49 protein-coding genes and 1 pseudogene (2 of these 50 cut by a window edge) are annotated in these 57671 nt (G+C 60.0%); 32 read left to right on the forward strand and 18 right to left on the reverse strand.

All coding sequences use genetic code 11. The features are described 5' to 3' along the window. A protein-coding gene (locus tag J2J98_RS21235) for a hypothetical protein (protein WP_246569442.1) crosses the window boundary here: on the reverse strand, positions 1-82 show its beginning. Its footprint begins 437 nt before the window's first position; only the first 82 of its 519 coding nucleotides appear in the window; the start codon lies at positions 80-82; its stop codon lies beyond the left edge, outside the window. Positions 83-141: 59 nt separating this feature from the next. On the opposite strand from J2J98_RS21235, the gene J2J98_RS21240 reads away from it, so the two are divergent. Both J2J98_RS21240 and J2J98_RS21245 read left to right on the forward strand, forming a co-directional pair. Then, a complete protein-coding gene (locus J2J98_RS21240; protein WP_207603373.1) occupies positions 142-708 on the forward strand; it encodes a Crp/Fnr family transcriptional regulator in 567 nt (188 codons plus the stop codon). Between the two features lie 55 nt (positions 709-763). Then, positions 764-964 (forward strand): heavy-metal-associated domain-containing protein, encoded by a 201-nt coding sequence (locus J2J98_RS21245; RefSeq protein ID WP_138397230.1) that lies wholly within the window; start codon positions 764-766, stop codon positions 962-964. A 52-nt stretch (positions 965-1016) separates the two neighbouring features. Here J2J98_RS21245 and J2J98_RS21250 read toward each other — a convergent pair whose 3' ends face one another. The 9 genes from J2J98_RS21250 to J2J98_RS21290 form a co-directional block, all read right to left on the reverse strand. Beyond that, entirely contained in the window at positions 1017-1679 is a 663-nt protein-coding gene (locus J2J98_RS21250; RefSeq protein WP_207603374.1) for an adenylate/guanylate cyclase domain-containing protein, read from the reverse strand. A gap of 464 nt (positions 1680-2143) precedes the next feature. Next, positions 2144-3085 (reverse strand): fructose bisphosphate aldolase, encoded by a 942-nt coding sequence (locus J2J98_RS21255; RefSeq protein WP_207603375.1) that lies wholly within the window; start codon positions 3083-3085, stop codon positions 2144-2146. Positions 3086-3365: 280 nt separating this feature from the next. Continuing rightward, complete coding sequence (gene derI, locus J2J98_RS21260) at positions 3366-3821, reverse strand: D-erythrulose-4-phosphate isomerase (RefSeq protein WP_207603376.1); 456 nt, start codon at positions 3819-3821, stop codon at positions 3366-3368. A gap of 17 nt (positions 3822-3838) precedes the next feature. Continuing rightward, positions 3839-4615, reverse strand: coding sequence for a triose-phosphate isomerase (locus J2J98_RS21265; protein WP_138394753.1), 777 nt, complete (start codon positions 4613-4615; stop codon positions 3839-3841). After that, positions 4612-4749, reverse strand: a complete 138-nt coding sequence (locus J2J98_RS21270; RefSeq protein WP_246569443.1) for a hypothetical protein — start codon at positions 4747-4749, stop codon at positions 4612-4614. The genes J2J98_RS21265 and J2J98_RS21270 overlap by 4 nt, the downstream gene beginning before the upstream one ends. Then, complete coding sequence (locus tag J2J98_RS21275; RefSeq protein WP_207603377.1) at positions 4746-5681, reverse strand: sugar-binding transcriptional regulator; 936 nt, start codon at positions 5679-5681, stop codon at positions 4746-4748. Before J2J98_RS21275 ends, J2J98_RS21270 begins: the two co-directional genes overlap by 4 nt. Before the next feature lie 65 nt (positions 5682-5746). After that, positions 5747-6679 (reverse strand): sugar phosphate isomerase/epimerase family protein, encoded by a 933-nt coding sequence (locus J2J98_RS21280; RefSeq protein ID WP_207603378.1) that lies wholly within the window; start codon positions 6677-6679, stop codon positions 5747-5749. A gap of 10 nt (positions 6680-6689) precedes the next feature. Further along, entirely contained in the window at positions 6690-8201 is a 1512-nt protein-coding gene (locus J2J98_RS21285) for a glycerol-3-phosphate dehydrogenase (protein WP_207603379.1), read from the reverse strand. A 34-nt stretch (positions 8202-8235) separates the two neighbouring features. Continuing rightward, positions 8236-9807 (reverse strand): FGGY-family carbohydrate kinase, encoded by a 1572-nt coding sequence (locus J2J98_RS21290; protein WP_207603380.1) that lies wholly within the window; start codon positions 9805-9807, stop codon positions 8236-8238. A 789-nt stretch (positions 9808-10596) separates the two neighbouring features. Between J2J98_RS21290 and J2J98_RS21295 the strand changes: the two genes are divergently transcribed. From J2J98_RS21295 to J2J98_RS21325, 7 genes are all read left to right on the forward strand, one after another. Next, positions 10597-11253 (forward strand): DUF2291 domain-containing protein, encoded by a 657-nt coding sequence (locus tag J2J98_RS21295; RefSeq protein WP_207603381.1) that lies wholly within the window; start codon positions 10597-10599, stop codon positions 11251-11253. Next, positions 11250-12794: a sugar ABC transporter ATP-binding protein gene (locus J2J98_RS21300; protein ID WP_207603382.1), complete on the forward strand. Its 1545-nt coding sequence runs from the start codon at positions 11250-11252 to the stop codon at positions 12792-12794. The genes J2J98_RS21295 and J2J98_RS21300 overlap by 4 nt, the downstream gene beginning before the upstream one ends. A 23-nt stretch (positions 12795-12817) precedes the next feature. Beyond that, positions 12818-13870 (forward strand): ABC transporter permease, encoded by a 1053-nt coding sequence (locus J2J98_RS21305; protein ID WP_064708255.1) that lies wholly within the window; start codon positions 12818-12820, stop codon positions 13868-13870. A 105-nt stretch (positions 13871-13975) separates the two neighbouring features. Further along, a complete protein-coding gene (locus J2J98_RS21310; protein ID WP_207603383.1) occupies positions 13976-14923 on the forward strand; it encodes a D-ribose ABC transporter substrate-binding protein in 948 nt (315 codons plus the stop codon). Between the two features lie 129 nt (positions 14924-15052). Then, the gene (locus tag J2J98_RS21315; protein ID WP_064708257.1) at positions 15053-15895 is read left to right on the forward strand and encodes a DeoR/GlpR family DNA-binding transcription regulator; all 843 of its coding nucleotides are present in this window, start codon (positions 15053-15055) and stop codon (positions 15893-15895) included. A 36-nt stretch (positions 15896-15931) separates the two neighbouring features. Continuing rightward, on the forward strand, positions 15932-17467 hold the full coding sequence (locus J2J98_RS21320) for an FGGY-family carbohydrate kinase (protein WP_207603384.1): 1536 nt from the start codon (positions 15932-15934) through the stop codon (positions 17465-17467). A gap of 12 nt (positions 17468-17479) precedes the next feature. Beyond that, positions 17480-19204, forward strand: coding sequence for a glycerol-3-phosphate dehydrogenase/oxidase (locus J2J98_RS21325; protein ID WP_207603385.1), 1725 nt, complete (start codon positions 17480-17482; stop codon positions 19202-19204). Between the two features lie 183 nt (positions 19205-19387). On the opposite strand, the gene J2J98_RS21330 is transcribed toward J2J98_RS21325, so the two are convergent. Continuing rightward, positions 19388-19636 carry a hypothetical protein gene (locus tag J2J98_RS21330; protein ID WP_207603386.1) on the reverse strand — a complete coding sequence of 83 codons (249 nt, stop codon included), beginning with the start codon at positions 19634-19636 and terminating at the stop codon, positions 19388-19390. 289 nt (positions 19637-19925) lie between these two features. Here J2J98_RS21330 and J2J98_RS21335 point away from each other — a divergent pair, with 289 nt between their 5' ends. Beyond that, positions 19926-21218, forward strand: coding sequence for a mechanosensitive ion channel family protein (locus J2J98_RS21335; RefSeq protein ID WP_064708260.1), 1293 nt, complete (start codon positions 19926-19928; stop codon positions 21216-21218). A 216-nt stretch (positions 21219-21434) separates the two neighbouring features. Here J2J98_RS21335 and J2J98_RS21340 read toward each other — a convergent pair whose 3' ends face one another. After that, positions 21435-22463, reverse strand: a complete 1029-nt coding sequence (locus tag J2J98_RS21340) for a LacI family DNA-binding transcriptional regulator (protein ID WP_207603387.1) — start codon at positions 22461-22463, stop codon at positions 21435-21437. A gap of 181 nt (positions 22464-22644) precedes the next feature. Between J2J98_RS21340 and J2J98_RS21345 the strand changes: the two genes are divergently transcribed. The 8 genes from J2J98_RS21345 to J2J98_RS21380 all read left to right on the forward strand — a co-directional run bounded on the left by J2J98_RS21345 (position 22645) and on the right by J2J98_RS21380 (position 34654). Then, complete coding sequence (locus J2J98_RS21345) at positions 22645-24570, forward strand: ABC transporter substrate-binding protein (RefSeq protein ID WP_207603388.1); 1926 nt, start codon at positions 22645-22647, stop codon at positions 24568-24570. 84 nt (positions 24571-24654) lie between these two features. Beyond that, positions 24655-26763 carry a family 10 glycosylhydrolase gene (locus tag J2J98_RS21350; protein WP_207603389.1) on the forward strand — a complete coding sequence of 703 codons (2109 nt, stop codon included), beginning with the start codon at positions 24655-24657 and terminating at the stop codon, positions 26761-26763. Positions 26764-26865: 102 nt separating this feature from the next. Next, positions 26866-27852: an ABC transporter permease gene (locus tag J2J98_RS21355; RefSeq protein WP_064708263.1), complete on the forward strand. Its 987-nt coding sequence runs from the start codon at positions 26866-26868 to the stop codon at positions 27850-27852. Between the two features lie 10 nt (positions 27853-27862). Then, entirely contained in the window at positions 27863-29050 is a 1188-nt protein-coding gene (locus J2J98_RS21360) for an ABC transporter permease (RefSeq protein ID WP_207603390.1), read from the forward strand. Between the two features lie 10 nt (positions 29051-29060). Next, positions 29061-30770 (forward strand): ABC transporter ATP-binding protein, encoded by a 1710-nt coding sequence (locus J2J98_RS21365; protein ID WP_207603391.1) that lies wholly within the window; start codon positions 29061-29063, stop codon positions 30768-30770. 10 nt (positions 30771-30780) lie between these two features. Beyond that, a complete protein-coding gene (gene otnI, locus J2J98_RS21370) occupies positions 30781-31560 on the forward strand; it encodes a 2-oxo-tetronate isomerase (RefSeq protein WP_207603392.1) in 780 nt (259 codons plus the stop codon). 7 nt (positions 31561-31567) lie between these two features. Continuing rightward, on the forward strand, positions 31568-32443 hold the full coding sequence (locus J2J98_RS21375; protein ID WP_207603393.1) for a 2-hydroxy-3-oxopropionate reductase: 876 nt from the start codon (positions 31568-31570) through the stop codon (positions 32441-32443). A gap of 108 nt (positions 32444-32551) precedes the next feature. Beyond that, positions 32552-34654 carry a beta-galactosidase gene (locus J2J98_RS21380; protein WP_207603394.1) on the forward strand — a complete coding sequence of 701 codons (2103 nt, stop codon included), beginning with the start codon at positions 32552-32554 and terminating at the stop codon, positions 34652-34654. Between the two features lie 207 nt (positions 34655-34861). Here J2J98_RS21380 and J2J98_RS21385 read toward each other — a convergent pair whose 3' ends face one another. The 4 genes from J2J98_RS21385 to J2J98_RS21400 form a co-directional block, all read right to left on the reverse strand. Further along, positions 34862-35530, reverse strand: coding sequence for a response regulator transcription factor (locus tag J2J98_RS21385; protein WP_207603395.1), 669 nt, complete (start codon positions 35528-35530; stop codon positions 34862-34864). Between the two features lie 26 nt (positions 35531-35556). Next, positions 35557-35925, reverse strand: a complete 369-nt coding sequence (locus tag J2J98_RS21390; RefSeq protein WP_246569444.1) for a response regulator transcription factor — start codon at positions 35923-35925, stop codon at positions 35557-35559. Positions 35926-35994: 69 nt separating this feature from the next. After that, positions 35995-37878, reverse strand: a complete 1884-nt coding sequence (locus J2J98_RS21395) for a PAS domain-containing sensor histidine kinase (RefSeq protein ID WP_246569445.1) — start codon at positions 37876-37878, stop codon at positions 35995-35997. A 154-nt stretch (positions 37879-38032) separates the two neighbouring features. Continuing rightward, on the reverse strand, positions 38033-38911 hold the full coding sequence (locus tag J2J98_RS21400) for a helix-turn-helix transcriptional regulator (protein WP_207603398.1): 879 nt from the start codon (positions 38909-38911) through the stop codon (positions 38033-38035). 431 nt (positions 38912-39342) lie between these two features. On the opposite strand from J2J98_RS21400, the gene J2J98_RS21405 reads away from it, so the two are divergent. Beyond that, the gene (locus tag J2J98_RS21405; RefSeq protein ID WP_207603501.1) at positions 39343-40332 is read left to right on the forward strand and encodes an alpha/beta hydrolase; all 990 of its coding nucleotides are present in this window, start codon (positions 39343-39345) and stop codon (positions 40330-40332) included. A gap of 50 nt (positions 40333-40382) precedes the next feature. Here J2J98_RS21405 and J2J98_RS21410 read toward each other — a convergent pair whose 3' ends face one another. Continuing rightward, positions 40383-41285 carry a LysR family transcriptional regulator gene (locus tag J2J98_RS21410; protein ID WP_207603399.1) on the reverse strand — a complete coding sequence of 301 codons (903 nt, stop codon included), beginning with the start codon at positions 41283-41285 and terminating at the stop codon, positions 40383-40385. A 121-nt stretch (positions 41286-41406) separates the two neighbouring features. Between J2J98_RS21410 and J2J98_RS21415 the strand changes: the two genes are divergently transcribed. The 8 genes from J2J98_RS21415 (at position 41407) to J2J98_RS21450 (ending at position 51812) form a co-directional block, all read left to right on the forward strand. Continuing rightward, positions 41407-42144: an SDR family oxidoreductase gene (locus J2J98_RS21415; RefSeq protein WP_207603400.1), complete on the forward strand. Its 738-nt coding sequence runs from the start codon at positions 41407-41409 to the stop codon at positions 42142-42144. A gap of 44 nt (positions 42145-42188) precedes the next feature. Beyond that, positions 42189-43085 (forward strand): SDR family oxidoreductase, encoded by an 897-nt coding sequence (locus tag J2J98_RS21420; protein WP_207603502.1) that lies wholly within the window; start codon positions 42189-42191, stop codon positions 43083-43085. A gap of 319 nt (positions 43086-43404) precedes the next feature. After that, positions 43405-45726: an FdhF/YdeP family oxidoreductase gene (locus J2J98_RS21425; RefSeq protein WP_207603401.1), complete on the forward strand. Its 2322-nt coding sequence runs from the start codon at positions 43405-43407 to the stop codon at positions 45724-45726. A gap of 495 nt (positions 45727-46221) precedes the next feature. Then, positions 46222-47376 (forward strand): HlyD family secretion protein, encoded by a 1155-nt coding sequence (locus J2J98_RS21430; protein WP_246569446.1) that lies wholly within the window; start codon positions 46222-46224, stop codon positions 47374-47376. Next, complete coding sequence (locus tag J2J98_RS21435; RefSeq protein WP_207603402.1) at positions 47373-48974, forward strand: MFS transporter; 1602 nt, start codon at positions 47373-47375, stop codon at positions 48972-48974. Before J2J98_RS21430 ends, J2J98_RS21435 begins: the two co-directional genes overlap by 4 nt. A gap of 165 nt (positions 48975-49139) precedes the next feature. After that, on the forward strand, positions 49140-50720 hold the full coding sequence (locus J2J98_RS21440; protein WP_207603403.1) for a sensor histidine kinase: 1581 nt from the start codon (positions 49140-49142) through the stop codon (positions 50718-50720). Continuing rightward, complete coding sequence (locus tag J2J98_RS21445; protein WP_207603404.1) at positions 50713-51366, forward strand: response regulator transcription factor; 654 nt, start codon at positions 50713-50715, stop codon at positions 51364-51366. Before J2J98_RS21440 ends, J2J98_RS21445 begins: the two co-directional genes overlap by 8 nt. 65 nt (positions 51367-51431) lie before the next feature. Beyond that, on the forward strand, positions 51432-51812 hold the full coding sequence (locus J2J98_RS21450; protein WP_138394727.1) for a response regulator transcription factor: 381 nt from the start codon (positions 51432-51434) through the stop codon (positions 51810-51812). A 424-nt stretch (positions 51813-52236) separates the two neighbouring features. Here the strand turns inward: J2J98_RS21450 and J2J98_RS21455 are convergent. Then, positions 52237-53615 (reverse strand): annotated as a pseudogene (locus tag J2J98_RS21455) (TadA family conjugal transfer-associated ATPase). Between the two features lie 406 nt (positions 53616-54021). Between J2J98_RS21455 and J2J98_RS21460 the strand changes: the two are divergent. The 5 genes in view from J2J98_RS21460 to J2J98_RS21480 are tightly spaced (at most 14 nt apart) and all read left to right on the forward strand, a layout consistent with a single transcriptional unit that may run on beyond the window. Further along, positions 54022-54225 (forward strand): hypothetical protein, encoded by a 204-nt coding sequence (locus J2J98_RS21460; RefSeq protein WP_064708284.1) that lies wholly within the window; start codon positions 54022-54024, stop codon positions 54223-54225. Positions 54226-54239: 14 nt separating this feature from the next. After that, a complete protein-coding gene (locus tag J2J98_RS21465) occupies positions 54240-54803 on the forward strand; it encodes a prepilin peptidase (RefSeq protein ID WP_064708285.1) in 564 nt (187 codons plus the stop codon). Between the two features lie 5 nt (positions 54804-54808). Continuing rightward, positions 54809-55606: a TadE/TadG family type IV pilus assembly protein gene (locus J2J98_RS21470; protein WP_207603406.1), complete on the forward strand. Its 798-nt coding sequence runs from the start codon at positions 54809-54811 to the stop codon at positions 55604-55606. Further along, positions 55603-57249 (forward strand): Tad domain-containing protein, encoded by a 1647-nt coding sequence (locus J2J98_RS21475; protein WP_207603407.1) that lies wholly within the window; start codon positions 55603-55605, stop codon positions 57247-57249. The genes J2J98_RS21470 and J2J98_RS21475 overlap by 4 nt, the downstream gene beginning before the upstream one ends. Then, positions 57221-57671, forward strand: partial view of a TadE/TadG family type IV pilus assembly protein gene (locus J2J98_RS21480; RefSeq protein ID WP_207603408.1) — the 5' portion only. The gene runs 230 nt beyond the window's last position; 451 of the gene's 681 nt are visible here — the first part of the coding sequence; it begins with the start codon at positions 57221-57223; its stop codon lies off the right edge, out of view. The genes J2J98_RS21475 and J2J98_RS21480 overlap by 29 nt, the downstream gene beginning before the upstream one ends.

Here is a 57671-nt window from a genome sequence, read left to right on the forward strand (position 1 = left end):
GCGACGTGGCGTGGTGCGGCCCTTGGGCCAACGCCTGCGTGGCGAGAATGGCGAACGTAAAGCTGACAAGCAGGGACTTCATCGATTGCGCTCCAATTGCGGACGGGGCTACCACTATTGCTTACCGCCCGGATGTCGGACATGATCGAAGTCATGTCCGACATCCTCTTGGATCAAGTCCGCAGCCTCTCGAGCGGAAGAAGAACATTCGACGCCGGTCGGCACCTCTTCAACCAGGGCGACGAGGTGGGAAGCCTGTATCTCGTGGAGTCCGGCGTCGTTCATCTCGTTCGGCATCAGGCCGACGGCAACGTTGCGGTGCTGCAGCGGGCGTCAGCGGAGCTGGTCCTTGCGGAAGCTTCCGTCTTCTCCAGCGTCTACCATTGTGACGCCGTCGCCGTCACCGACGTGGACGCAACATCGGTTCCGATCCATTCGATCAGACGCGCCCTGCGCAGCGATCCGGAATTCGCCGAAGGCTGGGCGTCCTATCTTTCCTACCAGCTACAGCAGATCAGGAAGCGCGCGGAGATCGCCAGCCTGAAGACAGTGGCCGCTCGTCTTGAATCCTGGCTCGCATGGAACGACGGCGAACTGCCGTTGAAAGGAGAATGGAAGGCGCTGGCCAACGATATCGGCGTATCGCCGGAAGCGCTCTATCGAGAGCTGTCGAAGCGGCGCAGCTCTTTTGTGCAGGATCGCACTTGACCTTCCCATGGTTGGAAACCCCATATCGGGTCAGTTAGACGATTTGGAGACCACCATGTACGAATTCGAAATCCAGAACATGACCTGCGGCCATTGCGCGAGCACGGTGGAGAAGGCGATCAAGACGGCGGACCCGGAAGCTTCCGCCAGCATCGATCTTGCGGCCAGGACTGCGAAGGTTGAGACCAAGGATCCAGCCGCTATCAATACGGCCATTGAGAAAGCGGGTTATCCATCCAGTTTCAGACAGATCTGATTTCGCAGCGGACACCTGGGTTGACAGGCGTTCTGCCCCGAAGTCGCAACGATCACCTGGGTGACTCATAGGTCTGCGGCGACCGTCGATATGCTTCCTCACAGCGCGGCGAACAAAACCACGGCCCCTCTGGGGCGGCCCGCCTATAGGACGAATACGGTGCATGCATCTTGCACACCGGGTCGATCCAGGCCGGGTCAGCCGACGGAGCAAGCTCTATCTCATAGAGAGGGATTTCTCCGGCCACGGATCTGAGCGCCACCATTCCGAGGTCTCGCACCAGGATGCCTCTGGCGACAGCCGCCTCGGCAACGGATTGAGTGGCAAGCAATTGACCGGGCGACGCGAGCGCGGCTATTCGTGCGGCGATGTTGACGGTCGATCCAAAGAGATCGCCTGCTCTGCAGGTGACCGGCCCGTGGTTCAGCCCCGCCCGGGTGAGCGGTAGCCGTGGTTCTCTACGGCAGGCCTGCAACAGCGACCCGAGTACCTGGATCGCTGTATCGGGCTCAGGAAACGACAGCATTGCCTCGTCGCCGATCCATTTTATCGGGGGTTCATAGCCGCTGAGGGCATCACGGACCATGCGCTCGAATACCTCAAGCACGTCAATCGCGGCCGCGTCGCCATACACGTCCGCGATGGCGCTGAATCCTGCAATATCTATGAACGCAACGGTGGCCGGCGCTCGAGCCGGGTCCTGTCGCTGCTTCACATCACTCTCCCTCGCCGCTCCTACTGGTGCTTGCATCATGGGCAACGATCAATCGTCCCTGGATTGCAGAAGAGGCTAGCATATTTTCGCGCAAGTAGACAGTGAGCGCCACCTCGCGATCGCACTGCAGCTTTCATCCAGCCGGCTTTTTGAATCGGTGGAAAAGGAAGAGCAAAGCGCGGCGATCGTTGCAACCACCACGAAATAGCCCTACCGCGTTTCCAACTCGGGATGTGCTCAAAGTGAGGTCGAAAGCCCGTCCGGCAGTCAAGCTTACGAGACATGCTCTGCTACAGTTGAAGGCGCGCTCGATGCTTTCGGTGAACTGAAGCTCACAATGCGCCGCGGCTCACCTTCAATCGTGAACTCTCCCAAAGTCCGAGCAAGTGCAACCGATCAATGCGAGATGTTCTACCTGATCGGCGCGCACGAATTTCCGCGGCTTTGCTCCGGAGAGTTCTTCGTCAGTTGTCTGTCGCTTCCAACTTCTGTCCCGAGGCAGTTGCAGCGGTCTTGAACACACTGGCATTATAGATCTGCTCTACCGCTCGTGAGAGGCCTGCATCAAATTCCGCATCGCTCATGGTTACCCGAAGATCCTCCGCCAGCGCGCGGGAGAAGCTCGCGATCATGCCGTCGTTATGACTGAGCTTCTCGCAAGCATCGGCGCAGCTATAGCCGCCCGAAAGAGCCACGACGCGGGCGACCGATATATGGTCGATCAACGGTTTGTAGAAATTTGCCACGGTCGGAAGGGAAAGCTTGATCATAACTTTCTCGCCCGAGGTATATTTGTCGAGCTCTTGGGCGATTTCATCCCGCAAGATCGTCTCAGCCTCCTGCTTCGTGGGGCTCTTGATGAGAACCTCCGGCTCGATAATCGGGACGAGACCGTAGTCGAGGATCCGTCGCGCGATCTCAAACTGCTGCTTGACGACAGCAGCGATGCCAGACCGATCGGCATGCGCGATCACCGACCGCATCTTCGTCCCGAATATTCCCTTCTTCACTGCGCGTGTCAGGAGGCTGTCGAGGTCGGGCATGGGCTTCATCACTTGGACGCCATTTTCTTCGGCCGCCAGACCCTTGTCGATTTTCAGGAAAGGCACGACACTGCGCTCTTCCCAAAGAAAGTCAGGGACCGGTCTCCCGCCGACATCGCCATCCATGGTTTTTTCGAAGAGGATTGCGCCGATCACCTTGCTTCCCGAAAACGAGGACGCAGTCATGATACGCACGCGCATCTTGTGCATCAGACGGAACATGTCGTCTTCGCCACTATAGTCGGAATCGGAGATGCCGTAGAGACGCAACGCAGCCGGAGTAGAGCCTCCGCTCTGATCGAGCGCAGCGATGAACCCGTCCTTGCCGGTCATCTGTGACATCATTTTCTGATTGGCTGCCATTTTCTTCCCCTCATGTGCCGTCATATGCCGCCGCATCTGCGAGTGGCTTGACCAGATTTAAAGCAGAATGACGTAATTATGGCTCCGTGCAAGAGGCTCAAGACCTGACCGGCCTGCGCTCGGTATTGATTTTGCGCAGCAGGATGAAATCTTGACGATTGCGGCAGGACGCCTTTCCGCATCCTTGTATTGGATAAATTCGTGCCGTCCGCTCGATGGTGGCGGCAGGCCAAGGCCGCAGGATCAAGCTTATTCCAGCAACCTGCAGCAAGGACTTTCCTCAGCGCGCATTGTACTTCGCGTCCAGTTCGTTGATTGCCGTGACATTGCCGGCGGAGCGGCCGTTCTCATCGAAGGTGTGGGCGAGAAAGGCATCGGCAATAGCTTTGGCAAGCTCAGGCCCGATGACACGCGCACCCATCGTGATGATCTGGGCATTGTTGGAGAGCGCTGCCCGTTCGGCAGAATAAGTGTCGTGCGTCAGGGCCGCCCGGATGCCGGGGACCTTGTTGGCCGAGATGCAGACGCCGATGCCGGTGCCGCAGACTAGGATTGCCTTGTCATAGCTACCATCGATCACCCCCGATGCGACGCGCTCCGAGAGATTTGCGTAGAAAGGATCGAGGCCGTCATTGATGCGGGACACTTCTTCGACGTCGAAACGATCCTTGAGGTGATCGGCCAATATCTTTGCGAGGCCTTCGCCGGCGCTGTCTCCAGCAATTGCAAGTTTCATTGTCTTTCTCCTTGGGATTAGGCGGGAAGTTTGGCGGCGCATTTTGCAAGGATATCGAGGTAGCCCTCGACGTTCCATGCAGAACGGCCGATGAAGAGCCCGTCGACATGAGGGCACGAAATCATTTCCTCGCAATTTTGCGGATTGACCGACCCGCCATAGAGGCAAGGTATTTTGCGCCCTAATATCGCTTCGGCGACCGCAATGATCTCAGCCTGGCGTGCGTCGGCATAGTCTGCCGTCGCAGGGATTCCCTTATCGCCGATTGCCCAAACGGGCTCGTAGGCGAGAAGGATGTCGGCCGTTTTCTGCTCATCGGCAAGCTTTGCAAACGCCCCGCGAACCTGAGCTGCGAGTACCTCGGCCGCCCTGCCGCTCTCACGATCGGCAAGTGTCTCGCCGATGCAGATGAGCGGGATCAGCCCATGGCGGACGGCAGCTTCCGTCTTCAGCCCGACCGTCTCGTCAGTCTCATTGAAGAACCCACGCCGCTCCGAGTGGCCGAGTTCGACCATGTCGAGACTGCAATCCTTCAGCATTAGGGGCGACACCTCGCCGGTCCATGCGCCGCGATCGGCCCAGTGCATATTCTGCGCGCCAACCTTGACGGAAGTTTCCGCCAGCAGGCGCTTGACCTCCCGTACAGCAGTGAAAGGTGGAATGATAAAGCGCTGGATGCGAGAATCGCGCCCTTCATCAGCAACCGCGAGGGCCTTGGCGAATTGCTCGGCTTCTGCGAGCGTCTTGTTCATCTTCCAGCTTGTGCCGATCCAGAATTGCCGTGTCTTGGTCATGCCTGTTCCTGTGTCGGAGCGATGGTGAGCTTGATGCCCGGCTGCTCGAATTCGTTGATGACAGCTGCCTCAGGCGCGCTGTCGGTGATAATGTGCGCCGTGTTGCGAAGGAGAAAACGATCCGGCAGGTTCAACTGAGTAGCGCTTGCGCAGTTCGTTCGTCGGTAATCAGCCCATGCAACCTTCTGCTTCGCAGGATCGCCCTGATCGCCGGCACCTTGCCCAACCCGCCTGCAAGGGCCACGAGGCGCTCTTTCGCGGTTTGGGGGAAGGATGCTGAAAGCGTGCGGGCCGTGAGCGCCGTGTCGAGGACCTGACCGTTAGCGTCGAAGAAATGCCCCAGGATCTCGCCCACGCCGCCGGCCGATGCGATATCCTCGATTTCCGCCGGCTCGACCATGCCGGAAAGCACAAGCTGCGCCTCCGCGTCCACTGTCCCCAAGCCGACAAGCTTCAGGTCGGCGGCATTGGCGAGGTCGAAGACCTCCTTGACGCCGCGCTGAGCTCGAAGCACCTGCAGATCGTCGGCCGTGTTGGCAAAGAATGGAACCGGCATCACATAGGCCTGCGTGCCCGTCTTTTCGGCGATGCGGTGCATGACGTCATAGGGATTGGCGCCGTAGTTCCGCGTGAGACCACCGAGAAGGGAAACGAACTGAGTCTGTTTGGCGCTCATGCGCGGCATATATTGAACGGCAGCCGAAAGCGTCCTGCCATGGCCCAGGCCGATGACCGCGTGGTCGCCGTGCTCGATTTCCCGCTTCAGATAACCCGCACCAGCATGACCCAGCGCGCGAAGCGGCAGACCCTCTTCGCCAAGATCCGGTGCCACTTCGCAATATTGCAATCCGAACCGCTCGGCGAGCCGTGTCTCCAGTTCGACGCATTCGACAATATCGCCGTCGATCGTCACCTTCACCACGCCGTCGGCGACGGCGCGGGCTATCAGCCTGTGGGCCTTGACCGATGGTATGCCGAGACGACGGGCAACGTCCGACTGGGTGAGCCCGCCAGCATAGTGGAGCCAGGCGGCTCGCACGGCAAGCGTTTCATCGGCATCCGTCATCGCCGCTCCTCCGATTGTTACCTGGTGATTCCACTGGATTCAGCTGGCCTTTGTAGATCGCGCCGTCATATCTTCAAGTCCGCCGCACCGGTGTCGATATGCGGCGCCCAGAAGGCGACGCTTTCGGCGATCTGCGCGATCACTTCGCGATCGTTCGGTTCGCGCTCCTTGAAAGAGAGTTCGAGACAGATCTCGTTGTCGTCGGCACCGCCTGCCGCAAAGGCCTCCAGAAGCGGCGCGGGCTGGATCCTGCCTTTGGCGTTAAAGGCAGCTGTGAACGGCCGATGGCCGCCCTTATCCATCAGGCTCTGCTTGATGTGGATGATGGGCGACAGCTTCGGCACGGCCCGCGCCCAAGCATAGGGATCATAGTCGCTGGGATTGGCGGAGGTGACATCCCCATGATCAATATCGGCCATCATCCACATCGGCACGGCCATGCCAGCCGCCGACAGGCGTGTCTGCAGCGCGATGCAGGCCTCGATCGTCTCACCGAATTCGCGCCCGATGCTCATCGGCTCCCAGAAGATAAAAGACAGTCCGGCAGCCTTCGCGTGCTCGGCGACCTCACACCAGCAATCGATGGCGATTTTGATCAGTTCCTCGCGGCGACCGGCGTCATCGAAATCCCTATAGGTGAAGATCGCAAACTGAGTGCCGACGGAACGGCCGCCGAGATCGGCGGTAATGTCGGCAAAAGTCTTGAACCAGTCGATATAATACCGGCGCACGTCACGGTCGGGATGGCCGAAATGATTGAGGCGGCCATACGGGCCGGTCATTCCCGAGGTGACTCGCACGCCGGTGCGCTGAAGCGACGCCTCCATCTGCCGGGTCAGGCGGCGGATCACCGGTGCTGGCCAGCTCGGATTGACGAATTCATGCGTTAATTGCAGATCGCGGATGCGCAGCTTCCTTGCGACCGTCTCGATCAGGTCGTCGGGCTCGGCAAAGCGGTTCACCAGGGGATTGGTGTTGAGCGAGAGCGTCAGCGGCATCGGCAGATCCTCAGGCAGCGGCAAGGCGGGATGAGGCAAACCAATCGGCAAAGGCCGCCTGTTCCGCCTCGCTCAGGTGCAGGTAGTGCTTGGTCCGGCGATAGAGGATGTCCTCGGCGGTTTCGGCCCATTCGGCGGCAGCGAGATACCGCGCCTCAGCCTCATAGAGGTGCCCGCCGAAATGGCGGCCAAGCCCCTGCAGATCTGACGCGCCCGCCACCAACTGCCTGGTGCGCGTACCGTAGAGGCGGCCATAATGATGAACGAGCTTCCGCGGCATCCACGGATAGCTGTCCCTTAGACCGTTGGCGAAGGTTTCGTAATCGGCATTGGGCATGTCACCGCCCGGAAGCGGCGCCTTCTGTGTCCAATCGCCGCCCATTTCCGGAAAGATATGCCGAAGGCGCTGCAGACCGCGCTCGGCAAGTTCGCGGAAGGTGGTGATCTTTCCGCCGAAAACATTGAGGAGCGGCGCTCCACCCGTCTCGTCCAGGTCGAACACATAATCTCGTGTGACGGCCGACGGATTGCCCTTGCCGTCGTCGAAGAGCGGGCGGACACCGGAAAAACTGTGCAGCACGTCGGAGCGGCGAAGCTTCTCCTTGAAGTAGCGGTTGACCGCCTTCAGGAGATAGTCGATCTCCGACTCGTCGGCCGCGGCGTCCTCGGCCCGGCCTTCATAGGCGATATCCGTCGTACCGATCAACGCCTTGTCGCCCTCGTAGGGATTGATGAAGATCACGCGCTTGTCGTGGTTTTGAACCAGATAGGCGTTGGCACCCGACCAGAATTTCGGGACGATGATGTGGCTGCCCTTGACGAGCCGGACATTGCGGCTGGAATTGGAGCCGGCAACACGGTTGATGATGTCGCTAACCCAAGGGCCAGCGCAATTGACGAGACATTTGGCGCGGAAGGTCCGCACCTCGCCGCTCCTGGTACTCTTCGTTGTGATCGTCCAGTGACCATTTTCGCGGCGCGCCGAGACCGCCGGCGAGCGGGTAAGCACCAGCGCTCCCTGCTCGGCGGCGCCGACCGCGTTCAACGTGACGAGACGGGCATCGTCCACCCAGCAATCGGAATATTCGAATCCACGGGTGAACTGATCGAGAATTGGCGTTCCCTCGGGATCGCGCAACAGATTGAGCGTGCGCGTACCGGGCAGCTTCTTACGACCGCCAAGATGGTCATAGAGGAAGAGACCAAGCCTGACGAGCCAGGCCGGGCGATCTTCGGGACTGTGCGGCAGGACGAAACGCATCGGCCAGATGATATGCGGGGCGGCATTGAGCAGCACCTCGCGTTCGATCAGCGCCTCGCGCACGAGACGAAACTCGTAATATTCCAGATAGCGAAGTCCGCCATGGACGAGTTTGCCCGAGCGCGATGACGTGCCCTGCGCCAGGTCGTCCTTCTCGCAGAGCGCCACCTTCAGGCCGCGGCCAGCCGCATCACGGGCGATTCCAGCACCGTTGATGCCGCCGCCGATGACGAAAAGGTCGAGGATTTCGGGCTGGGTCATGTCATCCTCCCTCGGATGCTGCTGCATCGACGATCTAAGTGACTGGCGGCATTGCCGCGGCTGTGGCCAATGTCTGCCAGGCGGCGGGCATTGCCTTTCGGATATCGGCATAGGCGGAAAACAGGAGATCGAAGCGCGCCGCCTCGGCCGCGACCGGCTGCTCGGCTTCACCGAGGAGTGGCGTCACCCATTCGGCGATGCAGTCGTCCATGGTCGGATAGGCGCCGATCGCAACGGCTGCCATCATGGCAGCACCGGCTGCTCCCGTCTCTTCGCGGCGAGACAGACGAATCGGCGCGTTGACGGAGGCGCTGAGCGAGCGGCGCAGCGCACTGGAGCGAACGGCGCCGCCAGTGACGCGCAACTCTTGCGGCACGTCGCCCATTGCGGCGTAGCAGTCACGTGTGGCAAGCGCCAGGCCTTCGACGACAGCACGGACCAGGTCGGGAAATCCGTGGCGCACCGACAGACCGGAGAAGCCCGCACGCGCCTGCGCGTTGACGAAGGGGCCGCGCTCTCCGGCCTCCGAAATATAGGGATGGTAGAGCACGGCGCCGGGCTGGCTTTCGAAGAACCAGCGGTCGATCCTCGCGACAAGGTCCGCATGGCCGGCAGGCTTTCCCGCCTCGGCCATCAGGTAGCCAGCCATATCCAGCAGCCAGTCGATATTGATCGTCGAGCCCATATTGGTCTGCACCTGCGTCACGGTGCCGGGGATCGGCAGGGCGATGACATAGCCGGTGCCCTCTCGGTTGAGATGAACATCGGCGACAGGCTTGGCGCGTAGATGCACGCCGGTCGAGCCGATCGTCGAGCAGGCCGCATTGCGACCACTGCTTCGCACACCTGCGCCGAGCGCGGTCATCACCATGTCCACATAACCGAGGCTGACGGGCGTGCCGGCAAGAAGCCCGCAGGCATTTGCCGCCTCCGAGCTTAGCGGATGGGTGGTCTCAGATCCGTCGAGGACGTCTGGGAGCAGTGCGCGGCGATGCGTCAGGCCAAGCGCATCGATGGCAACAGGCGAATAGCGGCGCGTGCGGAAATTGCCGAATGTGAAGCTTGCCTCCGACGGGTCGGTCGCCCTGACACCGGTGAAGTTGAGATAGAGCCAATCCTTGCAGTGCAGCGCCGTCTCCGCCAGGTCGAGAAGCTCCGGCATCACCCGGTCCATGTGGGCGAGCTGGGCGCCTTGCTGGCAAGTATTGAGACCGGTACCGGTTTCTTCGAAACGAGCCCGGTTCGCCTGTCCGCCGGCAAGTGAAACGACGGTCGGGGCAGCGCGTGCATCGAGCCACAGCCAGGCATCGGCGACCGGCCGGTTGCTGGAACCGACGAGCCACGTTCCGTCCCCCTGCCCCGTCACGGAAATGGCGGCGGTGCGTCCTGCAAGATCCTCGACTTTAGCTCCGAGGCCACGAAGGGCTGCGATGCAATCTTTCCAGGTCTGCCCAAGCGATTGCGTGGCCGAGCCATCAGCGCCGCTCACATATTTGTTGCGAACGGAGGCGGCCGCAATCTGACGCCCGGTCAGATCGAAGGCGACCGCCTTGATGACCGATGTGCCGGCATCGATGCCAATGATGAGTTCTTGACCGGACTGCATCTCAGATTACCCACCGGCATGTTCGAGCGTCGCGAGGGGCGAGGTCGCACGTCGATGTCATGTTCCTATCCTCCAGCTCGCCACGGGCGACGACGGGCGCATATGATCAACCCCAGAGCGGCAAGAAACGTCGGCACTCCAGCCTGGCGATGTGCCGACCGACTCCTCACTCCTTCGCAAACATCCCATTGATAGATAACACAAAGATATCGTTTTGCCAGTAAGATTTTTCTGACGTTGAATTTTTTTTCATTTAAAATGGCTGTCGTGAACAGGCTGCCCAACGCCCATCCTACCCGCGCCGATGAACCGCACAACCAGCGTCGACCGACAGGTATGACTGAATTTCATCTTTATTTTCAATGCATTTCATCAGCGGCTCGGTGAAAAATTCACCCGCTGCGTGACGCTCTCTCCTGCGATTGAACCTCCCGTGAGCTCCTCCGTCCAGACCCGCCACGTGACGCATGGGCCGCCCCAAGTGCGAAATCCCAGTTGACATATACCGAAATTGATAACATGATTTTTGGCGTAAATACCATTTATCTATCACGCGGCTGGTTGATCCGGCTGCAATCACGGTCCGGCGATTGGAGGAGACTGACGCCGTTCCGGTAAGAGGAGGTTCGGATGTGCTTGTTTGTCGTCGTCGCGCTTCGATGCCCGGCCGATTTCGGCATTTCCCTGCGAGGCTTGAGACGACGGGTCGTCCTCGATGCCGCCACCGGAGCCTCTTCCGCAGCTTTCCCTCCTTCGAGATAAACCGATGAGCCGCAGAGGTCGTCAGTCATGAGTGCACAAACCGCCCCAACAGCATCGGCATCCGGGAAAGGCAGCCTGAAAACCATTCTCGGTGCCGCAGCGGCATTCGTCGTCGTCGGCGCAATCGCCCTCGACACCAAAGTCGTCAGGATCGGCTCGGAAAGCGATATAAGGCAGCAGGCCTTCTCGCCGGAGACCTTCGGCGCTGAGCAGTTTCCGAAGATCAAGGCGGATATCGAAAAGCGCGCGACTGCCGCAATCGATCTGGCAGCAGCGATCGCGGCTGACAAGAAGGCGGCCGGAGAGAAGTACGGCGTCGCGACAAGCACCGGCCCGGTCATAGCAGTCACTCTGACCGGCACGTTCGGCGCGCGCAAATCCAATACCAGCGAAATGAAGATCGACGGCATGCCCCCCGAGACGGTGGTCCGTGTCCAGACCGGCCCTGCGGTCAACGGCACGGACCTCCGCGATGCTACTGGTACGATCGAATTTGGTCAGTTCACTAACCAGATTCAGTATCAGGATGCCGGCTCGGCCATTAATAACGAGATGAAGAAGGCCGTATTCGCGGGTCTTGATCCGGACCAGCTTGAAGGCAAGACGGCAACTGTCGTCGGCGTCTTCAGACTCATCAACCCGAAAAACTGGCTCGTAACGCCAGTCAAGGTCGACGTCAAATGAGCGAGCCGAGCTCCACATCCGGGGTCCCCGGCGAGGTCGTCCTGGCCGCCCGCAATGTCGCCAAATCCTATGGCAGCGTGCATGCTCTAAAGGGTGTGAATTTTGATATTCACCGCGGCCAGATCACCACCCTGTTCGGTGAGAATGGGGCGGGCAAATCGACGCTGATGAAGATCCTTTCCGGGGTCGTTCAGCCGACGTCCGGCGAGATCATTCTCGACGGCAACCCGATCAGCTTCAACTCTTCGGCCCATGCCCGCGAATGCGGCATCTCGATCATTCACCAGGAACTCAGTCTCGCGCCCAATCTCAGCGTGCGCGACAACATCTTCATGGGCCGCGAGATCATCAAGGGCGGAGTGGTCGACTTCGCGGAAGAAGAGCGCCAGACGCGCATTTTGATGGAAGAACTCGAAGAGGAGATCGATCCTCTGACCAAGGTGGAGGACCTGCGCCTCGGCCAGCAGCAGATCGTCGAAATTGCAAGAGCACTTTCCGTCAATTCGCGGATCCTGATCATGGATGAGCCGACCTCGGCACTCAGCGCCGCAGAAGTAGAGGTGCTGTTCAAGGTCATCCAAGATCTGACCGATCGTGGCGTATCGATCGTCTACATCTCACATCACCTTGAAGAAGCGCTGCAGATCACTGACCACGCTGTCGTCTTGCGCGATGGCATCATGACGGCCTACGCGCAACGCAAGGACATCGATCTCGAATGGATAGTGCGCAACATGGTAGGCGACAATTTCGACCTCGGCAGTCCGCCCGAAGGTTACGAAATCGGCAAGCCCGTGCTATCGATCGACCATCTGACTGTTCCTGGCCCCTCCGGGTCGGCCTTCAATTCGGTCGACCGTCTGTCGCTCGAGGTGCGCGCAGGTGAGGTCGTCTGCATCTACGGCCTGATGGGGGCCGGGCGCACCGAACTCCTGGAATGCGTGGCTGGACGATTGCGCCCAAGCAGCGGAACGATTCGGCTTGAGGGCCAGGATATCGCACATTTGAGCATCGCCGGACGCATTGCAGGCGGCCTCGTGCTGGTGCCTGAGGACCGCCAACGCGACGGACTCGTGCAGACAATGACGGTCGGCTCCAACCTGTCACTCGCCAGCATCGGCGCCTTTACAAAGGGGCTGTTCACATCAGGCCGTCGTGAACGCGAACTTGTCGATGCCTCCATTCGCAAAGTCAGAGTCAAGACCGATGGAGGAGAAGCCGCCATTGGCTCGCTGTCTGGCGGCAATCAGCAGAAAGTAGTCATCGGCAAGATGCTGGCGACTGACCCGAAAGTCATCCTTCTCGACGAGCCGAGCCGCGGCATCGACGTCGGCGCCAAGGCGGAAGTCTTCAAGCTGCTGGCCGAACGGGCCCGACAGGGCCTTGCAGTCGTCTACTCGACTTCAGAGGTAAACGAATGCCTGAGCATCGCGCATCGCATCATCGTCATGCATCGCGGCCGGATCTCGGCTGAATTCGGCGCTGACGTCACCAAGGAAAAGATCATGGCCGCCTCGGGCGAAGCCGTGGTCGCGCACTAGCCAGGACATATGGAGCACTGATCATGTCAGTCACGAACATCACCGAAAAGAAGTCAGTGTCACATGGGCAGAAGCGCAACACGAACCTCGTGCGGTTGATCCTGGAGGGCCGCGCCTTCTTTGCGCTGATCGTCATCATCGCGGTCTTCTCGTTCCTGTCTCCTTATTATTTCAGCCTGAGCAACTTCCTGACTATGGCCTCGCATGTTGCCATCTTCGGCATCCTGGCGATCGGGATGTTGTTGGTGATCCTGAACGGCGGCATCGATCTTTCGGTGGGGTCGACGCTCGGGCTTGCAGGATGCATTGCCGGCTTCCTCATGCAGGGCGTGACGCTGAGTTCGTTTGGCGTTATCCTCTATCCGCCTGTCTGGGCCGTGGTGGTCATTACCTGCATTCTCGGCGCCGTCGTGGGCGCGGTCAATGGCGTGCTGGTCGCCTACCTGAAGGTCCCGGCCTTCGTCGCGTCGCTTGGTGTGCTCTATGTCGCCCGCGGTATCGCGCTCCTGATGACCAACGGCCTGACCTACAACAATCTCGGTGGTCGCCCCGAACTCGGCAATACCGGCTTCGACTGGCTTGGCTTTAACCGTCTTGCCGGCATTCCGATTGGCGTGATCGTGCTTGCGGTGCTTGCGATCATCTGCGGCATCGTTCTCAGCCGCACCGCGTTTGGCCGCTGGCTGTATGCCTCCGGCGGCAATGAACGGGCGGCCGATCTATCGGGCGTACCGGTCAAGCGAGTGAAGATCATCGTCTACGTGCTTTCGGGCGTATGCGCTGCAATTGCCGGCCTGGTCCTGTCGTCGCAGCTGACCTCGGCCGGTCCGACGGCAGGCACGACCTACGAACTGACTGCAATCGCAGCCGTCGTCATCGGGGGCGCCGCCTTGACCGGCGGGCGCGGAACTGTGCGCGGTACGATGCTCGGCGCCTTCGTAATTGGCTTCCTCTCCGACGGTCTCGTCATCATCGGTGTGTCGGCCTATTGGCAGACCGTCTTTACCGGCGCCGTTATTGTCCTCGCAGTCCTGATGAACAGCATCCAATACGGGCGTCGGACGAAATCGTCCTGATGCCGCAGCAGCACTTCTCCGCGACGGCAACGGAAGAACCCGTTGCAGTCGTGGAAAGCACCGCCGGCTTTCGGCAGTACCTGAACTCACAATGGGAGAGAGACTATGTTTAAAAAAGGCATGCGCATCCTTCTGGCGGCCGCCGCCGTCGCGCCAATTCTCGTAACTTCAGCCTGGGCAGCGGGGCAGATGACGATCATCGTCAACGACCCATCCAACCCCTACTGGCTGACCGAAGGCAATGTTGCAAAGGCAACCGCCGAAAAACTCGGCTACACCGCTTCGGTCAGCGCGCACAAGGGCGACACGAATACCGAAAGCAATCTGATCGACACCGCCATCACCAACAAGTCCGTCGCCATCATTCTCGATCCGGCCAACGCCGACGGTTCCATCGGCGCGGTCAAGAAGGCCGTTGCCGCCGGCATCCCTGTCATTCTCGTCAACGCAGAGATCAACCAGGAAGGCCTTGCCAAAGCCCAGCTCGTCTCGAACAACGCGCAGGGTGCGGCAATCGGCGCGCAACAGTGGGTCGAAGCGGTCGGCGACAAGGGCAAGTATGCCGAACTCTTCGGCGCACCCTCGGACAATAATGCCGCCACGCGCTCCAATGGCTACGAGACAGTTTTGACCCAGTATCCCGATCTCCAGAAGGTCGCAAAGGAAGTCGCCAACTGGGACCGCACCCAGGGTCACAACAAGATGCAGTCCATGCTCCAGGCCAATCCCGACATTACCGGAGTGATCTCCGGCAATGACGAAATGGCGCTCGGCGCCATCGCGGCACTCAAGGAAGCTGGCAAGCTTGCCAACGTCAAGGTCGGCGGCTTCGACGGCTCTCCGGACGCGGTTGCCGCAATCAAGGCAGGCGAACTGCAATATACTGTCCTGCAACCTGTTGCAGTCTTCTCGGCGGAAGCCGTCAAGCAGGCCGACAGCGTCATCAAGACCGGCAGCACGGGTGCCAAAAGTGAGAAGCAGCTCTTCGATTGCTTGCTGATCACCAAGGACAATGTAGACAAGTACACCGGCCCCTTCGTGCTGGAACAGTAATTGATAACGGAGGGCGCCCGCAGGACGCCCTCCCGCACTTCGGACCGACAAGATCGCTTTCGCCTTCTTTGCCTTGGCATGGCAATCACTATACGAAGCTGGGGCAGAATTCAGCGACAAGGGTGACCCGTGACACAGAAGATTAATCAGGGCGATGAACTGTTGGATCAGCTGACCAGCGACAGCCGCCAGACGCGCCAGGTTGCGCGGCGGCGGATGATTGCCGAGGCCGTCATGAGCGAAGGCTCGATGCGCATAGAAGATCTGACTGACCGCTTTGGTATCAGCCTGATGACGGCCCATCGCGACGTGGATGAACTCGTCAGCCGCGGCCTCTTCAGGAAGACACGCGGCATTGTCACGGCGGCAGCCACAAATCTGATCGAGTCCAGTGACGTCTACCGCTCCAGTCGGCAATCGGCAGAGAAAAAGGCGATCGCCGAGGCTGCCATGCAATTCGTTGAACCTGGACAGGCAATCTTCTTCGACGATTCTACGACCGTCCTGCAGATGGCCCCGCATCTCTCGTCAAAAGTGCCGATCACCGCCATTACCAATTCGCTGACGCTGATGAATGCGCTGACCGGCATGCACGATGTTACGCTGCTTGCGCTTGGTGGGCAATATTACAACTGGTGTAACGCCTTCATGGGCCGCATGACGATCAATGAGATCAGGGCGTTGAGGGCTGATGTCTTCTTCATTTCGATGTCCGCCATCAATGAAGGAATCGTGCTTCACCAGTCGCCCGAGACCGTCGACACCAAACGCGCCATGTTCGACTGCTCCGTCAAGCGGATCCTGCTTGCCGATCATACTAAATTCGACCGACGCGCACTCCATAGCTTCGCTGCACTCGATGAATTCGACGTCGTCATCGTCGACGACAGGACGCCTTCCGTCCAGATCGACCGCATGCGGTCAAAAGATATCAACGTCGTCGTTGCCAGGACCGGCAGCGGACGCGTGTAACCGGATTGTCCGGTGGCGATAGAAAGGTAAATGTGCATGCCGAGTCTTCTCGGGATCGATAGCGGACTGACCGTCACGAAGGCCGTCGTCTTCGATGTTGACGGTACGGCCATCTCCGTAGCAAGGCGGCGCGTGAGCCAGCGCATCCCGAAGCCCCGTTTCGTGGAGCGGGACATGCACGAATTGTGGAGCGCAACGGCCGAAGCGATCCGGGAAGCGATTGCTCTCAGCGGCAGGCCCGCAAGCGATATTCAGGCCGTGGCGGCAACAGCCCATGGCGACGGGATCTACCTCGTTGATGGAGGCTTGCGGCCACTTGGCAACGGTATCGTATCGCTCGACAGCCGCGCCGGCGATATCGTTGATCTGTGGACGACAAACGGGGTTGCAGAGAAGGCAATCACGCTTACCGGCCAGGCTCCGCATGTCTCCGCGCCCTCGGCGCTTCTCGCCTTTATACATGACCATGAGCCGGAGCGCTTTTCGCACATCGGCCACATCATGAGTTGCAAGGATTGGCTGCGTTTTTGCCTTACCGGCTCTGCCGGTACGGACCGTACCGAAGCCAGTACGTCCTTTGTCGATGTTGAGACGCAAGGTTACAGTGAGGAAGCTCTCCACCTCTTCGGCCTGGATGCCTTGTCCGACGCGCTGCTGCCGGCAGCGCGCTCCGACGAGATCGTCGGGCGGGTGACGGCCAAGGCGGCGCGTCTAACCGGACTTGTCGAGGGTACGCCCGTAGCTGCCGGGCTTCACGATGTCGTAGCCTCTGCTCTTGGTGCGGGTGGTTATGCCGAGGGCGTGGTTGCGATTGTCGCCGGAACCTATTCGATCAATGAGACACTGACATCAAAAGCACGCGTCGACCGGCGCTGGTTCTGCCGCAACGCCATTGCGCCGGGTATCTGGAACGCAATGTCAATTTCACCGGCTTCCAGCGCCAATTACGAATGGTTCATCGAAAAGCTCTGTGCCGCCGATCGGACCCGCTGCGAGGCCGAGGGCGTAACGATTCACGCGCTTCTGGCTTCGGAGATCGACGCAGCTTTGGCACGGCCCTCACCCCTCCTCTTCCATCCCTATCTCTACGGCTCACCCTACGGCGCATCGGCAAGCGGGAGCTTCTTCGGGCTCGGCGGCTGGCATGATCGCGGCGACATGTTGCGCGCTGTGCTCGAGGGCATCGCCTTCAATCACCGCATTCATGTCGATGCATTGCGCGAAGGTTTCGCCTTCACCGAAGCAAGGCTTTCAGGCGGCATCTCGCGCAACCCTGCCGTGGTACAGATGTTTGCCGACGTGCTTGCCATGCCGGTGACGGTGACCGGCACCGATGAGGCGGCCGCCTGGGGTGCCGCGCTTTGCGCGGGCGTTGGGGCGGGCATCTATCATGACCTCCAGAGCGCATCGAACAGGCGGGAGCCCGGTGGAACCTGCCGGCCGGATCCTGGTCGCAGCAGCGACTATGAAAAGCGCTACCGGCTGTTCGTCGAGATTGCCGAAACAATGAAGCCACTCTGGCCTAAGATCGCCGGCCTTGCGGACGAAAGCGCGGCCCATCCCGCACAGTAGGACGACAACATCATGAACTCCCCGCTCCAAGCCAGCCAGACGACCGGCGCGACAAACATCGACGTCCTCATCCTCGGCGCAGGCATCAACGGGGCCGGCTTGTTCCGCGAGCTTGCGCTGCAAGGCGTCGGCTGCATGATCATCGACAAAGCGGACTTCGGATCTGGAACCAGTGCCGCACCGTCGCGCCTCATCCATGGCGGATTGAAATATCTTGAAACGGGCGAATTCGGGCTCGTCGCCCAATCGACTCTTGAGCGCAATCTGCTTTTGCAAAATGCGCCGCATTGCGTCGAGGCGTTGCCCACATTCATCCCGATCTTTTCCTGGACGCGTGGCATCTGGGCGGCATTGAGGACGCTCGCAGGTTCCAAGACAGCACCGCGCAGCCGCGGCGCCCTGCTCATCAAGATCGGCCTTTCGCTCTATGATTACTTCGGCTCGCGCGACCGTGTCATGCCGCACCACCGGTTCCTTCTAAAAGGCAAGGCGCGGCAGAAAATCCGCCATATTACGCCGGCAATCGTTGCAGGCGGCATCTATTATGATGCCAAGATCAGCCGGCCCGAACGCCTCGTCTATGAACTTGTCAGGGATGGCCTGGATTCAAACCCTCTCTGTGCGGCGGAAACCTTCACGGAAATGACGAGCGCCCGTGACGGGTGCCTGCGTTTTCGAAAGCACCATGGAACGGAATTTGCGGTTCGACCAAGGCTCGTCGTCAATGCCGCCGGCCCGTGGATCGATCATGTCAACGAACGCCTCGGCGCGCCCTCGCATCTGATCGGTGGCACAAAGGGTTCTCATATCCTCATCGATCATCCGGAACTGGTGCGCAGCCTCAACGGCCATATGATCTATTTCGAAGCCGATGACGGCCGCATCTGCCTGGTTTACGGCTATCTAGGACTGGCACTCGTGGGCTCGACAGATATCCCGAGCAGCGATCCCGAAAATGTGCGTTGTGAGGAGCCGGAAATAGATTACTTCCTGCAGAGTCTCCGTTCGATACTTCCGGGATTGCGCTTCGATCGCGACCAGATTGTCTATACCTATAGCGGCATCCGCCCGCTTCCTGCATCTGACGGGACTGCACCCGGCCTGATCAGCCGCGATCATTCCGCCCCGGTCATCGAGCCAGACGAATCGCGGCCATTTGCCATCATGTCGCTCGTTGGCGGCAAGTGGACGACATTCCGCGGCTTTGCCGAGGAAGTTGCGGACGTGGTGCTCTCACGGCTGCAGCATACACGCAAACAGTCGACCCGCTATCTTCCGATCGGCGGCGGAAAAGCCTATCCGGTGGACGCAAACGCGAAACGCATCCTCATCGACCGCATCGCGAAGTCCGCTGGCATCACCGACGCGCGAGCGCAGGAACTGGTCGATCGCTACGGGACAACGGCCGAAGCGGTGGCGACATTCAGATCGGACTATTCGGATGAACGCAGGATCTCAGGATCGCAGACCTATAGTTTCCGCGAATTTGACTGGATCGCCCGCAAGGAGCTGGTGGTCCACCTTGCAGATATCGTCATGAGGCGCTCGACGATTGCGATCGAGGGACGGCTGACTGAGGAGGGCCTCAAGGACATTGCCGAAGTTGCCGCGAAGCCCCTCGGATGGGACGGGCCGCGTGTCAAGCGCGAGATCGACGAGGTTATTTCCCTTCTGGCTACCTTTCACCATCAGACAATCAAAGCCGAGACGGTGGAGATCGAGTGTCACGAAAGATAATTCGCTCACCTTCTGACCGCTTCTTGCAGGAGAAGCCTGATCTGCTCGCGCGACCGGCACAGCTTCTCGAAGAGCCTGTTCGGGAAACGAAATGCGGAGGCGTCGTCCTCAACGCCATTCCGATGAGCTTTGAATCAAGCGTCAATGCGGAGAACTGTGGATCAAGTGCAGGCTGCCGCGGTACTAGCCGACTGTACCGCCCTGGCGATCGATGCGGCCTCCGCCAAAGGCGGTCAGCTGACGGTCGAGGAGCGCGGCAGGATGGCTATCCCGGTCGCCGCCGCAAATGCTCTTGCCATCACCGCTATCGCGAGCGGAACGGGACGAATCCTTGCGGACCAGGTTTCCATCCGCCTCGGGAAGGGGGGACGCTTTGAAGCGGAAGGTTTCTGCCCGACCCGAGAGATAGGTGACGTTTCGTACCGGAGACATGGGTAACACTTTTCGCTTTTTGGCGGGAGGTGTTGATGCCGTGGAAAGCGACCTCGGCGCGACTTGAGCCAGGCTGCACAATATCGCGCGGCGACAAGATCGCCGCGGCGAATGACCTCGTGAACTACGCGTATGGCCGCGCCCGTTTGTCGCGCGGTTTCTCATCTCTCCGGTGGCTGAGGTCATAGTAAATCATTGAGTCTTCTGAGGAATGCTGGTGCTTGTTTCGTCCAAATGAACTAAACTCGCGCGATAGCTTTATCTAGCTGACATTCATCGGATCATCATCATGAATATCAGGCAGATGACCGAGATCGCCGAGCAGTGGCTGACGACATTCATTCTAAACGAATGGACGTTCTTTCAGCTAGCGATCATCGTGGCCGGCTTCGGCTTTGCGTCCTTACTTGCGTCACGCACAGAGCCCGCGATGGAGGCAAAGGCGCGCCTGATCAAGGGTAATCCCGACCTGCTCCGGGTCATCATTGCCTTTATGCGCCGGATGATGTGGCTTTTCCTTGTGGCTTGGCTGTGGCTCGCCAATGTCGTGCTGAGCAAGAGCGCGTGGCCTTCGCAACGCTGGCTTGTGTCCACGGCTCTGACATTGGCAGCTGCATGGTTCGTCATCTCCGTCCTGACCAAGATTATTCGCAACCCAACCCTGTCGCGTGCCGTCGCGATCGGCAGCTGGGGCTACATCGCTCTTTATGCAGTCGGTCTTGATGGCCCGGTTCTCTCTGCTCTTGACGGGCTCGCGATCAATTTAGGTGCGGTGAGGCTCTCACTGCTGCTTGTGCTCCAAGTCCTCGTGCTGGCGATCGCCTTGATCTGGATCGCCGTCCTCATTGGCAATATGCTTTCACACTGGGTTCAGCGGTCGGCCGACCTGTCGCCTTCCATCAAGGTGTTGATCAGTAAATTCATCAAGATCAGCCTGATCATCGTTGCCGGCGCCATCGCTTTGTCGGCGACCGGCGTCGACCTTACTGCGCTGACCATTTTCTCAGGCGCAGTCGGAGTCGGAATAGGCTTCGGCCTTCAAAAGGTAGTATCGAACTTCATATCCGGCATAATCATTTTGGTCGACAAGTCGATCAAGCCGGGCGACACGATCACGCTTGGCGACACGTTCGGGTCGATCCGTGACCTGCGCTCGCGGTTTGTTTCCGTCATCACCCGCGATGGCAAAGAGTACCTCATTCCGAATGAAGACTTCATATCGCAGCAGGTCGTCAACTGGTCGTTCTCCAGTGATTATGTACGAATCGATGTTGACTTCGGGACGTCCTACGACAGCGACCCGCATCAAGTCGTTAAGATCGCCATTGCGACGGCATCGACCGTGCCCCGGGTCGCTAACCAGTATAAGCCACCTGTCTGCTGGCTGACCGGCTTTGGTGCTTCGTCGCTCGACTTTCGGCTTCGCTTCTGGATTTCGGATCCAGCGAACGGCCTTACGAATGTCCGTGGGCAAGTCCTGATGGCACTGTGGGATGCCTTCAAGAAAGCTGGCGTCTCTATCCCGTTTCCGCATCATGAAATCATCATGAAAAACCCCATAGAGATCAAACAACCAGACTGATTTATTGTAGCAATACCTGCCAACGGGAACCATCGCGTTTCGATGGCTACGTTCATCTGGGGCTGGTCTCTACGATGCTGTCGCCTGCTGCGCCGTGGTCGTCGCGGTCGCAATCGGCATCTTGCCGTCCGACCTGTTTGTGCAATGGCCGTCGGAACCCTCGTCTGTCCGTCGGAGTAGTGTCGTCATCTGGAGCTTGCAGTAGCGGGCGCTCGGCTAGGGCTTCGCCAGCATCGTTCTAGAAGGTTCGGCGCGGTATGCGCAAGGACCAGCTGAACGGCGTTCGACAATGCGCGAGGCAATCATCACCCGGCGAGCGGGCATTCCGGGCAGTCTTGGATTTTCTATACGTTCGAGAAGCAGGCGCAGGCCGACGGCGCCGGCCTCCTGCCCTTCCATCTTCACCGTCGTCAGCGACGGCGAAATCTGGGTCGCCGGTGAAAAGTCGCCGAAGCCGATGACAGAAACATCGTCGGGAATTCGGTATCCCTGCCCCAGCAACTCGGAAACGACCGTCAGCGCCAAACCGTCATGGGCGCAGAAAAAGGCCGTGGGATGAACCCCCTTTTCCTTTAAGTCCCGGAAGGTCGCGCTGAAGCCGTTCTGCTCGTCGAACTCCAATACCTGCAACGAGACACCCTCGTGGCGCTCGGCGATCTCACGCGCCCCATAATACCGTTCACGCCTGCCGCGGAAGCCGGGCGTGCCACTGACATAGACGATCGAGCGATGCCCGAGGCCGATCAGATATTGAAGCACCGCCTGACCCGCTTCGTGGTCGGTGCCGGTGATCTGATCGGCCTGTTCCAGCGGGTCGACCCATCCGAACCGCACGACGGGGATGCCGGTCGCCGTAGCCGCCGTCAGCGCCTCGCGATCATGCGGGCCAACAAGCAACAAGCCCGCGCATGAGCGCGCCAATTCCTCGAGTTGACCGGCGCTATGCGTCCAGCGAATGCGCAACGCCATCCCCAGTCTGTGCGCCTCACGCTGCACGCCATTCTGGATCTGCATGTAAAGCTCGCTGTTGACGGCATCGAGATCGTGAAACACGACGGCGATATCGTTTGACTGAGACTGGCCGGCTGGACGCGTGTAGCCCAGCCGCTCTGCCGTTGCGCGAATGAGCGCGCGCGTTTCCTCGCTCACGCCGCTCTTGCCCGCGAGCGAACGTGAGACGGCATATTTGGACAGGCCGACCTCCTGCGCGATCGTCTGTAAGGTAATTCGCCCTCTGCTTCCCACTCTCCACCTCGTCCACACCTGAATGTAGCGCTTCCGCTATACGTTCCTGGTTACGAAAGCAAAACTTTGCGCTAACAGAACATAACGCTTTACCTAACGATATCCAAATGTATTCTGCCTCTCATCCCGCCCGATAATCAAAACCACATCCAAGAGCGGGAGAATTTTGGAGGAGAACCCTATGATCAAGCTGAAACGTCGCGCGTTTCTGGCCGGGACCTCGGCCGCTCTGTTTTTGCCGGCGCTGCCTGCGCTAGCGGTGGACTACAAAGAAGCGAACATTCTGAAGGAGAAGGTTTCGAGTGGCGCATTGCCGCCGCTGAAGGACCGGCTGCCGGAAAATCCCCTCGTCGTCAAGCCGGTCGAAAGCGTCGGGAAATATGGCGGCGACTGGAACATGGCCCTTGTCGGCGGTGGTTCGCTCTCCATGCTGTTCCGTTACCAGGCATACGAGCCACTCCTCCGCTACAAGCCCGATTGGTCCGGCGTAACGCTCAACGTCGCCGAAGCCTTCGACGGCAATGCGGATTCCACCGAATATACCATCCGTCTGCGCAAGGGCATGAAATGGTCGGACGGACACCCTTACACCACTGCTGACGTGAAATTCTGGTACGACACCATCCTGACCGACAAGCGCGTCGCCGCCACCGGCCAGGGCCATTGGAAAAGCGGCGGCCAGCCGGCCAAGCTCGAAGTCGTGGACGAACAGACCTTCAAGGTCATCTTCGAGAAACCTAACGGTATGTTTCCGCTGCAGGTTGCTTGGGCCAACAACGATCAGACGACACGCTGTCCCAAGCACTATCTCGAGAAGTTCCACATCGACTATAATCCGAAAGCCGACGAGCTTGCCAAACAGCAGGGCTTTGAAAGCTGGATCGTCGCTTTCCAGACCGCTTCGGGCTTCCGGGACGACAACGCCTTCTTCCTGAACTCGTCTAAGAAGCCCTGCCTGCATGCCTGGATGTTCACCATTGCGCCCGGCGAGAATACCGAGCGGGCGGTCGCGGAGCGCAATCCCTTCTACTGGAAGGTCGATACCGAGGGTAATCAGCTGCCCTATATGGATCGCATCGTCTACCAGATGGTCGCCGATCCGCAGGTGCTGCTCTTGAAGGCCATGCAGGGCGAGATCGACTTCATGGACCAGTATATCGCCACGCCGAACAATAAGTCGGTTCTCTACGATGCGCGAGAGCAGGGACAATATGATTTCTACACGCTGACTTCGACTGAAGCCAATGTGATGAACTTCATCTTCAACCTGAACCATAACGACGAAACAAAGCGTAAGCTCTTCCGCAACAAGGACTTCCGCGCAGCGCTGTCGATGGCGCTCGATCGCCAGTCGCTGATCGATGCTGTCCTCGTTGGCCAGGGCGCTCCTGCCCAACCGTCGATCAAGCAGAGCGATCCGCTTTACAACGAACAGCTTGCCACCCAGTTCACGAACTATGACGTCGACAAGGCAAATGCCATGCTCGACACGCTCATCCCCAAACGAGACGACCAGAACTTCCGGCTGGACGAGAAAGGCCGCCGGCTGACGGTAATCTTCGAGATCGACCAAGCGCGTGCCGTCTTCCTTGATCTCTTCCAGCTCGTCATCCCAATGTTCCAGGCGGTCGGCATCGACGCGCAGATGCGCACGATGGACCGTTCGCTATGGGAAACCCGTGTCCGCCAGGGCCGCGATTTCGATGCGACGGCACATCAATTCGGTGCCAATGGCGGCGTCGCCGCAATGCTCGACCCGCGCTATTACGTGCCGACGGATTCCAACGCGATGTATGCGCCGGCTTGGCAGCTCTGGTATCTCGACCGCAACAACGCCAATGCGGAAGAGCCGCCGGAGGAGACGAAGAAGCAGCTTGAGCTTTATGACAAGCTGAAATCGACTTCCGATCCGGCCGCCCAGCAGGAGATCATGAAGCAGATCCTGCAGGGTGCTGCCGAGAATTTCTACGTTTTTGGCATTTCCCTGCCCCCGGATGGCTACGGCATCGTCAAGAACAATATGAAGAACATCACCAGGACCATGCCGAACTCGTTCGGCTGGCCGACGCCTGCTCCCACCATGCCGGAGCAGTTCTACAAGGTCTGATGGCCTGTAACAGCCAATGAATTCAAGACGCCGGCTCTGTAGCCGGCGTCACGGTCCCTCGTTGCCAACGGTTGGATGAACACAATGCTCGACGCCAGAAGACAGAACAGCGACACGCTGCGCACCCCGGATTGGTTCAAGACTGCAACACGCTGGACGCAGCTCACCTTCGTGGAGGACGATCCGGAAAAATATGATCCGGCCTTCTGGATCGACGTCTTCAAGCGCACAAAATCGAATGCGGTATGCCTCAGCGCCGGCGGCTATGTCGCCTATTATCCGAGCGCCGTTCCCTATCACTATGTGAGCAAATATCTGGGCGATAAGGACATCTTCGGCGCGCTCGTCGATGCCGCCCGAAAGCTCGACATGCACGTCATGGCCCGTGTCGATCCACATGCGATCCATGACGATGCCGCCAATTCTCACCCGGAATGGGTGATGATCAACGCCGACGGCACGCCCCGTCGCCACTGGGCCTATCCGGATGTTTGGGTCACCAATGCCTATGGCGATTACAACACCGTCTTCATGCCCGAAGTGGTCAAGGAAATCGTCCGCAAATATGACATCGACGCCGTCTTCGCCAATCGCTGGCAGGGCCACGGCGTCGACTATAGTGAAGACAGCGCCCGCCGCTTCAAGGATATGTTCGGTCACGCTCTGCCGAAGAAGCCGGACGCCGAGGATCCAGCCTGGCAGGCCTGGGTGCAATGGCGCCGCCGGGTTCTGACCGACATGATCGCCCAGTGGGACGATGCGGTCAAAGCGATCCGCCCGCATGCGAGCTTCATCCCCAATATGGGCGGCGCCTCGCTGATGGAATTCGACCTTTCTGTCATCGCCAGACATTGCCCCTTCCTCGTCGTCGATCATCAGGGCCGCAAGGGTCTGGAAGTCGGTTGGTCTGCCGGCCGCAACGGCAAGCGCATCCGCGCCACCTTTCCCGACCGTCCCGTCGTACTCATCACCTCGATCGGCCCCGAGGAGGAATATCGCTGGAAGGATGGCGTCACCTCCGGCGAGGAAATGCAGCTCTGGATCAATGACGGTACCGCCCACGGGCTTTACGCTTGGTTCACGAAGTTCAACGGAGTCGTGCCGGACAAACGCTGGGTGGAGCCGGTTGCCGACGCCTTTTCGCTGCAGGCGGCCGTCGAGCCTATTCTCGAAAGCATGAAGCCGACGGCCGAAATCGCCGTGATCGATCCTTCAACGTCACTCCGTCATTGGGCGCCGGAAGAGCGGCACAGCGCCGAAAAACACGACCTCGGCTTCTACCATGCGCTTGTCGAAGCCCGCCTGCCCTTTGAGCTGCTCTCCGACCAGGTTCTGACTGAGGAAAATCTCGATCGTTTCAAGCTGATCGTTCTTGCCAATGCCTCCTGCCTTTCGGATGCCCAGAATGAAGCAATCCGCGCCTATGTGGCGCGAGGCGGCAGCGTCGTTGCGTCCTACGAAACGTCGCTTCGCGATGAATTCGGCAAGAAGCGCAGCGAATTCGGCCTCTCGGATGTGTTCGGCGCCAAACTGGTTTCCGGCCCGCGCGGCATCGTCAAGAACACCTATGTGGCTCTCTCAGGCGATCACCCTGTCAATCAAGGCTATGAGGGTGCCGAGCGCATCATGGGTGGCACCCGCATCATTCACGCAGAGCCGACCGGCAACGCCGCGACCCCATTCCTCTATGTGCCGGATTTTCCGGATCTGCCGATGGAAGAAGTCTATCCGCGTAAGGCACCTGATGGAGCCGCCGTCATCGCCCGCGAAACCGGCAAAGGCGGGCGCACGGTCTATATACCGTGGAATATCGGCGAGATCTTCTGGGAGGTCTTTGCCGTCGATCATGGACGGCTGATTGCCAATGCCGTCCGCTGGGCACTCGGCAAGACACCGCGCATCGAGGTGAAGGGTCCGGGCGTTGTTGACGTGGCGCTGCGCGAAAATGCCGCCGGGATCGCGCTCAGCCTGTTCAATCTCACCAACCCGATGATGATGAAGGGGCCGATCCGGGAAAATTACCCTCTGGCGGGCCAGACGGTTTCGGTCGAAATTCCTGAGGGCAAGTCGATCGCCAAGGCGTGGCTTGTCGTCACCGACCGCGCCGCAAACTTCAGCGTGAGGGATGGACGGGCACAGGTGGAGGTGCCTGACATCGAACGGCTGGAGGTGCTGCACCTCACCTGGAAATGAGGTGTTGCGACAACGAGCGCCTTCGGCCCCAACGGCCGCAGGCGGACGGAGATCCGAAGGAAGCGCCCGGCAGGGCGCTCTCAACGGGAGGAGAAGATTCGGATGCTTGCCTATATCTTCAGGCGCGTGCTCTACATGATCCCGACGCTGATCGGCATGTCGCTGATCTCGTTCCTGATCATCCAGTTGCCGCCGGGCGACTACCTGACGTCGATGATCGCGACGATGAGCGACAGCGGCCAGGCCGTTGATCCCGCGCAGATCGAACGGTTGAAAGAGATCTACGGCTTCGATGACCCCTTCTATATCCAGTATCTCAAATGGATGTGGGGTATTGTCAGCCGAGGCGACTTCGGCTGGTCCTTCGAGTGGAACCAGCCCGTATCCGGCCTCATCTGGGCACGCATGGGCTCGACGCTGGTCATTTCGCTATTGAGCCTGCTTTTCGTCTGGATCGTCGCCTTGCCGATCGGCATCTACTCGGCTGTGCGCCGTCACTCGGTTGGCGACCACGTCTTCACCTTCTTCGGCTTTATCGGTCTTGCCGTACCGAATTTCATTCTGGCGCTGACGCTGATGTACATCGCCTATCGCTATCTCGGCCAAAGTGTCGGCGGTCTCAACTCGCCGGAATATGCAGAAGCGCCGTGGAGCCTCGCCAAAGTCGTCGATTTCCTCGCCCATCTCTGGATCCCGATCATCATCATCGGCGCATCCGGCACAGCTGCGCTAATTCGCATCCTGCGCGCCAATCTGACGGACGAGTTGCACAAGCCCTACGTCATTACCGCTCGTGCCAAGGGATTGCCGGAATATAAGGTGATCATGAGATATCCTGTGCGCATCGCGCTCAACCCCTTCGTCTCGGCGATTGGCTGGGTTCTGCCGCACCTTGTCTCCGGAGTGACGATCACCGCGATCGTCCTCAATCTGCCCACAGCCGGGCCGCTGCTCTTCCGCGCTCTGGTATCACAGGACATGTATCTCGCCGGCAGCTTCATCTTGTTGCTATCGGCTCTCACCCTTGTCGGCATGCTCCTGTCGGACCTCTTGCTTGCGCTGCTCGATCCGCGCATTCGGTTCAACTGAGGAGGTGGCGATGACGCACGAAACCATCGGAACCCATGCCGGGCCCCTCTATGTCGCTGCCGACGGCCCTTCGATAAGCCCGCTGAAACAGGGCAAGACGGTCTCAACGGCAGCTATCGGTCCCTGGCGGTTGATAGCCGGCAAACTCGTCCGCCAGAAAGTGGCGATGGTGGCCGGTTTCATCATCCTGCTCCTCTATCTCATCGGCCTCTTCGCAGAATTCCTGGCGCCTTCGCTGCCCGCAACATCCAAGCCGCAATACACCTACGCGCCGCCGCAGGGTCTGAGCTTCTTCGTCACCAAGCCGGACGGCAGCTCGGAATTCAATTTCCACGTGAAGGGCTACAAGGTGGAGATCGATAAGGTGGCTCTGCGGCGCACATTCGTCGTCGACGACACCAAGGTCGTGCCGGTCGGTTTCTTCGTGAAGGGGCCTGCCTACAAGCTCTGGGGACTGATCCCGATGAACCGCCACTTCATCGGCCCGGTCAATCCGAACGATCCGATGTATCTGCTCGGTGCCGATCGCCTGGGGCGCGACGTCTTCTCGCGGCTGGTCTACGGCACTCGGATTTCCATGTCGATCGGCCTCGTCGGCGTTGCCATGTCGCTGGTGCTCGGCGTCGTGCTTGGCTCAATCTCGGGATTTTACGGCGGCTGGGTCGACACGTTGATCCAGCGGGTCATCGAAGTCATCAGCGCCATGCCGACCATCCCCCTTTGGCTCGGCCTTGCGGCGGCGATCCCGCTTACATGGTCGCCCGTCAACGTCTATTTCGTCATAACCATCATCGTCTCGCTGCTCGGCTGGACCAGCCTTGCGCGTGAGGTGCGGGGACGCTTCCTGGCGCTGCGCAGCGAGGATTTCGTCACGGCCGCCCGCCTGGATGGGTCGAGCGAGGCGCGGCTCATCTTCCGCCACATCCTGCCCTCGCTGACAAGCCACATCCTCGCCGTCGTCACCCTCGCCGTGCCGACGATGATCGTCGCCGAGACCTCGCTCTCCTTCCTCGGCATCGGGCTGAAGCCACCCGTCGTCAGCTGGGGCGTGCTGCTGCAGGATGCCCAGAACATCCGCACGGTCGCGACCGCGCCCTGGCTGCTGGTCTGGCCGTCCCTGGCGGTCATCGTGGCCGTCCTGTCCTTCAACTTCTTCGGCGACGGACTGCGCGATGCAGCCGATCCCTATGACAATTGAGGAGGAAGCCATGACCGCACTTCCTGATGAGGTCGTTCTCTCGGTTGAAGATCTCTCGATCGATTTCCGGCTTCGCACGCACATTCTCCATGCTGTCGAAAATGTCAGCTTTCAGCTGAAACGCGGCCAAACGCTCTGCCTCGTCGGCGAAAGCGGCTCGGGCAAAAGTGTTACGGCCCGTTCTTTGCTGCAGATCGTCGACAAACCGGGCACCATCGTCGGCGGCCGCATCCTGCTGCGCAACGGCAACGAGATCACTGATGTCGCCTCGCTTGCACCCGGCAGTCGCGCCATGCGGGAGATCCGCGGCCGGCGCATCGGCCTCATCTTCCAAGAGCCGATGAGTTCGCTTTCGCCGGTGCACACTATCGGCTCGCAAATCATCGAGGCTATCCGCCTGCACAGCAGTCTGGACAAGAAAGCGGCGCGTGAACGCATGGTCGAACTGCTCCACCAGGTCGAAATCCCCAATCCCGACCGGATGGCGGACCGCTACACGTTCGAATTCTCTGGCGGCATGCGCCAGCGCGCGATGATAGCCATGGCGCTCGCCGGCAATCCCGATATCCTGATCGCCGACGAACCGACGACCGCTCTCGATGTGACGACACAGGCCGAAATCCTAGACCTCATCAAGCGTCTGCAGGTCGAGCGCGGTATGGCGATGCTGCTCATTACCCATGATATGGGCGTGGTTGCCGAAGTGGCCGACGACGTTGCCGTCATGCGCTTCGGTCATATCGTCGAGCGCGGGCCGGTGGATGCAATCTATCACGCCGCCACCCACCCCTATACCCGGCAATTGTTGGCATCGACTGTGAAGCTCACACATCATGTCGAAGGCAAGCTGGCTGTAGTCGCCCTGTCTCCGGAGGCGCCACTGCCGATCCTGTCGGTGCGCCACCTCAGCAAGACATTCGGCTGGCACGGCAAGGCTAACACGCTGCGCGCCGTCGATGACGCCAATTTCGATCTCTATCCTGGCGAAAACCTCGGCATTGTCGGCGAAAGCGGCTCCGGCAAGACGACGCTTGGCCGCCTGATCCTACGTACTGTTGAGCCCACGACCGGCACCGTCCTCTACCGCGGCAAGGATGGCAGCGAGATCGACGTCACCAAGCTCGGGAAGAAGGAGTTGCGCAACTTCCATCGCGAAGTCCGTCTCGTCTTCCAGGATCCGTTCGCCTCGCTCAATCCGCGCATGACCGTCAAGGACGTGATCGGCGACCCGCTGATCGTCAACGGCCTTGCCAAGGGCAAAGCGCTGGAGGACCGGGTGGCTGAACTCATGCGTCTAGTCGGCCTGGATCCGATGGGAATGGAGCGCTATCCGCACGCCTTCTCCGGCGGCCAGCGTCAGCGTATCGGCATCGCCCGCGCCCTTGCACTTGATCCGCGCATCATCATTGCCGATGAAGCGACCTCGGCGCTCGATGTCTCCATTCGCAGCCAAATCCTTGACCTGCTGCTCGATATCCGCCAACGGCTGAACCTGAGCTTCATCTTCATTTCCCACGACATATCCGTCGTCCGCTACTTCTGCGACCGCGTCGCCGTCATGCATCGCGGCAAGATCGTTGAGCTCGGCGAGGCCGAGCAAATCTGCACCGCGCCGCAGGAAGCCTACACCAAGAGCCTGATTTCAGCCGTTCCCAATCCCGACCCCCGCGACAAGCGCATGCTGCATCGGCAGCGTTTCGTCGCCCCGGCCAATGCTTGAAGGTATTCCAGTGCCGAAATTTTCCGCCAACCTTTCCTTCCTCTATCAGGACCTGCCCTTTCTCGACCGCTTCGGCGCTGCCGCCAAAGACGGCTTCCGTGCGCTCGAATATCTCGGCCCCTATGCCGAGCCGAAAGAGAAGGTCGCCGAAGCTCTGCAAGCGAGCGGATTGAAGCAGGCTCTATTCAACGTGCCTTCCGGCGATTGGGCCGCAGGCGAACGCGGCATCGCCTGCCTGCCTGATCGCATCGAGGAATTCCGCAGCGGCGTGTCGTTGGCGCTCGATTATGCTGAGGCGCTCGCCTGCGAGCAGGTGAATGTTATTTCCGGCCTGGTGCCGAGGGGTCCCGATCTGGGAACACTGGAAGAGGTGCTGGTCGAGAATCTGAAATATGCCGCACAGCGTTGCGCCGATGCCGGCATCAAGCTTCTGATCGAGCCGATCAACCTGCGAGACATTCCCGGCTTCTTCCTGTCGACCACCGATCATGCCGAGCGCATCCTCGAAAAGGTCGGCTCCGACAATCTCTACATCCAGTATGATTTCTACCACATGCAGATCATGCAGGGCGACCTGATCCCGACCTTTACCAGGTTGGAGGACAGGATTGCCCATGTGCAAATTGCCGACAATCCAGGCCGCAACGAACCCGGCACGGGCGAGATCAATTACGGCTTCGTCCTCTCCGAACTAGACCGCCTCGGTTACGACGGCTGGGTCGGCTGCGAATACAAGCCGAAGGCCCGTACCAGCGAAGGTCTCGGCTGGATGAACCCCTATCGGAAGTGAGCGTGACATGAATATCGGTTTTATTGGACTGGGCGTCATGGGCCGCCCAATGGCGGAACAGCTGATCCAGGCCGGCCATATGCTGCATCTGAGCCGTGTGAAGGAGGCTTCTCAGCATCTCATCACCAAAGGCGGCAAAGCTGCCCAGAGCGCCAAAGCTGTTGCCGAAGCCTCCGACATCATCATCCTGATGCTGCCGGACACACCCGACGTCGACGCCGTGCTCTTCGGAGAAGGCGGGGTGGCAACAGGCCTTTCGGCCGGCAAGCTCGTCATCGATATGAGCTCGATTTCACCTGTCGCCACCAAGAACTTCGCTAAGCGCATTGAGGCGCTCGGCTGCGATTATCTCGATGCTCCGGTGTCCGGTGGCGAAGTTGGCGCCAAGGCTGCCTCGCTGACGATCATGGCGGGCGGTAAGGAAGCGGCTTTTAAGCGCGCCATGCCGCTCCTCGAAAAGATGGGCAAGAATATTACCCTGGTCGGCGGCGTCGGCGATGGCCAGACCGCCAAGGTTGCCAACCAGATCATCGTCGGACTGACGATCGAAGCCGTCTCCGAAGCCCTGCTTTTCGCCAAGCGTGCCGGCGCCGATCCGGCCAAGGTGCGCGCAGCCCTCATGGGCGGCTTTGCCGCCTCGCGCATTCTCGAAGTCCATGGCGATCGCATGGTCAAAGAGACCTTCGACCCCGGTTTTCGCATCCGCCTGCACCGCAAGGATTTGACGCTTGCGGTTGACGCGGCGCGCGCGCTCGATCTTTCGCTTCCGAATACAGCGGCCACCCAGCAACTGATGAATGCCGCGATCGCCAATGGTGACGGTGAACGCGACCATTCCGCCCTCATCCGCACGCTCGAACTCCTCGCCGGAGGACCGCGCTAGATCAGGACAGCTTAGACCTCACCGGACGACATCTTCGATTGCCTCATGCCGGAGCCTTTCTCCGGGAGGCGAAGCCATGTCCGGACATCGATAGAGAAGGACAGGAAAATGCTCAGAAATGATATCCAATTTCCTTATGGTGCGGTCTATTTCCGCAAGTCCAATCCGCCGCGCGACGATTGGGAACGTGATTACGCGACGGCGGGCGAAGACGGCCTCAATATTTTCCGCCACTGGTTCATGTGGAGCGCGATCGAAGTGGCCCCCGGCGTCTACGACTGGGAGGAATATGATCGCCAGCTCGATCTCGCCGCCAAAAACGGCATCAAGACGGTTATTGCCGAACTCATCCATGCTGTGCCGGACTGGGCGGTGCGCAAATATGCCGATGCGCTGCAGGTGAATGCCGACGGCACCAGGCTCGGCTCTTACATGGGCGTCTCGGCCGCGACCGGCGGCTTTTCCAACAATGGCGGCGGCGCTGGCGCTTTGACGCTGAATTGCCCTGAGGTGAAGCAAGCCGCTGGTAGGTTCCTGACAGCGCTTGCCACCCGCTACAAGGATCATCCGGCTATCTACGGCTACGACGTCTGGAATGAGTGCAACTATTCCGCCGATGTCGATTACAGCAGCTATGCCAAGGCCACCTTCCGCAAATGGCTGGAGAAGAAATACGGCGATCTCAAAGTGCTCGCCCAGGCCTGGCATCGCTACAGCTATGCCGAATGGGAGGATGTCGAGCCGCCGGTCCATATGGCGCCCTATCCCGAATGCATCGACTGGCTGCAGTTCAAGCGCGACAACTTCTATGACCAGATGCAGTGGCGTATCGACACGATCCGCGCCGTCGATCAGAAGAATGTCATCGCCGCGCATGGTATTTCGGGTTCGATCCCGAACATGGCGGCCAATGGCTGTGATGACTGGCTCGCTGCTTCCAAGGTGGAAATCTACGGCTTCACCTGGATTCAGGCCCGCAAGGGCACCGAGCCCTGGAAGACCTGGTACGGCGTCGATATCAACCGCGCTGCCGCCCGTGGCAAGCCCTTCTGGCATGCGGAGCGTCAGGGCGGTCCGCTCTGGCTGCAGCCGCAGGTGATCGGCCGCGATAAGGAAGACGGTCGTGTGGCCGAGCCCGAAGACATCCGCATCTGGAGCATGACCTCCTTTGCCGGCGGCGCTCGCGGCGTTCTGAACTTGCGCTGGCGTCCGCTGCTCGACGGGCCGCTCTTCGGCGCCTTCGGCGCCTATGGCATGGACGGCAGCCGCACGCCGCGCTCCGACATGCAGAGTCTGATGGCGAAATGGGCCAACGATCCAGCGCAGGCAGAACTTTGGGAGGCCAAGCCCGTGCGTGGCGAGGTGGGCATTCTCGTCGTCCGCGAAACGCAGGAATGGGATTACCTGCTGAATTATGACCGCAAGGAAAAACCCTATCCCGAAGCCATGTGGGGCGCTTATCGCGCCTTCCTCGAACAGGGGCTGCAGCCGGATTGGGTCCATATCGACGATATCGACGCTTACGACTTCCTCTATTTCCCCTACCCGATCATGTTCACCGCCGAACAGGCGGCACGCCTGAAAACCTGGGTTGAAAAAGGTGGAACGCTCATTGCCGAAGCCTGCCCGGGCTACTTCGGCGATCGCGGTCATGTCGGTCAGGTGCAGCCCAACCTGGGGCTCGATGAGGTCTTCGGCGTGCGCGAGGAAGACGTCGAATTCATGCCCGACATCGCCAACCGCATCCACTTCAAGTTCGGCGATTTAGCCGTCGATGGCGGCGGTCTGTTGCAATCCTACCGCCTCACCGGCGGCACCGGTCGCGGCTATTTTGACGATGGACGCCTGGCCGTCGTTGAAAGTCGCTATGGCAGGGGTCGCACCCTGCTGATCGGAACCAATCCGTCGGTCGCTCTCTATCGCACAGAGGGCAGATCCAATGCCGCCTTCTTTGCCGGACTTGTGGAATGGAGCGGCCGGACGCGGCATGTGACCTTGTCGAACAGAGCGATCTTCGCTCGCATCCATAAGAGCGAGAGGGCGAGCTTTCTCTGGCTGGTCAATCCGACACGCAAAGCGCAGACAACAACCGTCAGCCTTGCCGAAGGAAAGCTCTCCGGCGGCAAGGCCGCCTGGCCGGCGGAATACGCCTATGATCCAGGCAGCGTCGAGGTGCCGGCTCGGGACGTATTGATCCTGGCGCTCGCCTAGTCAGCGGGCGGGTGCGCGAGCGCAAGGGCGGCGATAATGGGAGCGCCTGCCAGTCGGATTGCAGATCATCGGCCCGCATTTCGCCGATGCTGCGGTGCTGGCTGCGGTTGAGACGTATGCTTCCATGGTCGGGGCGCTGCGGCGTCTGGATGCAGTTGAGGAGAGCAGACGATGGCGCCCGCACCCAAGTAGGCTCGAAACCAAGGCTCAGCCGGCCACTTGCCCGAGCCTTCGGTTGTAACGAGTAGCGTCCTCACGGACCCCAAGAACTTCCGCCAATCGGACGAGATCGGCGACGGAGTCGGCCCTCATCTTTTTGACCATATTACCACGATGTATTTTCACGGTGATTTCACTGATCTCCAGGCGCCCAGCCATCTGCTTGTTCATCAGGCCAGCCGTCACCAGCCCGAAGACCTGGCGCTCGCGCGTCGTCAGGCTCTCGTACCGATCCTGGACGCTCGCGAGCACCGCCATTTCTTGCCGTCGCGCGCTATTGCTCGCCAGAGCCTCGTCGATGGCCATGAGCATTGCGGCCTCGTCGAATGGCTTCATGAGAAAGGTGATCGCGCCAGCCTTCATCCCCCGCACTGTCATCGGCACATCGCCGAAGCCGCTGATGAGTATGATCGGCACGGTGGTTGCGTTCTTCCGGAGTTCTTCCTGAAAATCGAGGCCGTTCGCGCCTCCCAGGTTAATGTCGAGAATGAGGCACTCCGCGGCGTCTACCGTATCGCAAGCGAGGAACTCCTCCGGTCCGGCGAAAGAGCGTACGTTATAGTCCGCCGAACGCAGCAGCATTTCCAGCGAATCCCGGACGTCCACATCGTCGTCGATCACGCAGATCAGGCTTCTGCCGGCGCCATTTTCTACCATCCCTTCGTCCTTCTCAAATGCGCTGGCTACGAGCTGAGCAGCGCTTCCAGCTTCGCGAGGAGTGTCTCCGGATCCGTTGGCTTCGCGACGAACGACGACACTCCCTGCGCCTCCGCCCGCTCACGTACCTCGGCGGTCGGAAACGCCGTCATCAGGATCACTGGGACCTCCCGGCCCCTGCGCCTCAGCTCGCGCTGAAGCTCCAATCCATCCATGCCGGGCATGGTCAGATCGGTTATCAGGCACCGCATCGTGGGGAGGTTCGGCCAGGCGAGCAGATCCTCAGCACTGCCGAACTTGGCGACTTTGATGCCCGCTGCGCGGAAGAAGGTGCCGATACTCTCGCGCACCTCATCATCATCATCGACGACACAGATGACGGCTTCAGGTGACACGCATTGCTCCTCGAGGTCCATTCGGCTTCAAAACTATAAAAAGCCGTTCGGGCCACCACCGAAATCATATCAAGATATAGGTTCTGGCATTTCCACAGCGCGCAGCACGCCGACCGGAAGTGTGAAAGACACCGTTGCACCGAACAGCTCATTATTTGCCGCGCTTATTCGCCCGCCCTGATTTTCGATGATCGAGCGGCAGATCGACAGGCCGATCCCCATGCCGTCCGACTTCGTCGTGAAAAATGGCTCGAAGATTTGCGCTTCAGCGCCCGTCGGAAAGCCTGTGCCGCAATCAATTACAGCCACGCGGATCGTCCGATCGGGCATGACGCTGGTGTCGACGCACAACTCGCGTGACCGATCGTACACCTCACGCATGGAGTGGATGCCGTTCATGAGAAGGTTCACAAGCACCTGCTGCACCTGGACGCGATCGGCGACCACGTCGGGCAGATCGCCCGGCGACCGCCGCCGCAGCGTTACACCATGTGCGCGCGCCTCGCGACGTATCAGATCTATCGCGTCCTCGATGAGCTCAGAGAGATCTATCAAATCTGTTTGCGACGTGGCCTTACGTGCCAGTTTGCGGACCCGATCGACCACGTCCGCGGCTCTCACGGCATTGGAGATCATCTTGTCCACGCAGCGTCCGACGTCATCCAGGTCCGGCTGGGAGTGGTGAAGGAAGCGTTTGGCGGATTTGCCATAGTTTACGATGGCGGCCAACGGCTGATTGACTTCATGCGCGATCGAGGCGGCAAGTTGACCGAGCATGGAGACGCGCCCGGCATGCGCCAACTCAGTGGAAATCTGCTCGTACCTTGCTCGAGCCTCGTTGCGCTCGGTGACATCGAAAGCCATCACAAGGACATGCGACCAATTCTGGCCCCCCGGCAGGAGCGTCACCCGCAGGACTACTTCGGCTATGCGCTTGCCAAAGGTTTGCAGCCGCACTTCGGCCTCCACTAGCGAGTGCCCGGCAGCCAGGGCGACGATGACGTTAGAAAGAGCACTCGCTCCTTCTGGCGTGTAGCGCCCGCACAAGTTGAGACCGATCAGTGCCTCGCGCGCATCGGCTTCGAACAGGTCCACTGCCGCCGGATTGGCGTCGCGGATCACCGCGGCCGCGATGGCCTGATGCGTGATTTCGGGATGACTCTCCAGCCAAGGACCGAGCTGCTGTCCGTCCGGCACACTGTCGAGTGCGATCCGCATGGTTTCCGACCAATCCGACTCCCATGTGGCGAAGCCGGCAGCATCGAAGATCGTGCGGTACTTGCGTTCCGATGCGCGCAACTGCTCGTCGGCCCGGCGCCGCTCGGTCAGGTCGGCACTCGATTCGATCGTGCCGATGAAACGTCCGTCGGGGTCGCGACGTCGCAGCCAACGGCTGGCAAGAACGAGGCGCGTGCCGTCGCGCCTGGTGCGGACAACCTCGCCCGACCACTGGCCCTCGTTCTCCAGAGCTGCGGCAATCTCTTGCGCTGGGAACCGGCATTGAAGCAGTTCGCCGCAGGTGCAGCCAATAGCTGCATCTCGCGACCAGCCATAGAGCTTCTCTGCGCCGTCATTCCAGTAGACGATGATGTCTCTCGAATTGCGGATAATGACCGTGTCGTGCGACAATTCCAGAATGCGCGCCTGCTCCTCGAGTGTGGTCCGAGAGGATCGATCGCGAATTGACAACAGCGTCGTGATCAGAATCGCCACGAGGCTCACGAGGAAGCGCGACACGGCCCCCTCGGACGGGTCGGACAAATGCCCGAAGGCGAAGGCGAGGATGGTGAGCAGGGCCGTCATGAGGCCGCTCGCAATGACGACGCGGCGGCCAAACGGGGCCAAGAGCAGGATCACACCGATGTAGAGAACGGCGATCGCCCCATCGAAGGGCGTGAAGACGTCGATGGCGAATATACTGGCGGTGAGGAGGATTGCGAGCGCGTTCAACACCGCGCTCCGACGCGGTCGGAGCTCATTTGCAACCAGCTCGTGCCCTGCTTTTGTATGCATCCGCGTTTGACGCCTCCGCACACAATTCTAGCCTCGCAAACATCTTCATGTCGCTCGCAAGCTTGCTTTTGGTGTACGCGCAATTGCTCTCGGATCACCAGACGCTCCGGCGGTACTCCGACGGCGAAAGCCCGAACACCCTGCGGAACGCTGTCGCGAAATGCGTCGGGTTCTCGTAACCGCAGCTGAACGCGATCGCCGTTATGCTCTGGCCGGTCGAGGACAGCAGGCGGCGCCCTTCCTCCATGCGGTATCGCGTCAACCGTTGCGAAGGCGTTTCGCCGTAGCGCCGCTTGAATGCACGCAGAAGATGGAACTTGCTGAGGCCAGCTGCCGCCGCGAGCTGGTCCAGAGTGACCTGCCTCTCGAGGCTCTCCCGCAAGTGCCGATCCACGATGATCAGCCGGTGATCGTCGACGGAAGCGTCGGCCAACGGCTGCGTACCTGCATGGAACTGCAGCAGGTGGCTCGCGAGGAAAGTCACGGCTGTCTCGGCATACAGCTCCGATGCTCCGCTCTCTGCCGCATTACGCAGGCCCAGCATAACGCCCGCTACGACAGGATCGGGGCGGAGAAGTTGGTTCGGCAGGCGAACATGCCCGGTTCTCGTTGGATCGAGATGGACGACATCGGCAAGCGTTGCTGAGGAGAGGTGAAGCTGGAGCGTCTGCAGCCCACGCCCCTTATTCCAACGAAGGTGGACCTCTTCGCCGGGGGCAGTCATGCCGATATCGCCAACCCCGTAACGCGAGCGGTGCCACCGGCCGGCATATTGTCCTTCGATTCGGCAGCTTCCCTTCGTCACGAGAACGATAAGCTGGTCGGTGGTGGCCGCAGTCACCAGATCGTCGACCTCCTCCGGCTCGTCATAGGCGCGCAACAGTAGCGACCGCCAACCCTTGCGCCAACTGCACAGGCAAAGCGATCCCTTCAGCCGCTCATGCGCGCTGAGGCTTGTCGACGCAATCGTCACTGTATCTCCTGCAACGGAACCGCGCTCTTCTTGAAATAGGTCTTATAACCTGTTTGCGAACAGAAGCGGCGGCCAAAGCAACAAGTGTCGACGCCCGCCTGCTTCATCTCCTTTCGAAGTCGTCCTGATCATCTGCACCGTTCTGCCCAGGCGATACTATACATAGGTATGAACGAGCCGAATACGCGCGAGAGGCGCATTTTGTTGCTGATGTTTCAATGTCTTACTTGGATCCGTCGCCGAATAACACCTTCGCATGAATTCCGGCCGCCCGACCTCCTGTCCTAGGGTGCCGGACGTCGCCGAGATGTCCGCAAGGCACTTCTCGATGATTGCCGGCTCATACCGGGCATTCTTTGAACTTTGGTGCTGGAGAACAGGACATGAACCGCATTGCGAAGTTTTCAACCCTCTTGATCGGAGCAACGATGATGACCCAGACTGCCTTTGCCCAGGTTGCAGACCCCAATACGGATCCCAACCTCGATCCCACGGTCCGCGCCTTTCTTGGAGAGGCCAACAAGGATCCGAGTCCCTTCTGGGAGCTGCCGCAGCCGCGTCCACAGGACGTGCTGACCGGACTTCAGGATAAGACCCCGGTGGACATGTCGGGCGTGACAACAGTGACACGCACGGTCAGCCAGGACGGGCGCTCCGTCAAGATCTACATCATGAAACCTGACCACGTGGTCGGCAAGCCGGGCGTCCTGCTGTTCATCCACGGCGGCGTATGGATCATCGGCAATTTCGAGAACCACAAGAGGCTGCTGCGTGACCTCGTCGTCGGCTCGGGTCAGGTTGGCGTCTTTGTCGAATATACTCCACTTCCGGCCGCCAAGTTTCCGACTCAGCTCGAGGAGAGTTACGCCGCGCTCGATTGGGTGTCCAAGCACGCCGATGAGTTCGGCGCAGACGGCAGCCGTATTGCGGTCGCCGGCAATTCGGTCGGCGGTAACATGGCGGCCGCTATCTCGCTGATGGCAAAGGATCGTGGCGGTCCGAAGATCAGCTACCAGGCGCTGCTGATCCCCGCGACCGACGCAAGCGTAGACACGACGTCTTATCACGAATTCGCAAGCGGATTCTTCCTTGCGCGCGCCTTCATGAAATATGGCTGGGATCTCTACGCCCCGGACGCCAAGACCCGGGACAACCCCTATGTATCGCCGCTCCGCGCGAGCTATGACGAGTTGAAGGGCCTGCCGCCAGCGCTTGTCGTAACGGCCGAGAACGATCCGCTGCGGGACGAGGGCGAAGCATATGCCCATCGCCTCATGCAATCCGGCGTCGAAGTCTCGGCGGTCCGCTTCGGCGGCACGATCCACGATTTTGTGGCACTCAACGCGCTGCGAAACGTGCCGACCACCATCGATGCGATGAAGCAGATTTCGGACGGCATCCGCAACCATATCGGTCGATAACTGCTGGAGGGGCTGGCGATGGGGTCGGCCCCTCCACCCGCGGGTGGGCTTCAGCCGGTTATTTCCCGGACGAACTCCAGAAATGCCTGCACCTTCGCCGGCACAATGTGAGAGGCATGATGATACGCGTAGAGCGGAAATGTCTCGTCCGACCAATCCGGCAGGAGCGGCACTAGACGTCCCTGTGCGATGATGTCCTTCGCGTAGAGTTCGAGGAGTTGCGCGACGCCGGCTCCGCCGAGGCATGCACCGAGCAGAGACCCGGTGTCATTGACGATCAACGACCCGGTGACCGGGACGGGGACAACCCGCTCGCCCCGCCGGAATTCCCATTCGTAGGGGCGGCCTGTCGCATCATTACGGATCAAAAGGCAGCGGTGTCCGGATCGGAGGTCTCTGGGCTTCTTCGGCTCGCCGTAGCGGGCAATGTACGACGGCGAAGCACATGTCATGACACGCGTTCGCAGCAGCAGCCTGGCTTTCAATGACGAGGTTTCAGGTTCGCCGAACCGCACGGCAATGTCGAAGCCATCGCCAACGAGGTCGCCCATGCGATCGCGAACGCTGACATCGACTGTCAGCTCGGGAAACCCTTGGAGAAACTCGCCTATCCTTGGCGCCAGGAGGTGATGACCGAATGTCCCGTCCACATTGATACGGAGGCGGCCGCGGACCAAGGTGCGACTTCCGCCCGCTCGTACAGCCGCGTCTTCGATCCCGGCCAAAAGAGGAGCAACCGCTTCGTAGAAACTGCGCCCCTCGTCTGTCAGCGAGATTGCCCGCGCCGTGCGATTGAAGATCCGGATGCCGACGCGTTCCTCCAGCCGCGCGACGGCGCGGCTAATTGCCGGCTGTGTCAGCCCCATTGACTCGCCAGCCCGTGCAAAGCTGCCGGCCTCGACCACGGCGGACACCACACCGATACCGCTGAGCAAACGACTGTCGAATTTCATTGAGCCATACTTTTCGTCATTCTTGTACTGACACCTATGTATTATTTTAATGGAAGGCAATCTCTTAGATATCTCCTGAAGCCACCGAGACCGATCGGCGGCATGAAAACAGGAGAATAACATGAGCAAGAATGACAAGGTTGCGCTGATCACGGGTTCGTCACGCGGGATCGGCGCAGAGATCGCGTCGCGTTTGGCGGCAGATGGCTTCAAGGTGGTCGTGAACTACGCCGGAAACGCAGGTCCGGCGCATGGGGTGGCCGACAGGATCAAGGCAGCCGGCGGCGAGGTGATCGTCGTGCAGGCCGATGTCGCCGACCCCGCGGCAGTTGTCGGCATGTTCGATGCCGTCGAACAGGCGTATGGCGGACTTGACGTGGTGGTCAATTCCGCTGGCGTGCTGAAGCTCGCCAAGATCACCGAGTACGATGACGCGACCTTCGACCATTGCATGGCGATCAACGTCAAGGGCACGTTCAACGTTTGCCGTGAGGCGGCAAAGCGCCTGCGCAAGGGCGGCCGTATCATCAATCTTTCGACCAGCGTCATCGGTATGCGGATGCCGACCTACGGCGTCTATGTGGCTACCAAGGCGGCTGTTGAAGCCTTGACCCAGGTTCTCGCTCAGGAAATGCGCGGCCGTGAAATTACGGTGAACGCCGTCGCCCCCGGCCCCGTCGCGACCGAACTGTTTCTGGAGGGCAAAACCCCGGAACTCATCGATCGCATCGCGAAGCTTAACCCGCTGGAGCGCCTCGGCCAGACCAACGACATTGCTCCCTTGGTCTCCTTCATCGCTGGCCCAGAAGGCGGCTGGATCAACGGTCAGGTCGTGCGTGCTAACGGAGGCATGTGCTGAACAAACCGTTCAGCCTGTCTCGTGCTAATCGTCAGGAGATTACAATGAAGGAAGTCATTCTCGTTACTGGCGCCTCAAGCGGCTTCGGCCTGCTCTCCGCCCAGTCCCTCGCGAGAGCGGGCCACACGGTCTATGCCTCGATGCGTGAAACGAGCGGCCGCAATGCGCCTCAAGTCGCCGCCGTAAATAGTTGGGCCAAAGAGCATGGTGTCGAACTTCGCACTGTTGAACTGGACGTCAGCGATGATGCTTCAGTGATGTCCGGAGTAGAGACGGTGGTGGCCCAAACCGGTCGCATCGACGTCATCGTCCACAATGCCGGCCATATGGTGTTCGGCCCGGCAGAGGCGTTCACACCCGAACAATATGCACAACTCTATGACATCAACGTGCTGTCCACACAACGCGTTAACCGGGCAGCGCTTCCGCACCTTCGCGAACAGGGACGTGGGCTGCTGGTTTGGGTGTCATCTTCTTCGGCCCGGGGCGGCACACCACCTTTCCTCGCGCCATATTTCGCGGCCAAGGCCGCGATGGACAGCCTTGCCGTTTCTTATGCGGCCGAGGTCGCTCGCTGGGGGATCGAGACTTCGATCGTAGTGCCGGGCGCCTTCACCAAGGGCACCAACCACTTCGCACATGCCGGCTCGCCAGCCGACACGGTGGTGGCGGCAGCCTATGAGAGCGGCCCTTATGCCGGGGTTGCCGATCAGGCGCTGAAGGGCCTCGCCGCGCTCGAGCCGGCTGACGCGGACGCCGGTGCGGTCGCGGTAGCGATCGCTGACCTGGTTAATCTTCCCTTTGGGCGTCGGCCGTACCGCGTCTTCATAGACCCGTCGCAAGACGGCGCCGAGGAGGTTTTCCGCATCGGTGACCGCGTCCGTCGCGAAATGTTCCGGAACATCGGCCTGAAGGACCTTTTGGCCCCGCGGCAGAGTTGAGACGGCATGGATTGCCCGGCTCATCATTCCGGAAGACTTCCGTTATGCAAAGTGCCCGACTCCGTCGTCGCCACCCAATTACGTGGCAATTCGAGCCGCCGACCATGAGACACCCGGAAGGACCGCGCCGCGTCAAACAGCCGCTCGCGGTCCTCCATGGACGCCTCGCGTGGCTGACGGGACCGTTTTGCGGGCGTCGACCGCCGCACCGACCTATCCCTGTGTACAATGTCGCCCGGCTGCGGTCGCGGCTATTGTGCCAAGGGTTGGCCTGGGCCTGCCCCGATTTAGATCTAAAAAGCCTCGAGGAACTGCTGATATGAAGGATAACCGTCCGGAAGGCATCGAGCAGTACGATCATCCAGCAGGCGGATGGGACGCGTTGAAAGCCGTCGCCAGGACACTTGCGGATCAGCGGGTCGTCGCGCAAGGAACGATGACGCTGCTCAAGGCGAACCAGCCGGAGGGTTTCGATTGTCCCGGCTGCGCCTGGCCGGATCCCAAGCACACTTCATCGTTCGAGTTCTGCGAGAACGGCGCGAAAGCCATTACCTGGGAGTCGACCGCCAAACGATCCGGACCGGAGTTCTTCGCCAAGCATAGCCTCTCGGAGCTTTGGGGCTGGACGGACCATAAGCTGGAAGATGCCGGCCGCCTGACCCTCCCCCTGCGCTACGACAGCAGCAGCGATCGCTATGAGCCGATCGGATGGGACGAGGCTTTCAGGTTGGTTGCGCAGGAACTGAATAAACTCGATCGGCCGGATCAGGCGGAATTCTACACCTCCGGCCGTGCCTCCAACGAAGCCGCCTTCCTCTACCAGCTTTTCGTGCGCGCCTATGGGACCAATAACTTCCCTGACTGCTCGAATATGTGCCACGAAGCGACCAGCGTCGGTCTGCCGAAATCGATCGGAGTCGGCAAGGGCACCGTCACGCTGGAAGACTTTGATTACGCGGATGCGATCTTCAGCTTCGGCCACAATCCCGGTACGAACCATCCCCGCATGATGACTACGCTCCACAATGCTGCCCGGCGAGGCATTCCGATTGTAGTATTCAATCCTTTGAAGGAACGGGCATTGGAACGATTTGCGGCACCGCAGGACCCGGTGGAGATGGCGACGTTGTCCTCTAGGCCAATCGCATCCGCCTATTACCAGGTCCGCGCCGGCGGCGACCTGGCAGCGCTCAAGGGCATTATGAAGGCCGTGCTCGAATTGGATGCGGTGGACCGGGACGCCGGTGGACCGGGATTTCTCGACCGCGTCTTCATCGAAGAACATACCGCCGGGTTCGAGATGCTGCGATCAGATGTCGAGAACACGCCGTGGGAGAGGATCGTTGCAATCAGCGGCCTTGCCAGGGAAGCTATCGAAAGCGCTGCCCGGCTTTATGCAAATGCCAGGAATGTCATCGTCTGCTACGGCATGGGGATAACGCAGCACACCAAGGGCACCAGCAATGTACAGCAGATCGCCAATCTGTTGATGCTGCGCGGCAACATAGGCAAGCGGGGCGCCGGAATCGCGCCGATCCGCGGCCATTCCAACGTGCAAGGCGACAGGACGGTGGGAATTACGGAGATTCCGAACAAGGCGCTGCTTGACGGGATGGAGCGTGCGTTCGGGTTCCGCCCACCCGGTAAGAAGGGCCATAATGCCGTAGAGGCGATTGAGGCTATCGCCGCGGGCAGATCCAAGGCGCTCGTGTGTCTCGGCGGCAATCTCGCCGTGGCCATGTCCGATCCCGACGTGACCTTCGAGGCCATGCGCAAGCTCGATCTCGTCGTCCACATTGCGACAAAGCTCAACCGGTCACATCTCCTCACCGCGAAGACATCGATAATCCTGCCTTGCCTCGGCCGTACCGATCTGGACATGCAGGCAACGGGCCCGCAGGCAGTGACGGTGGAGGATTCCATGTCCATGGTTCACGCTTCGCGGGGTTTCCTGAGGCCGCCGGGGGAAATGCTGAAATCGGAACCGGCGATCATAGCCGGCATTGCCAAGGCAACGCTTGGCGACCGCTATGCGATAGACTGGGACTGGCTTGTCGGCGACTATGACCGCATTCGCGACAAGATAGAGGAGGTCTTTCCCGATTTCGGCGATTTCAATAGACGCGTGCGCGTGCGCGGCGGTTTTCGCCTCGACGTCGCGGCCTCGTTTCGCCGCTGGAATACTGAAAACGGCAAAGCCAACTTCCTCGTCGCGGCCGGTCTCGATGAGGACCCCCTCCTCGACAACCCCGACGCACTCGTCCTCACCACCATCCGCAGCCATGATCAGTATAATACAACGGTCTACGGTCTCGACGATCGCTATCGCGGAGTGTTCGGCCGACGCGACGTCATCTTCATGAACAGGGATGATCTGGCCAGGCGCGGCCTCAATGACGGCGATCGTATCGATGTATGCGGACTTGCGGGGCAAGGCGAAAGGCAATGCGTCGTGCGGGGCTTTACCGCGGTTGCCTACGATATACCGAGTGGTTCTGCAGCTGGGTATTACCCGGAGATGAACGCTGTCGTGGCGCTCGGCCACTACGACCGTCTTTCGGGCACGCCGTCCTATAAGGGTGTGCCGGTCACGATATCGGCCGCCGGCAGGCCGGGGGTAGAGACCGCCTCTGTCGGTTGATTCCGGCGCGGCTCCAGCTGAATCAGACACGGTCATACAGCCACCGAGCGGTGCCCCTTTTTGCATCAGCTACCCCGCGCCTCCGACCCATGCTCCTGGCGCGCGCCCAAAACGCCTTACCCGACCGCTGCCGCGCCTACACCTAGGTATGATTCACCTGAGACGGCCGCGGGTTTATCGTTTCAAATACAGGCTACGGGCAACCGATCAGATGCGGGGATATCGGTATGTACAAAGGTTCGATCAAGCACTTTGCAGGGCCGGGTTGCCGCATGTCTCCTGCAATGCTCACCGCCGTTATAACACTCCCGGCCCGGTGCGCCACCGGCAGCATGGATGCCGGAGCAATGCCCGTTCTCGGCAGGGCTCTGCTCACCAAGCTGCTGAGCTTTTCCGCTCTCTTGGCGCTCGCGTACTGCAGCGGGAATGTTTCCAGCTCAGCACCCGCACTTGTGCGTCTGAGTGTTCGCAACCTTGAAATGACGTGAGGCAACAATGGACGGCCAACCCAATCCGGTTTTAATGCCCGTTCCCTCGCGTCCTGAGGACGACGAAGGCGCACGAGCCAAGCGCTCCACCGCTTCCGAAGCTTCGCCCGTGACCGCGGGAGCCTTCAGGCGTCTTGCCGTTCCGCTTGTTGCCGTCGCAGCCGTGAGCGCAGCCGTTGCTTGGGCCATGATGGACTGGAACAGTTGGACCGCAGGCGCCGACCGTCAGATGACCGACGATGCCGTTATCAGTGCCGATGTCTCGACCTTGAGCGCCCAAATAAGCGGAATGATCAAAAGCACCCCGGTTGCAGACTATCAAAGAGTGACGAAGGGGCAGGTGGTGGCCGAGATCGATCCACGCGAATACGACGCCGCCGTCGAAGCGGCTAGCGCCAATCTCGCCTCCGCTCAGGCCTCCCTGTCAAATCTCGCCAATCAGATCGAATTGCAGATGGCGGTCGTGCGCGCAGCAGAAGCGCAAAATGCCTCAGCTCTCGCGCAGCAGACGCAGACGGAACAAGAGTTCCAGCGGCAGAAGCAACTCGGCGAGGCGACGTCCCAGCATGAACTTCAGCAAGCTCAGGCGGCCTATCTGCAGGCCGAAGCTGCCGTGAATTCCACTGCCGCGGCGATCGAGCAGCAGAAGGCGCAGCTGAAGGTACTACAGGGGCAGGAGCCGCTTTTGCAGGCCGAGGTCAGGGCGGCCCAGGCAAACCTTGATACCGCGCAGGTCCGCCAGAGTTACACGCGTATCCTTGCTCCTTTCGACGGTGTTCTTGGCCGCAAGCTTGTCCACGAGGGCGATGTCGTCGGTGCAGGCGCCGGCATCGTTGCCGAAATTCCCCTGCCGAATGTCTATGTGACGGCAAATTTCAAAGAGACGCAGCTTGCCCGCATGAAGCCGGGTCAAAGGGCCGATATCACCGTCGACACATTCCCCGGACAGGTGCTGCACGGCAAGGTCGCCGATCTTTCCCCGGCCAGCGGGGCGGTCTTCGCGCTCCTGCCGCCCGACAATGCGACTGGGAACTATACTAAAGTCGTCCAGCGCATCCCTGTCAGAATAGACTTCGACGCCGACCAGCCGCTGATCGGCCAGATGCGGCCGGGAATGTCTGTCATCGTCACCATCGATACTCCGGCGGGGGGCGATCGGTGAGCCAGCTTTTGCTCGTCTTCGGGCCGCTTACCAGCGGCAGGACCACAAGCCGCCCCTATCTCATCGTCTCAGCGCTGCTCCTGGCATCCTTCGTCGTCGGTTTCGACACGCGAGTCTTCGCGGTCGGCCTGCCGGATATACGTGGCGCGTATTCGCTCGGCGCCGACGAAGCGTCCTGGCTCAGCACAATCGCCAATGCGCCGCAAATCCTGATCGCCTCGGCAGTCGCCTGGCTTGTCACCGTGTTCGGCATCCGCCGCGTCATGATCCCTTCCGCCCTCGCCTATGCGGCCATTTCCTTTACGATCCCCGAGGTCACCGGCGGCACGTCGCTCTTTATCCTCCACGCCTGCAGGGGCCTTCTGCTCGGGGTGTTCATTCCCGCGACGCTGATGGCAATCTTCCGAAATCTCCCGACGAAGTATTGGCTGATCGGCATCGCCCTTTACGCGCTGCGAGTTCCGCTGTCGCAAAGCCTTGGTTTCGTGCTGGTCGGCATTTACGGCGACTATCTTGGCTGGCAGTGGCTCTATTGGCAGGATGTGATCGTTGCTCCGATCATCGCACTTCTATTGATCGTAGCTGCACCCAGGGAAGACACCAACATTGGCCTGCTCGAAAAGGCCGATTGGGGCGGAATGCTGTTGCTGGGATCATCCATGACGCTGCTTTATATAGGGCTAGACCAGGGCAACCGGCTCGACTGGTTCCAGTCCGGCGTTGTAACCTCGCTTCTGGCAGGCGGTGCCGTTCTTGCAGCCTGCTTCTTCATCAACGAAAGCCTTGTCGAGCGACCCTGGGCGCATGCAAGCGTCATCCTTTCGCGCAACATCGGTATCGGTTACGCCGTCATCATCTGTTTCAGCCTTTGCAGCGTCGGCGGTTCAATAGCCGTTCCTGGCTTCTTGCAGAATGTCGGCGGTCTGAGGCCGGTCGCGATCTCGTATCTTTACTTCATCGCCGCTGTCATACCGGTATTTCTATTCACGGGCGTAGCCGTCGTGTTCCAGCGGCGGGTTGATGCCAGGCTTTGCATCATCATCGGTCTTTCCATGATGGGGGTCGGGGCGCTCTTCGGATCGCAACTGACCAATGTGTGGTCACCGTCTAACTTCTTGCTTACTGTGCTATTTTACACCGCCGGCCAGTCGTTCGCCTTTTTCTCGACCGTCGTTTACCTCATCGCCAATTCCGACCCCGCGCGCTCGACAGCGGTATCGGCCTACATCCAGGTCATCAGACTTGGCAGCGTTGAGCTGGCAACCAGCCTTATGACAACCTGGCTGCGACAAAGGGAGCAGTTCCATTCGAACGTTCTGGGACATCGGATCACTGCCGCCTCGCCTGAACTGCACGCATGGTCCGCAAAAGTGGCGACACTTCTCGATAATTCCGCCCGGAGCGGCCTGGAGGTGCTGTCGGTAGCGGCGACGCAAATCCGTGCTCAGGCTTACGTGTTGGCCTATGCCGATATCCTCATGTTGTCCTTCTGGTCGGCCGTCGCTGGGCTGGCACTGGTGTCCCTGATGGGAGCGATGCCTTTTGGGCCGCTGCACCCAGATTTCACGCATGAACAATCGTCACGGCGCCCGCGGTGATAGCCGCGCTTTCGAGCTGTAGCTCTTATCATGGGAACTGATTCTGCGAGACAAAAGCGCTAGAAACACGGTACCGTCGAGCTGCCGCGAACAGGCCAAAGCTAAGTACAGGTTCGGATTCGCATTGAAAACGGTACCGTCGCGGAAAGTCGTTTTGGGGGAATAATGTCGATCGCGTCAAGGATGTTTCGCCCTCGCGAGATGCAAAGCGGAAGGCACCATCTGTTATTTCCAGTGCTGGCCGCAGCGCTCGCCGCGGCAGTATTCTATGTCGACACCTATACAGATCTAGAAAGCGCGATTGCGGTGATTTACGTGGTGACGATGCTTCTCGCCGCCCAGGCAGTCACCCGTCTCGGGTTGCTCGCGATTGCCGCGACATGCGCAGCGATGACGCTGCTGTCTTATGCCGTTACCCACGGGCATGATGGCGATCTGCAGTCAACCATCCGCCTCATTGTCGCCCTTGCTGCGCTGGTCGTTACGACCATGCTGCTGCTGAAAACCGAGTCCGCTCGGCTGACACTGCTTTCCATCAATGATGCCCTGAAGGAGAGCGAGGCGCGGTATCGTTCCATCTTCGACCGGACCCGCGTAGCCCTGTGGGAAAGAGATTATTCGAGACTTCATGCCAAGTTGATGAACCTGAAGCAGCAAGGTGTCGTCAACATCAAGGAATACGCGCGCGAAAATCCGGGTTTTACAGACAATTGCATCGACCTTATCAAGGTCGTCGCATCCAATGAAGCGGCAAGGGAGCTGCTCGGACCCCAGTCCTCCGCGATAGGTGAGCTGAAGCCATCGATCATTGCGGCTAAGGAGAAGTTTTTGGACGTGATGCAGGCAATCATGAACGATGAACGCATGTTCGAAGACAAGGTCGAATTGCGCACCGACAGCAACGAAGACAAGCTTGCCCTGCTGAGCATCAGCTTTCCAAAGGAACCAGCCGCTTTCAACAGGGTCATCGTGAGCATGGTCGACGTCACCCAGCGCGAACTCGCCGCGAAAGCGCTCGCGGATGCGCAGGCAGAACTGACGAGAGCGTCGAAAGCCGCCGCCGTCGGCGCCATGTCCGCCTCGCTCGCCCATGAATTGAACCAGCCGCTCGGCGCGATCATCGTCAATGCGCAGACACTGCTTCGCTGGCTTAGCCGGGAGCCCCCCGACCTTCCGGCTGCACGCCGCTCGGCCGAAAGGATGATCCGAGACAGCCAGCGTGCCAGCGACATCATCCAGAATACGAGAAGCCTGCTGGCCCAATCCAAAGGCCGGGTCGAGACGATTGGGCTTGACGACCTCGTCGACGAGACGCTGATCCTCATGGAGCACGAACTTCAACGAAGCGGCACGACAGTTCGGGTCGAAAGAGAGGACACGCCTCCTTTAAGAGCTGTGAAGATCGAGCTACAGCAGGTGTTGATCAATCTCATCACCAATGCCATCCAGGCGATGGACAGCGCTGGCATTCGGGAGCGCTTCATCACTGTGCGCATAGCGGTACAGGATAGGGAGCATATCCGCGTGACCGTGCGCGACAGTGGGCCCGGCATAGCAGCGGATGCAAAGGATAAACTGTTTGCACCGTTCTTCACGACGAAGGCGGCAGGCATGGGAATGGGGCTCTCCATCTGCCGCACGACCCTTGAGGCTCGCGGCGGAAGGCTTGATGGCGGCAACCATCCGGATGGTGGAGCGGTCTTTGAAATGTCGCTGCCGATCAGACCGGAGATGGAATATGCCTGACATGCGCAAAGCCAAGGAACCTTCCGCTCCCGTGGTTTTCATCGTTGATGACGATGTGTCGATGAGAGAGGCGCTGACCGATCTGTTCCGCTCTATGAAATTCGATATCGAGGCTTTCGAGAGCACGGCCACCTTTCTGGAGAAAGCCGATCTGAGCCGGCCCGGCTGTATCCTCCTCGACGTTCGGCTGCCTGGAGTCAGCGGCCTCGATTTCCAGGTGCAGCTCGAGAGCATCGGCAGCAAGATGCCTGTCGTCTTCATGACGGGCTTCGGCGACATTCCGATGAGCGTTCGGGCGATGAAGGCAGGCGCCGTCGACTTCCTCACCAAGCCGTTCAAGGAGCAGGACATTCTGGACGCCGTGTCGACCGCCATGGAACGCGACGCGCAGCGGCGTCGACAGATTGCACAGAGCGCGGCTGTCGTCTCGCTTGCCGAAACCCTAACCCCACGCGAACGCGAGGTCATGGATGCTGTTGTCAGGGGGCTGATGAACAAGCAGATCGCCTTCGAACTCGGCATAAGCGAGGTAACGGTGAAACTGCATCGCGGCAACGTCATGCGCAAGATGGAAGTCCGATCGGTTGCCGATCTGGTGAGAAAAGCGGAAGTGCTGGGTGCACGCGAGAGGCCAACTGTATCTTAGTATGGTATCTTTCAAGCGGGCATGGGCGCATAAAGGCCGCATAGAACAACCAAAAGGCCGCTTCATTGCCCTTTGTCCCCACCATTGCCGTCGTTGACGATGACCAGGCCATCCGTGAAGCCATGGATGATCTTATCAAGAACTTCGGCTACAATAGCTGCCTATTCTCTTCTGCGGAGGAGTTTCTCGATTTCGAGCCGCGATCGGAGATCGATTGCATGCTCGTGGACGTCAAAATGCCCGGCCTAACCGGTACCGAGCTCCTGGCCGAGCTCAACCGCCAAGGAGATCGTCCCCCGATGATCTTCGTGACGTCTTACGATGATGAGCGAACGCGAAAAGCGGCGCTAAGCGGCGGTGCCTTCGCGTTCTTGCGAAAGCCGGTGGATGTCGGCGCTCTGATAGCGTGCCTGGAGGCCGTATTCGATGGAAGGCCATCAGTGTGAACGCAGACACGCTCCGTCGTCACGCTATCAACTGTAACTCCTTTTGGCCGATTATTTGATCGATATCTCGGCAAATGTGCTCCAGACAGGCAACTGCAGGCTTCGCTCCGTGCGACGCGGTGGCGCGAAGCAATTCCACATTGGACACACTGGCAAGCGGCGCAGTTGATGGGATAGGAACCAAAAACCCACATCTCGCTTTGCTAAGTGACCTTGCTCCCATTTTTTGGGCCAGCGTGAGCTGGAATTTCCGGGGTTGAAGCTCAAGTCGACTGTGGTGACGATGAGCCGTTCATGAGCGAAATCGGCACCTCTTTGCCGATCGCACCATGTGACCGGAACTCGTTACACTCTCTATGCCAATCCTCGACGGCACCAACGGCAGAAAGAGGCTGACGACGTCAACACATTGCGTTCAAGAAGCTTAATGCGAAGCCGTGACCGGCTTCATCCAGCTTGGAGGCTCTATCTGGCTGCTCCCCAACTCCTCAAAGGCTTCCGTGGCGAAGCTCGGCACGGCGCCAGTCCAGCGCAGATCTCCATCCGAATTGGAATGGCCGCCGCCGTCGAGTTTGTAGATGCTCTCGACGATATACTGACCGTCATTATTTAGGCCCTTGACCTCGGAAATTTCGATGACGCGTCTCCGCCCGGTGCGCTTGAAGCGGGCAATCTGGACAACGATATCGACCGCGGAGGCGATCTGTGAGCGCAGGGGCCGCAGCGGCATATCGATATCCGACATCAGCGCCAGGGTTTCCAAGCGGTGGAGTGCGTCGTAGGGCGTATTGGCATGCACGGTCGAGAGGCTGCCGCTGTGGCCCGATGTCATTGCCTGGATCATATCAAGCGCTTCACCACCACGGCATTCGCCCACGATGATGCGATCCGGCCGCATCCGCAACGAAGAGCGGAACAGCTCGCGAATGCTGGCGCCGCCGCGACCGAACCTGTCTGGCTTCGTGACTTCGAGGTAGACAACGTGCTCCTTGCGGATCTGCAGCTCCGACGTATCCTCGATGACGATAACACGCTCATGATCGGCAAAGGCTTCCGAAAGGGCGTTCAACATTGTCGTCTTGCCGGTGCCTGTGCCGCCGGAAATGATGACGTTCTTCTGCAGTCCGACAGCTGCCTGCAGCAGCGACAGCGACTCCTCCGTCAGGCTTCCCTGGGTGACGAGGTCGCGAATGCTGCGATGTTCTCGCAGAAACCGGCGGATGGAGATGCAGAGCCCGGTGCGGGCGGCCGGAGGCTGGATCATTTGGACTCGTGAACCGTCCGGCAGACGAGCTTCTACGCTGGGTTCCTCCGGCGTCAGCCGCTTTCCGGAAAACTGCGCGATACTGCGGGCAGCCGATTCCAGATCCTCGCGGCTGGCGAAGCGCGTATCCGCGCGCTCGAGCTTTCCTCGCCGCTCGACAAAGACGTCCGAGGTGCCGTTTATCAGGATTTCGGAAACGCTTGGATCCTCGAGAAGGAAACGGATGGGCGCTAAGAGCCTGTCCAGCGCCCGAGTCAGAACCTGGAAGGTGGCCTGTTCGGCAGCGTCGTTGGAAACAGCTTTCATCAGAGCGGCATCCCCACAAGAACGGAACTCATGCCGAACAGCGTCACCATCATCTGGACCGCCGTCGGAAAGAACAACATCAGTGGAATGAGGACCAATGCAAGTATCAAGACGCTGCTCATCGTTTCCATTGTTTTGTCTCCGGAACGAATGGAGGGCCATACCCAATATCAAGACCAGCTTAATGCAGATCGGCAAGCAACGCCATGGGCGCGGCTTGCCGAGCGGTCGATTTGACTGTGTTGTCTTTCTCTGTTCTATGCTCTTGAAATAATTGACCAATAATGGGCCAGGTGGCCATCACCGGTCCAATCCGCGTCGTTTCGCACTTTGGCAAAGAAAACCATAGTAAGTCAACGGGTTAGCCCGAAAGAACCGCCGTCAACTGTATTTCTGACGGCAATGCCTCCAAGACAATTGGAACCCTGCCTTCCGTTTGCTTGACGGAGGGCTGGCCTTGGGCGCACTCTTGGGTCTTAATGATGTTGCTCAACAAGCGTTGGCGACCGGGGAAGAAAAGCTGAAGCAGAAAACATCATTGGAACGAGCAACCTGCTGGTTCGGATCGATAGCGTATGCTTGCTTCTTCTTCACTAAGGTCTTCGATCCGAAACAAACGAAGGAACGAGGAATACGCAGATGTTTGGAAAACTCAAGACTCTCGCAATTGCACTTCACAAGGACGAACAGGGCGACATGGCCCAGATCGTCCTGGCCGTCGCCCTGATCGTCATCCCGCTGATGCTGCTCCTGCTCGCATTCGGCAAACAGATCGGTGAATGGTTCAACGAAAAGAACACGGCTCTCTCCGACGCCGAAAGAATTCCAGAGCCCGGTCAATAAGCGGGGTCGGTGTCATGGATATGACCTACGATCTCACTCAAATGCCAGCGGCGGCGGCTCTTGCCGTCGCCTGTGCCACGACCGCGGCGGTGTTCGATCACCGCCACGGTCAGATCCCGAACGCAGTCACCTACCCCTGCCTCCTCGGCGGGTTCATGCTGGCAGCGGTCGGCGGCGGCCTCGCTGGCATAGGCCTTGCTTTTGCCGGGCTCCTTGCCTCGGGCCTGATCTTCATCGTCGCCTTCGCAGCCGGAGGCTGCGGCGGCGGTGATGTCAAGCTGATGGCAGCGCTCGGCGCTGTTCTCGGCTTCTGGCCCGCCATCGACGTGACGCTCGCATCGCTGATGATTGGCGGCGCGATTGCCGTTTTTTCGATGGCGCGACGGGTTCAATGGGACGTGCTGGCGCGAACCGTCGGACTGTTCGCCCTGCTTCTGCCCGCCGGTTTCCGCGACGCCGCCTCCGTGCTGAAGCCGCGCGAAACACATCATACCGTCCGCTTCGGCGTCGCCGCCGCTTCCGGACTTCTCTGGTGCCTGTTCATGCCTGATTTCACCCCTCTTTCACTCGTGAGGTAACGGCAATGCGCGCGGAACTCGAACGCCCCTTCTTCGACGGTGCTTTCTGGAGTTCGATCCTGCACTCGCGGACCTTCTGGATCCCCGAGGATCACGGCGCGCTTCTCGGCACCTTTGCGATCGCCATGCTGTTGCTAGCCTCGATGCTGCTGCTGCCGCGGCTTTCCGCCCGCCGTCGCCGGATATCCGAGCTTCACGGCGATACCTCCGGCAGCACGACGATGATGGATTTCGTCCTGGTCACGCCGATTTTCGTTTTCTTCATGTTCGTGGTGTTCCAATTTACGATTCTTGCGAAGAACCACCTCTTCACCCATTATGCCGCCTATGCGGCGGCGCGCAGCGCCCGCGTCTATTTCTGCCCGGCACTGCCGATCACCATCCGAAGCATAATCGACCCCAGGACATGCGATGACGACGCTGCCCCGGGCAAGGCCGACCTTGCCGCTCGCCTGGCGCTGATCCCGGCCGCACCCTACGACCAGCTGAAATGTGTCGGCGCCTGCCAGCCGCCGGAAGAGGCGCTGAAGGCCCTTGCCGATGCTTCCGGCCTTTCGAAGAACTGGCGCGCGATGCGCAATCAGGCCCGTTACATGTTCGATCCGCAGAACGTCACTGTCACCGTCGATCGCGCGCCGATGGCGCTCTATGCCGCCATCAGCCGCTCTCCGCACGTGCCGGTTACCGCCAAGGTGGAAGCACGCTTCCTGCTGCTCGAATATGCCGGCTGGGTCTTTGCCCGCGGCCAGCGGAAGGACGGCCGCTACTACACGATCTCGACGGCGGAGGTGAACCTGCTATGACACCGTCCTTCATCAATCGCCTGCACAGCGATCAGCGCGGTTTCCTGTCGCCGATCATCCTCTACATGACGATCGCACTGGCGCTGATGATCGTCTGGATCCTGAACACCGGGCAGATGATCTACGACAAGCAGCGCACGCAGGATACCGCCGATGCCGCCGCACTCGTCCATGCCGACTGGGAGGCGCGCTATCTCAACATCATGGCGATGAACAACGTCGCCTCCTCGCAGGCAACCGTGGTCATGGCGACGTCGGTCGCCTACCAGCTGACGACCGCGGAACTGGCGCTGCGTTCGGCCGCCATTCTCGCAAAACTTGCCGAGTATTCCTTCACCGAAGGCTTCGGACCGGCTTCGCTTTTGCCGCCGCTTCCGCCGATGCCTCATTGCCCCGGCTGGCAAAAGGTTCCGATCGTCGGCGGCATCATTTACGGGGCTTGCCTCGCGTTCCAGGGATTCCGGGCGACCGAAGCCACCAAGGCGATTGCCTATACGGTGGCAGCGCAGGTCAAATATGATCCCTTGGGCCTGATCAACAAGTCGAGCGACATCATCGACGCGATGAACGATCTTAACGACTATCTGGTCGAGAGCTTTCCCGAGCGGGTCGGCAACGAGGCCCTGCATCTGGTGCGATTGAACAAGGCGGATCACGTCGTCTTCCATCCGCCGTGCGAGTCCTGCGGTCAGGCCGGGGAAGGTGCCGGCGGCAACCTGCCGGTCGACCGGGATGGTATCAGTCCCGTCACGGCCTATACCGAAATGTGCCTTGCCATGTCCTATGGCACCCAGGGACAGGATCCGTTCCTGATGCGCGGCGAGTTTGCCAATCGGGGTTTCCCGAACGGAAAAGGCCCGTTGACCGCAGGCGGTGTCGACGGCAGCCACATCCGTGACTGGGTCAACCACGAGAGCGGCATCGACGATCAGCTGGTGGAGTTCTACATCTTCTATGAAGCCTTCGGGCCGGCCTATCTGAGCAAGGTCCCGTTCAAGGCAATTGTCGAACAATATGCCGGCGATCTCGGCTTCTGGGAAGAACTGGCGCTCGATGTCAGCTTCTGGCTGGCGGACAAGGTCTTCGGCGTCGGCTTCGGCATCACCAACCCCTTCCAGCTGCCGATCGACGTGCCGCCGCGTTATTCCGACGCGCAGACGAAGGACGAGAACGATTTCACCCGCAAGTTCGACATGATCTGGAACCAGGTCTGTGGCCCGGCTGGCGGGGCGATTTCGGTGACGGGTGCCAATCTGCCTCTCGTCTCCTTTCCGAAGCCCTACTGGCTGAAGGGGCGCACGCCCTTCAACTTCACGCCTTTCATTCCAGGCGATCAGCTCACCGAATACCAGACACTGGCGATTGTCTCGCGCGCGCCGCGCGCCCGGCTCCAGATCCGCCTGTTCAAGGACAAGACACCGTCCGCCTATGCCTTTGCGCAGAGTTGGGTCCACAACTATACGGCTTTCGACCTCTACACGCAGGATTGGCTGACATCGCTCGCGCCCACCACGCTGGCCGATGATGCCGGCGCCGTTTCCAACACGATCAAGCAGAGTCCTGCCGCCGAGAGTTTCACGGGTCTGACGCGGGTCTTCGACCAGGGAGGGGCCAATGCCTGGGCTTCTGTCAACACGCACTGAGCAAGCCGGTGCGGCCCCGGCCGGCGGGCTGCTGATGCGCCTGCATCGTGATCGGCGCGGTCTGGCTTCGATTGAATTCGTACTCGCGGCACCGGTCATCCTGCTGATCGTGATCTTCGTCATACACGCCAACAAGATTTCCACCAAGAAGGTCGCAACCATGCTGGCCATGCGCAATGCCGCCTTCGCCGAGGCGACCGGCCTCAACTGCACTACGGATTTCTCGAATTCCTTTCCGATCCCGCCCTTGCCGGCGCTGCCCGGACGGGATGCCATGAACTGCTCGCGCACACCTTCGCATGAAGGCGGCGGCGACCCGCAACGCACCTTCGTCTGGGACGATGTGCAGAATACACTCAAGAGCGATGGTCGCGACTTCGGCGATATTGTTGGCGACCTCGCCAACGAGAAGCCGCAGCTCG

The organism is Rhizobium bangladeshense (assembly GCF_017357245.1).
Lineage (GTDB): Bacteria > Pseudomonadota > Alphaproteobacteria > Rhizobiales > Rhizobiaceae > Rhizobium > Rhizobium bangladeshense.

Coding starts and splice junctions, on each gene's coding strand:
- J2J98_RS21240 (WP_207603373.1), top strand. CDS start 142: ATGATCGAAGTCATGTCCGACATCCTCTTGGATCAAGTCCGCAGCCTC.
- J2J98_RS21245 (WP_138397230.1), top strand. CDS start 764: ATGTACGAATTCGAAATCCAGAACATGACCTGCGGCCATTGCGCGAGC.
- J2J98_RS21255 (WP_207603375.1), bottom strand. CDS start 3,085: ATGGCAGCCAATCAGAAAATGATGTCACAGATGACCGGCAAGGACGGG.
- derI (WP_207603376.1), bottom strand. CDS start 3,821: ATGAAACTTGCAATTGCTGGAGACAGCGCCGGCGAAGGCCTCGCAAAG.
- J2J98_RS21265 (WP_138394753.1), bottom strand. CDS start 4,615: ATGACCAAGACACGGCAATTCTGGATCGGCACAAGCTGGAAGATGAAC.
- J2J98_RS21275 (WP_207603377.1), bottom strand. CDS start 5,681: ATGACGGATGCCGATGAAACGCTTGCCGTGCGAGCCGCCTGGCTCCAC.
- J2J98_RS21280 (WP_207603378.1), bottom strand. CDS start 6,679: ATGCCGCTGACGCTCTCGCTCAACACCAATCCCCTGGTGAACCGCTTT.
- J2J98_RS21285 (WP_207603379.1), bottom strand. CDS start 8,201: ATGACCCAGCCCGAAATCCTCGACCTTTTCGTCATCGGCGGCGGCATC.
- J2J98_RS21290 (WP_207603380.1), bottom strand. CDS start 9,807: ATGCAGTCCGGTCAAGAACTCATCATTGGCATCGATGCCGGCACATCG.
- J2J98_RS21295 (WP_207603381.1), top strand. CDS start 10,597: ATGAGTGCACAAACCGCCCCAACAGCATCGGCATCCGGGAAAGGCAGC.
- J2J98_RS21300 (WP_207603382.1), top strand. CDS start 11,250: ATGAGCGAGCCGAGCTCCACATCCGGGGTCCCCGGCGAGGTCGTCCTG.
- J2J98_RS21305 (WP_064708255.1), top strand. CDS start 12,818: ATGTCAGTCACGAACATCACCGAAAAGAAGTCAGTGTCACATGGGCAG.
- J2J98_RS21310 (WP_207603383.1), top strand. CDS start 13,976: ATGTTTAAAAAAGGCATGCGCATCCTTCTGGCGGCCGCCGCCGTCGCG.
- J2J98_RS21320 (WP_207603384.1), top strand. CDS start 15,932: ATGCCGAGTCTTCTCGGGATCGATAGCGGACTGACCGTCACGAAGGCC.
- J2J98_RS21325 (WP_207603385.1), top strand. CDS start 17,480: ATGAACTCCCCGCTCCAAGCCAGCCAGACGACCGGCGCGACAAACATC.
- J2J98_RS21330 (WP_207603386.1), bottom strand. CDS start 19,636: ATGTCTCCGGTACGAAACGTCACCTATCTCTCGGGTCGGGCAGAAACC.
- J2J98_RS21335 (WP_064708260.1), top strand. CDS start 19,926: ATGAATATCAGGCAGATGACCGAGATCGCCGAGCAGTGGCTGACGACA.
- J2J98_RS21345 (WP_207603388.1), top strand. CDS start 22,645: ATGATCAAGCTGAAACGTCGCGCGTTTCTGGCCGGGACCTCGGCCGCT.
- J2J98_RS21350 (WP_207603389.1), top strand. CDS start 24,655: ATGCTCGACGCCAGAAGACAGAACAGCGACACGCTGCGCACCCCGGAT.
- J2J98_RS21355 (WP_064708263.1), top strand. CDS start 26,866: ATGCTTGCCTATATCTTCAGGCGCGTGCTCTACATGATCCCGACGCTG.
- J2J98_RS21360 (WP_207603390.1), top strand. CDS start 27,863: ATGACGCACGAAACCATCGGAACCCATGCCGGGCCCCTCTATGTCGCT.
- J2J98_RS21365 (WP_207603391.1), top strand. CDS start 29,061: ATGACCGCACTTCCTGATGAGGTCGTTCTCTCGGTTGAAGATCTCTCG.
- J2J98_RS21375 (WP_207603393.1), top strand. CDS start 31,568: ATGAATATCGGTTTTATTGGACTGGGCGTCATGGGCCGCCCAATGGCG.
- J2J98_RS21380 (WP_207603394.1), top strand. CDS start 32,552: ATGCTCAGAAATGATATCCAATTTCCTTATGGTGCGGTCTATTTCCGC.
- J2J98_RS21385 (WP_207603395.1), bottom strand. CDS start 35,530: ATGGTAGAAAATGGCGCCGGCAGAAGCCTGATCTGCGTGATCGACGAC.
- J2J98_RS21405 (WP_207603501.1), top strand. CDS start 39,343: ATGACCCAGACTGCCTTTGCCCAGGTTGCAGACCCCAATACGGATCCC.
- J2J98_RS21410 (WP_207603399.1), bottom strand. CDS start 41,285: ATGAAATTCGACAGTCGTTTGCTCAGCGGTATCGGTGTGGTGTCCGCC.
- J2J98_RS21415 (WP_207603400.1), top strand. CDS start 41,407: ATGAGCAAGAATGACAAGGTTGCGCTGATCACGGGTTCGTCACGCGGG.
- J2J98_RS21420 (WP_207603502.1), top strand. CDS start 42,189: ATGAAGGAAGTCATTCTCGTTACTGGCGCCTCAAGCGGCTTCGGCCTG.
- J2J98_RS21425 (WP_207603401.1), top strand. CDS start 43,405: ATGAAGGATAACCGTCCGGAAGGCATCGAGCAGTACGATCATCCAGCA.
- J2J98_RS21430 (WP_246569446.1), top strand. CDS start 46,222: ATGGACGGCCAACCCAATCCGGTTTTAATGCCCGTTCCCTCGCGTCCT.
- J2J98_RS21440 (WP_207603403.1), top strand. CDS start 49,140: ATGTCGATCGCGTCAAGGATGTTTCGCCCTCGCGAGATGCAAAGCGGA.
- J2J98_RS21445 (WP_207603404.1), top strand. CDS start 50,713: ATGCCTGACATGCGCAAAGCCAAGGAACCTTCCGCTCCCGTGGTTTTC.
- J2J98_RS21460 (WP_064708284.1), top strand. CDS start 54,022: ATGTTTGGAAAACTCAAGACTCTCGCAATTGCACTTCACAAGGACGAA.
- J2J98_RS21465 (WP_064708285.1), top strand. CDS start 54,240: ATGGATATGACCTACGATCTCACTCAAATGCCAGCGGCGGCGGCTCTT.
- J2J98_RS21470 (WP_207603406.1), top strand. CDS start 54,809: ATGCGCGCGGAACTCGAACGCCCCTTCTTCGACGGTGCTTTCTGGAGT.
- J2J98_RS21475 (WP_207603407.1), top strand. CDS start 55,603: ATGACACCGTCCTTCATCAATCGCCTGCACAGCGATCAGCGCGGTTTC.